This window comes from Pseudomonas kilonensis, from assembly GCF_001269885.1.
Taxonomy (GTDB): domain Bacteria; phylum Pseudomonadota; class Gammaproteobacteria; order Pseudomonadales; family Pseudomonadaceae; genus Aquipseudomonas; species Aquipseudomonas kilonensis.
Genome location: NZ_LHVH01000019.1, coordinates 1 through 55,505 on the forward strand (window position 1 = coordinate 1; position 55,505 = coordinate 55,505).

At 57.5% G+C, this 55,505-nt stretch carries 59 protein-coding genes, 4 tRNA genes and 2 rRNA genes (1 of these 65 running past the window's edge); 59 read left to right on the forward strand and 6 right to left on the reverse strand.

What is annotated here, in order from left to right; translation table 11 throughout:
* The 52 genes from AD662_RS12370 to bfr form a co-directional block, all read left to right on the forward strand.
* A 23S ribosomal RNA gene (locus AD662_RS12370) occupies nt 1-1,220 on the forward strand; the annotation flags it as partial.
* 155 nt (nt 1,221-1,375) lie between these two features.
* A 5S ribosomal RNA gene (gene rrf, locus AD662_RS12375) occupies nt 1,376-1,491 on the forward strand.
* 134 nt (nt 1,492-1,625) lie between these two features.
* The gene (birA, locus tag AD662_RS12380; protein ID WP_053182468.1) at nt 1,626-2,582 is read left to right on the forward strand and encodes a bifunctional biotin--[acetyl-CoA-carboxylase] ligase/biotin operon repressor BirA; all 957 of its coding nucleotides are present in this window, start codon (nt 1,626-1,628) and stop codon (nt 2,580-2,582) included.
* Nucleotides 2,572-3,321: a pantothenate kinase gene (locus AD662_RS12385; protein ID WP_053182466.1), complete on the forward strand. Its 750-nt coding sequence runs from the start codon at nt 2,572-2,574 to the stop codon at nt 3,319-3,321. The genes birA and AD662_RS12385 overlap by 11 nt, the downstream gene beginning before the upstream one ends.
* A 7-nt stretch (nt 3,322-3,328) precedes the next feature.
* Nucleotides 3,329-3,784, forward strand: a complete 456-nt coding sequence (locus tag AD662_RS12390; RefSeq protein WP_053182464.1) for a hypothetical protein — start codon at nt 3,329-3,331, stop codon at nt 3,782-3,784.
* 142 nt (nt 3,785-3,926) lie between these two features.
* Nucleotides 3,927-4,011, forward strand: a tRNA-Tyr gene (locus AD662_RS12395).
* Between the two features lie 24 nt (nt 4,012-4,035).
* Nucleotides 4,036-4,109: transfer RNA gene (locus tag AD662_RS12400), tRNA-Gly, on the forward strand.
* A gap of 26 nt (nt 4,110-4,135) precedes the next feature.
* Nucleotides 4,136-4,211 (forward strand) — tRNA-Thr (locus AD662_RS12405).
* Between the two features lie 84 nt (nt 4,212-4,295).
* Entirely contained in the window at nt 4,296-5,489 is a 1,194-nt protein-coding gene (tuf, locus tag AD662_RS12410; RefSeq protein WP_003186103.1) for an elongation factor Tu, read from the forward strand.
* A gap of 53 nt (nt 5,490-5,542) precedes the next feature.
* Nucleotides 5,543-5,618 (forward strand) — tRNA-Trp (locus tag AD662_RS12415).
* A 45-nt stretch (nt 5,619-5,663) separates the two neighbouring features.
* A complete protein-coding gene (secE, locus tag AD662_RS12420) occupies nt 5,664-6,032 on the forward strand; it encodes a preprotein translocase subunit SecE (protein ID WP_003206102.1) in 369 nt (122 codons plus the stop codon).
* A 9-nt stretch (nt 6,033-6,041) separates the two neighbouring features.
* On the forward strand, nt 6,042-6,575 hold the full coding sequence (gene nusG / locus AD662_RS12425) for a transcription termination/antitermination protein NusG (protein WP_003186097.1): 534 nt from the start codon (nt 6,042-6,044) through the stop codon (nt 6,573-6,575).
* Between the two features lie 117 nt (nt 6,576-6,692).
* Nucleotides 6,693-7,124: a 50S ribosomal protein L11 gene (rplK, locus tag AD662_RS12430; protein ID WP_003176435.1), complete on the forward strand. Its 432-nt coding sequence runs from the start codon at nt 6,693-6,695 to the stop codon at nt 7,122-7,124.
* Nucleotides 7,124-7,819 (forward strand): 50S ribosomal protein L1, encoded by a 696-nt coding sequence (rplA, locus tag AD662_RS12435; protein ID WP_003186095.1) that lies wholly within the window; start codon nt 7,124-7,126, stop codon nt 7,817-7,819. Before rplK ends, rplA begins: the two co-directional genes overlap by 1 nt.
* Nucleotides 7,820-8,017: 198 nt before the next feature.
* Complete coding sequence (rplJ, locus tag AD662_RS12440; protein ID WP_003206099.1) at nt 8,018-8,518, forward strand: 50S ribosomal protein L10; 501 nt, start codon at nt 8,018-8,020, stop codon at nt 8,516-8,518.
* A 78-nt stretch (nt 8,519-8,596) separates the two neighbouring features.
* Nucleotides 8,597-8,962: a 50S ribosomal protein L7/L12 gene (gene rplL / locus AD662_RS12445; protein WP_003206098.1), complete on the forward strand. Its 366-nt coding sequence runs from the start codon at nt 8,597-8,599 to the stop codon at nt 8,960-8,962.
* Between the two features lie 220 nt (nt 8,963-9,182).
* Nucleotides 9,183-13,256, forward strand: coding sequence for a DNA-directed RNA polymerase subunit beta (gene rpoB / locus AD662_RS12450; protein ID WP_024619109.1), 4,074 nt, complete (start codon nt 9,183-9,185; stop codon nt 13,254-13,256).
* A gap of 64 nt (nt 13,257-13,320) precedes the next feature.
* Nucleotides 13,321-17,520, forward strand: coding sequence for a DNA-directed RNA polymerase subunit beta' (gene rpoC / locus AD662_RS12455; RefSeq protein WP_018611969.1), 4,200 nt, complete (start codon nt 13,321-13,323; stop codon nt 17,518-17,520).
* A 216-nt stretch (nt 17,521-17,736) separates the two neighbouring features.
* Nucleotides 17,737-18,108, forward strand: a complete 372-nt coding sequence (gene rpsL, locus AD662_RS12460; protein ID WP_002555494.1) for a 30S ribosomal protein S12 — start codon at nt 17,737-17,739, stop codon at nt 18,106-18,108.
* A 120-nt stretch (nt 18,109-18,228) separates the two neighbouring features.
* Complete coding sequence (gene rpsG / locus AD662_RS12465; protein ID WP_003186074.1) at nt 18,229-18,699, forward strand: 30S ribosomal protein S7; 471 nt, start codon at nt 18,229-18,231, stop codon at nt 18,697-18,699.
* A gap of 30 nt (nt 18,700-18,729) precedes the next feature.
* Nucleotides 18,730-20,835 carry an elongation factor G gene (fusA, locus tag AD662_RS12470; RefSeq protein WP_018612014.1) on the forward strand — a complete coding sequence of 702 codons (2,106 nt, stop codon included), beginning with the start codon at nt 18,730-18,732 and terminating at the stop codon, nt 20,833-20,835.
* Nucleotides 20,836-20,865: 30 nt separating this feature from the next.
* Complete coding sequence (gene tuf, locus AD662_RS12475; RefSeq protein WP_003186071.1) at nt 20,866-22,059, forward strand: elongation factor Tu; 1,194 nt, start codon at nt 20,866-20,868, stop codon at nt 22,057-22,059.
* 156 nt (nt 22,060-22,215) lie between these two features.
* On the forward strand, nt 22,216-22,527 hold the full coding sequence (rpsJ, locus tag AD662_RS12480) for a 30S ribosomal protein S10 (protein ID WP_003186070.1): 312 nt from the start codon (nt 22,216-22,218) through the stop codon (nt 22,525-22,527).
* Nucleotides 22,528-22,607: 80 nt separating this feature from the next.
* A complete protein-coding gene (gene rplC, locus AD662_RS12485) occupies nt 22,608-23,243 on the forward strand; it encodes a 50S ribosomal protein L3 (RefSeq protein ID WP_003186059.1) in 636 nt (211 codons plus the stop codon).
* 12 nt (nt 23,244-23,255) lie between these two features.
* Entirely contained in the window at nt 23,256-23,858 is a 603-nt protein-coding gene (gene rplD, locus AD662_RS12490) for a 50S ribosomal protein L4 (protein WP_003186057.1), read from the forward strand.
* Nucleotides 23,855-24,154 (forward strand): 50S ribosomal protein L23, encoded by a 300-nt coding sequence (rplW, locus tag AD662_RS12495; RefSeq protein WP_002555488.1) that lies wholly within the window; start codon nt 23,855-23,857, stop codon nt 24,152-24,154. Before rplD ends, rplW begins: the two co-directional genes overlap by 4 nt.
* A 14-nt stretch (nt 24,155-24,168) precedes the next feature.
* Nucleotides 24,169-24,993 (forward strand): 50S ribosomal protein L2, encoded by an 825-nt coding sequence (rplB, locus tag AD662_RS12500; RefSeq protein ID WP_003186055.1) that lies wholly within the window; start codon nt 24,169-24,171, stop codon nt 24,991-24,993.
* Nucleotides 24,994-25,009: 16 nt separating this feature from the next.
* Entirely contained in the window at nt 25,010-25,285 is a 276-nt protein-coding gene (gene rpsS, locus AD662_RS12505) for a 30S ribosomal protein S19 (RefSeq protein ID WP_002555486.1), read from the forward strand.
* Between the two features lie 11 nt (nt 25,286-25,296).
* Nucleotides 25,297-25,629: a 50S ribosomal protein L22 gene (gene rplV / locus AD662_RS12510; protein ID WP_003103908.1), complete on the forward strand. Its 333-nt coding sequence runs from the start codon at nt 25,297-25,299 to the stop codon at nt 25,627-25,629.
* Nucleotides 25,630-25,642: 13 nt separating this feature from the next.
* Complete coding sequence (gene rpsC, locus AD662_RS12515) at nt 25,643-26,329, forward strand: 30S ribosomal protein S3 (RefSeq protein WP_003176422.1); 687 nt, start codon at nt 25,643-25,645, stop codon at nt 26,327-26,329.
* Nucleotides 26,330-26,341: 12 nt separating this feature from the next.
* Nucleotides 26,342-26,755 (forward strand): 50S ribosomal protein L16, encoded by a 414-nt coding sequence (gene rplP / locus AD662_RS12520; protein WP_003186052.1) that lies wholly within the window; start codon nt 26,342-26,344, stop codon nt 26,753-26,755.
* Nucleotides 26,755-26,946 carry a 50S ribosomal protein L29 gene (rpmC, locus tag AD662_RS12525; protein ID WP_002555481.1) on the forward strand — a complete coding sequence of 64 codons (192 nt, stop codon included), beginning with the start codon at nt 26,755-26,757 and terminating at the stop codon, nt 26,944-26,946. The genes rplP and rpmC overlap by 1 nt, the downstream gene beginning before the upstream one ends.
* A gap of 2 nt (nt 26,947-26,948) precedes the next feature.
* Nucleotides 26,949-27,215, forward strand: coding sequence for a 30S ribosomal protein S17 (gene rpsQ / locus AD662_RS12530; protein WP_003176419.1), 267 nt, complete (start codon nt 26,949-26,951; stop codon nt 27,213-27,215).
* Between the two features lie 23 nt (nt 27,216-27,238).
* Complete coding sequence (rplN, locus tag AD662_RS12535) at nt 27,239-27,607, forward strand: 50S ribosomal protein L14 (RefSeq protein ID WP_002555479.1); 369 nt, start codon at nt 27,239-27,241, stop codon at nt 27,605-27,607.
* 11 nt (nt 27,608-27,618) lie between these two features.
* The gene (gene rplX / locus AD662_RS12540) at nt 27,619-27,933 is read left to right on the forward strand and encodes a 50S ribosomal protein L24 (protein WP_007896770.1); all 315 of its coding nucleotides are present in this window, start codon (nt 27,619-27,621) and stop codon (nt 27,931-27,933) included.
* Between the two features lie 20 nt (nt 27,934-27,953).
* Nucleotides 27,954-28,493: a 50S ribosomal protein L5 gene (gene rplE, locus AD662_RS12545; RefSeq protein ID WP_003186044.1), complete on the forward strand. Its 540-nt coding sequence runs from the start codon at nt 27,954-27,956 to the stop codon at nt 28,491-28,493.
* 13 nt (nt 28,494-28,506) lie between these two features.
* Nucleotides 28,507-28,812, forward strand: coding sequence for a 30S ribosomal protein S14 (gene rpsN, locus AD662_RS12550; protein ID WP_003186042.1), 306 nt, complete (start codon nt 28,507-28,509; stop codon nt 28,810-28,812).
* A 210-nt stretch (nt 28,813-29,022) separates the two neighbouring features.
* Nucleotides 29,023-29,415, forward strand: coding sequence for a 30S ribosomal protein S8 (gene rpsH, locus AD662_RS12555; protein WP_003186040.1), 393 nt, complete (start codon nt 29,023-29,025; stop codon nt 29,413-29,415).
* A 12-nt stretch (nt 29,416-29,427) separates the two neighbouring features.
* A complete protein-coding gene (gene rplF, locus AD662_RS12560; RefSeq protein ID WP_003186039.1) occupies nt 29,428-29,961 on the forward strand; it encodes a 50S ribosomal protein L6 in 534 nt (177 codons plus the stop codon).
* Between the two features lie 10 nt (nt 29,962-29,971).
* Complete coding sequence (rplR, locus tag AD662_RS12565) at nt 29,972-30,322, forward strand: 50S ribosomal protein L18 (protein WP_003186037.1); 351 nt, start codon at nt 29,972-29,974, stop codon at nt 30,320-30,322.
* A 3-nt stretch (nt 30,323-30,325) separates the two neighbouring features.
* Nucleotides 30,326-30,826 (forward strand): 30S ribosomal protein S5, encoded by a 501-nt coding sequence (rpsE, locus tag AD662_RS12570; RefSeq protein ID WP_003186035.1) that lies wholly within the window; start codon nt 30,326-30,328, stop codon nt 30,824-30,826.
* A 2-nt stretch (nt 30,827-30,828) separates the two neighbouring features.
* Entirely contained in the window at nt 30,829-31,005 is a 177-nt protein-coding gene (gene rpmD / locus AD662_RS12575) for a 50S ribosomal protein L30 (protein ID WP_010438202.1), read from the forward strand.
* Nucleotides 31,006-31,008: 3 nt separating this feature from the next.
* A complete protein-coding gene (rplO, locus tag AD662_RS12580) occupies nt 31,009-31,446 on the forward strand; it encodes a 50S ribosomal protein L15 (protein WP_003186032.1) in 438 nt (145 codons plus the stop codon).
* On the forward strand, nt 31,447-32,775 hold the full coding sequence (gene secY / locus AD662_RS12585) for a preprotein translocase subunit SecY (protein WP_018612224.1): 1,329 nt from the start codon (nt 31,447-31,449) through the stop codon (nt 32,773-32,775).
* Between the two features lie 30 nt (nt 32,776-32,805).
* The gene (gene rpmJ, locus AD662_RS28510; protein ID WP_002555468.1) at nt 32,806-32,922 is read left to right on the forward strand and encodes a 50S ribosomal protein L36; all 117 of its coding nucleotides are present in this window, start codon (nt 32,806-32,808) and stop codon (nt 32,920-32,922) included.
* Between the two features lie 129 nt (nt 32,923-33,051).
* A complete protein-coding gene (gene rpsM / locus AD662_RS12590) occupies nt 33,052-33,408 on the forward strand; it encodes a 30S ribosomal protein S13 (protein ID WP_003186020.1) in 357 nt (118 codons plus the stop codon).
* A gap of 30 nt (nt 33,409-33,438) precedes the next feature.
* Nucleotides 33,439-33,828 (forward strand): 30S ribosomal protein S11, encoded by a 390-nt coding sequence (gene rpsK / locus AD662_RS12595; protein WP_002555466.1) that lies wholly within the window; start codon nt 33,439-33,441, stop codon nt 33,826-33,828.
* An 18-nt stretch (nt 33,829-33,846) separates the two neighbouring features.
* Nucleotides 33,847-34,467 (forward strand): 30S ribosomal protein S4, encoded by a 621-nt coding sequence (rpsD, locus tag AD662_RS12600; protein WP_003176404.1) that lies wholly within the window; start codon nt 33,847-33,849, stop codon nt 34,465-34,467.
* A 22-nt stretch (nt 34,468-34,489) separates the two neighbouring features.
* Complete coding sequence (locus AD662_RS12605; protein WP_003186012.1) at nt 34,490-35,491, forward strand: DNA-directed RNA polymerase subunit alpha; 1,002 nt, start codon at nt 34,490-34,492, stop codon at nt 35,489-35,491.
* A 42-nt stretch (nt 35,492-35,533) separates the two neighbouring features.
* Nucleotides 35,534-35,920: a 50S ribosomal protein L17 gene (rplQ, locus tag AD662_RS12610; RefSeq protein WP_003186009.1), complete on the forward strand. Its 387-nt coding sequence runs from the start codon at nt 35,534-35,536 to the stop codon at nt 35,918-35,920.
* 224 nt (nt 35,921-36,144) lie between these two features.
* A complete protein-coding gene (locus AD662_RS12615) occupies nt 36,145-37,593 on the forward strand; it encodes a catalase (RefSeq protein ID WP_053187618.1) in 1,449 nt (482 codons plus the stop codon).
* Between the two features lie 158 nt (nt 37,594-37,751).
* The gene (gene bfr / locus AD662_RS12620) at nt 37,752-38,216 is read left to right on the forward strand and encodes a bacterioferritin (RefSeq protein WP_014340470.1); all 465 of its coding nucleotides are present in this window, start codon (nt 37,752-37,754) and stop codon (nt 38,214-38,216) included.
* A 129-nt stretch (nt 38,217-38,345) separates the two neighbouring features.
* Here bfr and uvrA read toward each other — a convergent pair whose 3' ends face one another.
* Nucleotides 38,346-41,180: an excinuclease ABC subunit UvrA gene (gene uvrA, locus AD662_RS12625; protein WP_014340469.1), complete on the reverse strand. Its 2,835-nt coding sequence runs from the start codon at nt 41,178-41,180 to the stop codon at nt 38,346-38,348.
* A 179-nt stretch (nt 41,181-41,359) separates the two neighbouring features.
* Here uvrA and AD662_RS12630 point away from each other — a divergent pair, with 179 nt between their 5' ends.
* Together AD662_RS12630 and AD662_RS12635 are read left to right on the forward strand one after the other, a co-directional pair.
* Nucleotides 41,360-42,757: an MFS transporter gene (locus AD662_RS12630; protein ID WP_053187621.1), complete on the forward strand. Its 1,398-nt coding sequence runs from the start codon at nt 41,360-41,362 to the stop codon at nt 42,755-42,757.
* A 9-nt stretch (nt 42,758-42,766) separates the two neighbouring features.
* Nucleotides 42,767-43,288: a single-stranded DNA-binding protein gene (locus AD662_RS12635; RefSeq protein ID WP_003206078.1), complete on the forward strand. Its 522-nt coding sequence runs from the start codon at nt 42,767-42,769 to the stop codon at nt 43,286-43,288.
* Nucleotides 43,289-43,416: 128 nt separating this feature from the next.
* On the opposite strand, the gene AD662_RS12640 is transcribed toward AD662_RS12635, so the two are convergent.
* From AD662_RS12640 to AD662_RS12650, 3 genes are all read right to left on the reverse strand, one after another.
* Complete coding sequence (locus AD662_RS12640; RefSeq protein WP_169788911.1) at nt 43,417-44,031, reverse strand: hypothetical protein; 615 nt, start codon at nt 44,029-44,031, stop codon at nt 43,417-43,419.
* Nucleotides 44,032-44,168: 137 nt separating this feature from the next.
* Nucleotides 44,169-45,023, reverse strand: a complete 855-nt coding sequence (locus AD662_RS12645) for a hypothetical protein (RefSeq protein ID WP_053187624.1) — start codon at nt 45,021-45,023, stop codon at nt 44,169-44,171.
* Between the two features lie 170 nt (nt 45,024-45,193).
* The gene (locus tag AD662_RS12650) at nt 45,194-47,119 is read right to left on the reverse strand and encodes an MAC/perforin domain-containing protein (protein ID WP_053187627.1); all 1,926 of its coding nucleotides are present in this window, start codon (nt 47,117-47,119) and stop codon (nt 45,194-45,196) included.
* Nucleotides 47,120-47,330: 211 nt separating this feature from the next.
* Here AD662_RS12650 and AD662_RS12655 point away from each other — a divergent pair, with 211 nt between their 5' ends.
* Nucleotides 47,331-50,630 (forward strand): AAA family ATPase, encoded by a 3,300-nt coding sequence (locus AD662_RS12655; protein ID WP_053187630.1) that lies wholly within the window; start codon nt 47,331-47,333, stop codon nt 50,628-50,630.
* Between the two features lie 83 nt (nt 50,631-50,713).
* Here AD662_RS12655 and AD662_RS12660 read toward each other — a convergent pair whose 3' ends face one another.
* A complete protein-coding gene (locus AD662_RS12660) occupies nt 50,714-51,268 on the reverse strand; it encodes a cysteine hydrolase family protein (RefSeq protein WP_053187633.1) in 555 nt (184 codons plus the stop codon).
* 98 nt (nt 51,269-51,366) lie between these two features.
* Between AD662_RS12660 and AD662_RS12665 the strand changes: the two genes are divergently transcribed.
* The 4 genes from AD662_RS12665 to AD662_RS12675 all read left to right on the forward strand — a co-directional run bounded on the left by AD662_RS12665 (nt 51,367) and on the right by AD662_RS12675 (nt 54,540).
* Nucleotides 51,367-52,362 carry a GlxA family transcriptional regulator gene (locus AD662_RS12665; protein ID WP_018612254.1) on the forward strand — a complete coding sequence of 332 codons (996 nt, stop codon included), beginning with the start codon at nt 51,367-51,369 and terminating at the stop codon, nt 52,360-52,362.
* A 141-nt stretch (nt 52,363-52,503) separates the two neighbouring features.
* Nucleotides 52,504-52,635, forward strand: a complete 132-nt coding sequence (locus AD662_RS29940; RefSeq protein ID WP_258689517.1) for a hypothetical protein — start codon at nt 52,504-52,506, stop codon at nt 52,633-52,635.
* A 53-nt stretch (nt 52,636-52,688) separates the two neighbouring features.
* Nucleotides 52,689-53,792 carry a DUF3182 family protein gene (locus AD662_RS12670; protein ID WP_053187636.1) on the forward strand — a complete coding sequence of 368 codons (1,104 nt, stop codon included), beginning with the start codon at nt 52,689-52,691 and terminating at the stop codon, nt 53,790-53,792.
* A complete protein-coding gene (locus tag AD662_RS12675) occupies nt 53,782-54,540 on the forward strand; it encodes an alpha/beta hydrolase family protein (protein ID WP_018612260.1) in 759 nt (252 codons plus the stop codon). The genes AD662_RS12670 and AD662_RS12675 overlap by 11 nt, the downstream gene beginning before the upstream one ends.
* 159 nt (nt 54,541-54,699) lie before the next feature.
* Here AD662_RS12675 and AD662_RS12680 read toward each other — a convergent pair whose 3' ends face one another.
* Nucleotides 54,700-55,505 carry the 3' portion of a lysylphosphatidylglycerol synthase domain-containing protein gene (locus tag AD662_RS12680; RefSeq protein WP_053187639.1) on the reverse strand. The gene runs 196 nt beyond the window's last position, so 806 of the gene's 1,002 nt are visible here — the last part of the coding sequence; its start codon lies off the right edge, out of view; it ends in the stop codon at nt 54,700-54,702.

Consider the following 55,505-nt stretch of genomic DNA (forward strand, 5'->3'; position numbering starts at 1 on the left):
GCACCGTAACTTCGGGAGAAGGTGCGCCGGTGAGGGTGAAGCACTTGCTGCGTAAGCCCACGCCGGTCGAAGATACCAGGCCGCTGCGACTGTTTATTAAAAACACAGCACTCTGCAAACACGAAAGTGGACGTATAGGGTGTGACGCCTGCCCGGTGCCGGAAGGTTAATTGATGGGGTTAGCTAACGCGAAGCTCTTGATCGAAGCCCCGGTAAACGGCGGCCGTAACTATAACGGTCCTAAGGTAGCGAAATTCCTTGTCGGGTAAGTTCCGACCTGCACGAATGGCGTAACGATGGCGGCGCTGTCTCCACCCGAGACTCAGTGAAATTGAAATCGCTGTGAAGATGCAGTGTATCCGCGGCTAGACGGAAAGACCCCGTGAACCTTTACTATAGCTTTGCACTGGACTTTGAATTTGCTTGTGTAGGATAGGTGGGAGGCTTTGAAGCGTGGACGCCAGTTCGCGTGGAGCCATCCTTGAAATACCACCCTGGCAACTTTGAGGTTCTAACTCAGGTCCGTTATCCGGATCGAGGACAGTGTATGGTGGGTAGTTTGACTGGGGCGGTCTCCTCCTAAAGAGTAACGGAGGAGTACGAAGGTGCGCTCAGACCGGTCGGAAATCGGTCGTAGAGTATAAAGGCAAAAGCGCGCTTGACTGCGAGACAGACACGTCGAGCAGGTACGAAAGTAGGTCTTAGTGATCCGGTGGTTCTGTATGGAAGGGCCATCGCTCAACGGATAAAAGGTACTCCGGGGATAACAGGCTGATACCGCCCAAGAGTTCATATCGACGGCGGTGTTTGGCACCTCGATGTCGGCTCATCACATCCTGGGGCTGAAGCCGGTCCCAAGGGTATGGCTGTTCGCCATTTAAAGTGGTACGCGAGCTGGGTTTAGAACGTCGTGAGACAGTTCGGTCCCTATCTGCCGTGGACGTTTGAGATTTGAGAGGGGCTGCTCCTAGTACGAGAGGACCGGAGTGGACGAACCTCTGGTGTTCCGGTTGTCACGCCAGTGGCATTGCCGGGTAGCTATGTTCGGGAAAGATAACCGCTGAAAGCATCTAAGCGGGAAACTTGCCTCAAGATGAGATCTCACTGGGACCTTGAGTCCCCTGAAGGGCCGTCGAAGACTACGACGTTGATAGGCAGGGTGTGTAAGCGCTGTGAGGCGTTGAGCTAACCTGTACTAATTGCCCGTGAGGCTTGACCATATAACACCCAAGCAATTTGTGAACTCGAAAGAGGCCAGATTGCGGTGTGTGAAGACGAAACGAACCGAAAGTTCGAATCTCACAAAACACCGAAGCTATCACATACCCAATTTGCTGAAGCGAGGCCAACGGGCCGCGACTCAGTACCCGAATTTCTTGACGACCATAGAGCATTGGAACCACCTGATCCCATCCCGAACTCAGCAGTGAAACGATGCATCGCCGATGGTAGTGTGGGGTTTCCCCATGTGAGAGTAGGTCATCGTCAAGATTAAATTCCGAAGCCCCTATCTGCTGATGCAGGTAGGGGTTTTGTTTTTGCCCGCAGGAAAGTCATTTTGTGTTTCTATGCAACTGTCTTGTGCATGGCTATCATGCGGGCCTCATTATCAGGGCGCAGTCCGCATGCTCACGTTGCTAAAACTTCTGAAGGATGGTCGCTTTCATTCAGGGCAGGCGCTGGGTGCTGCGCTGGGTATCAGCCGTAGTGCTGTATGGAAGCAATTGCAGCACTTGGAAGCAGAAATAGGGCTGTCTGTTCATAAGGTTCGAGGTAGGGGGTATCAGTTGGCTAAGCCTCTGGTGCTTTTGGATGCTGCAGAGATTCACGCAAAAGGCCTTCATGAGTGGCCTGTCCATATCTTTGATGCTATCGACTCGACCAACGCCGAGGCGCTGCGTTTGATCGAGCGTGGGGCGGCGGCGCCGTTCATGGTTTTGGCCGAGCGGCAGACCGCTGGTCGCGGTCGTCGTGGCCGTAAGTGGGTCAGTCCGTTTGCCGAGAACCTCTATCACAGCCTGGTCCTGCGCATTGACGGTGGCATGCGGCAGATCGAAGGGCTGAGCCTGGTCGTCGGACTTGCTGTCATGCATGCCCTGCGCGATATGGGGATCGCTGAGGCGGGGCTGAAGTGGCCTAATGATGTCCTGGTGGGAGAGAAAAAGATCGCCGGCATCTTGCTTGAGTTGGTGGGGGATCCTGCAGACGTTTGCCATGTTGTCCTGGGCGTGGGGATTAATGTGAATATGCAATCGACTGATGAGGTCGACCAGCAGTGGACATCCATGTGCCTTGAAGCAGGAAGGGATTTTGATCGAAATGAGCTGGTGGCACGATTGGGTGCGAAGCTTCAGCACTATCTGAGGCTTCATCACGCATCGGGGTTTGCCGCAATACAGTCGGAGTGGGAGCAATATCATCTTTGGCAGGGGAGGGCTGTCTCCCTGATTGCTGGTGTTAATAGAATTGACGGTGTTGTGCTGGGCATTGATCACCAGGGTGCGCTGCGTTTGAAGGTAGACGGTGTGGAAAAAAACTTTAGCGGTGGTGAGCTCAGTCTGAGGTTGCGTAATGATTCTTGAGCTTGACTGCGGCAATAGCTTTATCAAATGGCGTGTTCTTCGTGCTGACGGAGTGACGCCTGTCGAAGGTGGCGTGGTCAGCTCCGATAGCGATTTGCTGGTGAGCCTGAGTAACGCCGAGAAGTTCCAGCTCGAGAAATGTCGTCTTGTTAGCGTGAGGACCCTGGAGGAGACGGATTCATTGGTCGCCTCTCTCGTTGATGTGTTTGGGGTGTCGGTGACCCGTGCTGTGCCTGCCCGAGAAATGGCGGGGGTGAAAAACGGCTACCAGGATTACGAACGGTTGGGGCTCGATCGATGGTTGGCCTTGCTTGGTGGGTACCATCTTGCTTCAGGCGCGTGTCTGGTCCTTGATTTTGGTACTGCCATTACGGCTGATTTTGTGGCGGCGGACGGTGAGCATCTCGGCGGATTCATTTGTCCGGGCATGCCTTTGATGCGCAACCAATTGCGTACTCATACGCGAAGAATTCGCTATGACGATATGGCCGCCGAGCGAGCCCATGAGAGTCTCGCTCCAGGTCGGACAACTGTCGAAGCGGTCGAGCGCGGTTGCATGTTGATGCTTAGAGGGTTTGTCCTGACGCAGCTTGAATTGGCGCAGCAATATTGGGGAAAGGATTTCGTGGTGTTTCTCACGGGTGGGGACGCCAATCTGGTTTCCGGGGTTGTTCCTGATGCCAAGGTGGTGCCCGACCTGGTTTTTGTCGGTTTGGCGATGGCCTGTCCCTTGTCTTGAGGTTTCTATGCGGTGGTTGTTTCTGTTGTTGCTGGTTTTGAATGTCTTCTACTACATCTGGCATCAGCAGGAGGCCCCACTTCGCGCCAAGGATGTGACTCCGCTCAGTTTGTACCGCGGTTCGCAGCAGGATATTCACCTGTTGAGCGAAACGGCGGATGCACTTGTCAGGCGCGACCTGGGTAAATCCGGTGAGGCGCAAAAGACTTGTGTTTACTTGGGTGGTTTTGTTCGTCCGGAGCTGGCCAGGCAGTTGGAGCAGCGATTGGCTGCCTCGGGCATCGTAAGTCGTTCTGCTGCGCCGAACTCGCCAAATGTCCCTGAGGGTGGGGGATTCTGGGTTCAGGTTTCCCAGGAAAGCGCGGGAAAGGTGAATGAAACGTTGCTTCAAAACCTTTCTAAAGAATTCAATGAGTTAAAACATAAAATAATGCCATGCGAGGGGGTTGCACCCGCTGGGTAGTTTGCATAGAATGGCGCCCGCTTCGCAGCGAAGACCTTTAAAGGTTAGCGATACGAAGCGACGTCAACGCAGCTAACCTCAGGTTTTTAATGAGAAAATGCTTGACAGAAGGCTGGCATCATATAGAATGCCGGCTCGCTTAGGAGGGGTTCCCGAGCGGCCAAAGGGATCAGACTGTAAATCTGACGTCTACGACTTCGAAGGTTCGAATCCTTCCCCCTCCACCATTTTTAGCGTGAGCTGCAAGCTCCGCGGGTATAGTTTAGTGGTAGAACCTCAGCCTTCCAAGCTGATGATGCGGGTTCGATTCCCGCTACCCGCTCCAAGTTTGCAGGTTGTGCAAAGTGTTTCGCTCTTGTAGCTCAGTTGGTAGAGCACACCCTTGGTAAGGGTGAGGTCAGCGGTTCAAATCCGCTCAAGAGCTCCATATAACAAGGCAGATATGAAAATATCTGCCTTTGTTTTAATGGCTTGTGTGACTCGCTAAATTCTTCTCCTAGGGGTGATTTCGATGGCTAAGGAAAAGTTCGAACGTAATAAGCCGCACGTCAACGTTGGTACCATTGGTCATGTTGACCACGGTAAAACCACGCTGACCGCTGCTCTGACCCGTGTCTGCTCCGAAGTTTTCGGTTCGGCCAAGGTTGACTTCGACAAGATCGACAGCGCCCCGGAAGAGAAAGCTCGCGGTATCACCATCAACACCGCTCACGTTGAATACGATTCGGCCGTGCGTCACTACGCACACGTTGACTGCCCAGGTCACGCCGACTACGTAAAAAACATGATTACTGGTGCTGCCCAGATGGATGGCGCGATCCTGGTTTGCTCGGCCGCTGATGGTCCGATGCCTCAAACCCGTGAGCACATCCTGCTGTCCCGCCAGGTAGGCGTTCCGTACATCGTTGTCTTCCTGAACAAGGCTGACATGGTTGACGACGCTGAGCTGCTGGAACTGGTTGAGATGGAAGTGCGCGACCTGCTGAGCACTTACGATTTCCCAGGTGATGACACTCCAATCATCATCGGTTCGGCTCTGATGGCTCTGAACGGCCAAGACGACAACGAAATGGGCACCACTGCTGTCAAGAAGCTGGTGGAAACTCTGGACAGCTACATCCCAGAGCCAGAGCGTGCTATCGACAAGCCGTTCCTGATGCCAATCGAAGACGTATTCTCGATCTCCGGTCGCGGTACTGTTGTGACTGGTCGTGTTGAGCGTGGCATCGTCCGTATCCAGGAAGAAGTTGAGATCGTCGGTCTGCGCGATACTCAGAAAACTACCTGCACTGGCGTTGAAATGTTCCGCAAGCTGCTCGATGAAGGTCGTGCTGGCGAGAACTGCGGCGTGCTGCTGCGCGGCACCAAGCGTGACGACGTTGAGCGTGGCCAGGTTCTGGTCAAGCCAGGCACCGTCAAGCCGCACACCAAGTTCACCGCAGAAGTTTACGTTCTGAGCAAGGAAGAGGGCGGTCGTCATACTCCGTTCTTCAAAGGCTACCGTCCACAGTTCTACTTCCGTACGACTGACGTGACTGGTAACTGCGAGCTGCCAGAAGGCGTTGAAATGGTAATGCCAGGTGACAACATTCAGATGACTGTTACCTTGATCAAGACCATTGCGATGGAAGATGGTCTGCGTTTCGCTATCCGTGAAGGCGGTCGTACCGTCGGCGCTGGCGTCGTAGCCAAAGTCATCGAGTAAACAGTTGTAATGTCTTTTTCGGGCCGGCATAATGGTCGGCCTGATTTTGTTTTAGGTCAGTAGCTCAATTGGCAGAGCGACGGTCTCCAAAACCGTAGGTTGGGGGTTCGATTCCCTCCTGACCTGCCAGATTCACTCAGTGTGTCTGGCTTTCTTTTCACAGGATCTTCATAGATGACTCCTAAAGCTGAAGCTCAAGGCTCTCGCTTCGATCTGCTCAAGTGGCTAGTGGTAGTCGCTTTGGTGGTTATTGGCGTTGTTGGCAATCAGTATTATTCTGCTTCGCCGATCCTGTACCGCGTACTTGCATTGCTCGCCATTGCTGCTGTTGCTGCCTTTGTAGGCCTGCAGACAGCCAAGGGCAAGTCTTTCTTTGTACTCGCTAAGGAAGCTCGCACCGAGATTCGTAAAGTCGTATGGCCGACTCGCCAAGAAACCACGCAGACCACGTTGATCGTTGTGGCTGTTGTTCTGGTAATGGCGTTGCTGTTGTGGGGGCTCGATTCCCTGCTCGGCTGGCTTGTTTCCTTGATTGTTGGCTAAGGGTGTCCCGTGGCTAAGCGTTGGTACGTTGTGCATGCTTACTCGGGTTACGAGAAGCATGTTATGCGCTCGCTGGTAGAGCGCGTAAAGCTGGCTGGCATGGAAGATGGCTTTGGCGAAATTCTGGTCCCCACTGAAGAAGTGGTTGAGATGCGTAATGGCCAGAAGCGCAAAAGTGAACGTAAGTTCTTTCCGGGCTACGTGCTGGTACAGATGGACATGAACGAAGGGACTTGGCACTTGGTCAAGGATACCCCTCGGGTGATGGGCTTCATTGGCGGTACCGCCGACAAGCCTGCGCCGATCACAGATAAAGAGGCAGAAGCGATTCTGCGTCGCGTCGCTGATGGTAGCGACAAGCCGAAGCCGAAGACACTGTTTGAACCAGGTGAGGTTGTACGCGTCACCGACGGTCCATTCGCTGATTTCAATGGCACGGTTGAAGAAGTTAACTACGAAAAGAGCCGGATCCAAGTGGCAGTGCTCATTTTCGGTCGCTCTACTCCGGTAGAGCTAGAGTTCAGTCAGGTCGAAAAGGTCTGATTGAGCAGGCATCCCAACCCCGCAGCCCAAGGCTGTGGGGTTTTGTCGTCACTGGGATAAACGCGCAAGTAACCGGGGAGCCTTTCGAGGCGTTCGAACCCGTAATTGGAGTGCCTCATGGCCAAGAAAATTACCGCTTACATCAAGCTGCAAGTGAAGGCCGCTCAGGCTAACCCAAGCCCACCTGTTGGTCCTGCCCTGGGTCAGCACGGCGTGAACATCATGGAATTCTGCAAGGCCTTCAACGCCCGTACTCAGGGTCTTGAGCCAGGTCTGCCGACTCCAGTGATCATCACTGTCTACAGCGACCGTAGCTTCACTTTCGAAACAAAAAGCACCCCAGCTTCGGTTCTGCTGAAGAAGGCTGCAGGTTTGACCAGCGGTTCCGCTCGTCCAAACACCGTTAAGGTTGGCACCGTTACCCGTGCTCAGCTGGAAGAAATCGCGAAAACCAAAAACGCGGATCTGACTGCAGCTGATATGGATGCAGCCGTGCGTACTATCGCCGGTTCTGCTCGTAGCATGGGCCTTAACGTGGAGGGTGTGTAATGGCTAAGCTGACCAAGCGTCAAAAGGCTATCGCCGGCAAAATCGAAGCAGGCAAGGCCTACAACTTTGTAGACGCCGCCGCTCTGCTGGCTGAGCTGTCGACTGTCAAGTTCAGCGAGTCGTTCGACGTTGCTGTAAACCTGGGCGTTGACCCACGTAAATCCGACCAGGTCGTTCGTAGCGCTACTGTGCTGCCACACGGCACTGGCAAGACCGTTCGTGTAGCTGTCTTCACCCAGGGCCCAGCAGCTGAAGCTGCTCTGGCTGCTGGTGCTGATCGCGTAGGCATGGACGATCTGGCTGCTGAAATGAAGGGCGGCGACCTGAACTATGACGTAGTGATCGCATCCCCGGATGCCATGCGCGTTGTAGGTCAGTTGGGTCAGATCCTCGGTCCACGTGGTCTGATGCCTAACCCTAAAGTCGGCACCGTAACGCCAGACGTAGCCACCGCGGTTAAAAACGCCAAGGCTGGTCAGGTTCGTTATCGCACCGACAAAAACGGCATCATCCACACTTCCGTTGGCAAGATCGGCTTCGACGCCGTCAAGCTGAAGGAAAACGTTGAAGCCCTGATCGCTGATCTGAAGCGTATCAAGCCAGCTTCTTCGAAAGGTATCTACGTCAAGCGCGTTACCCTGAGCACCACTATGGGCCCAGGTCTGGTTATCGATCAGAGCTCGCTCGACGCGTAAGACTCAGGTTGGCGCAAGTAATTGCGCCAATCAAAAAATTGGGGTCCCTGCCTGGCGGGGGCTGTCCAAGACCGTAGGCGACGCAAGTCTTAAACCACAAGCCTACGCAGATGGTGCTCCCGGTTCCTTACCGAATCAGACACCAAAACGACATTCGGTTTCGACCGGATGAAACGGTAACAAGCAGGAGTTAAACCCGTGGCAATTAAACTCGAAGACAAGAAGGCCATCGTCGCTGAAGTCAACGAGGCTGCCAAAGCTGCTCTGTCCGCTGTCGTGGCTGATGCCCGTGGCGTAACAGTAGGCGCTATGACCGGACTCCGTAAAGAGGCTCGTGAAGCTGGCGTTTACGTACGTGTTGTACGTAACACCCTGCTCAAGCGCGCTGTTGCTGACACTGAATACAGTGTCCTCAACGACGTGTTCACCGGCCCGACCTTGATCGCGTTCTCCACCCAACATCCTGGCGCTGCTGCCCGTTTGTTCAAGGAATTCGCCAAAGGTCAGGACAAGTTCGAGATTAAGGCAGCTGCGTTCGAGGGCAAGTTCCTCGCAGCTAACCAGATCGACGTACTGGCAACTCTGCCGACCCGTGACGAAGCAATTTCCCAGCTGATGAGCGTGATTCAAGGCGCAACCAGCAAATTGGCTCGTACTCTGGCGGCACTGCGCGACCAGAAAGAAGCTGCCGCAGCCTAAGGCTCGACACTCCTTTTCGCGTTTTTTGTTTATTTCGATGGTCGCGTAGGCCGTCCCCCAATCCAGGAATTTAGAGTCATGTCTATCTCTCAAAACGATATCCTCGAAGCCGTTGGCAACATGTCCGTAATGGAAGTTGTTGAGCTGATCAAAGCTTTCGAAGAAAAATTCGGTGTTACCGCTGCTGCTGCTTCCGCTGGTCCAGCTGTTGCTGCTGCCGTTGCTGAAGAGCAAACCGAATTCAACGTCATGCTGACCGAAGCTGGCGAGAAGAAAGTAAACGTGATCAAGGCAGTACGTGAACTGACCGGTCTGGGCCTGAAAGAAGCCAAGGCTGTAGTTGACGGCGCTCCTGCCATGGTTCTGGAAGCTGTTGCCAAAGACGCAGCTGACAAAGCCAAAGCAGTTCTGGAAGAAGCAGGCGCTAAAGTCGAGCTGAAGTAAGCATCGACTTTGCGTCTCCAGCCCGAGCGTTAAGCGACAGGCTGATGGCTGGTGGCTCTTGCCACCGGCCTTTTTCCGTTATTGGCAGCCGACTGGGTCGGTGCTGATCGCGAGCTGTAACCACCCGATGTGGTGGCGCAAACCATGGGGTTTGCACGATTTTCTGGCTGCTCCCGTCGGGAGGGGCCAAACAAGCAGGTGACCAAGCTGGGGAACGCTGATGGCTTACTCATATACTGAGAAAAAACGTATCCGCAAGGACTTTAGCAAGTTGCCGGACGTCATGGATGTGCCGTACCTCCTGGCCATCCAGCTGGATTCGTATCGTGAATTCTTGCAAGCGGGAGCGACTAAAGATCAGTTCCGCGACGTGGGCCTGCATGCGGCCTTCAAATCCGTTTTCCCGATCATCAGCTACTCCGGCAATGCTGCGCTGGAGTACGTCGGTTATCGCCTGGGCGAACCGGCATTTGATGTCAAAGAATGCGTATTGCGCGGTGTTACTTACGCCGTACCTTTGCGGGTAAAAGTGCGCCTGATCATTTTCGACAAAGAATCGTCGAACAAAGCGATCAAGGACATCAAAGAGCAAGAAGTCTACATGGGTGAAATTCCCCTGATGACTGAGAACGGTACCTTCGTAATCAACGGTACCGAGCGTGTAATCGTTTCCCAGCTGCACCGTTCTCCGGGCGTGTTCTTCGACCACGACCGTGGCAAGACGCACAGCTCCGGCAAACTGCTTTACTCCGCGCGCATCATTCCTTACCGCGGTTCGTGGTTGGACTTCGAGTTCGACCCGAAAGACTGCGTATTCGTGCGTATCGACCGTCGTCGCAAGCTGCCTGCATCGGTACTGCTGCGCGCGCTCGGCTATACCACCGAAGAAGTGCTGGACGCGTTCTACACCACCAACGTCTTCCATGTGCAAGGTGAAAACCTCAGCCTGGAACTGGTGCCTCAGCGCCTGCGCGGTGAAATCGCTGTCCTCGATATCCAGGATGACAAAGGCAAGGTTATTGTCGAGCAGGGTCGTCGTATCACCGCTCGCCACATCAACCAGCTGGAAAAAGCCGGGATCAAAGAGCTGCAGGTGCCTCTGGACTACGTCCTGGGTCGCACCACGGCCAAGGTCATCGTGCATCCGGCCACCGGCGAAATCCTGGCGGAGTGCAACACCGAGCTGAACACCGAGATCCTGGCAAAAATCGCCAAGGCCCAGGTCGTTCGCATCGAGACGCTGTACACCAACGACATCGACTGCGGTCCGTTCATCTCCGACACGCTGAAGATCGACTCCACCGGCAACCAACTGGAAGCCCTGGTCGAGATCTATCGCATGATGCGTCCTGGCGAGCCGCCAACCAAGGATGCAGCCGAGACCCTGTTCAACAACCTGTTCTTCAGCCCTGAGCGTTATGACCTGTCTGCGGTCGGCCGGATGAAGTTCAACCGTCGTATCGGTCGTACCGAGATCGAAGGTTCGGGTGTGCTGAACAAGGACGATATCGTTGCGGTCCTCAAGACCCTGGTCGACATCCGTAACGGCAAAGGCATCGTCGATGACATCGACCACCTGGGTAACCGTCGTGTTCGCTGTGTAGGCGAGATGGCCGAGAACCAGTTCCGTGTTGGCCTGGTGCGCGTAGAGCGTGCGGTCAAGGAACGTCTGTCGATGGCTGAAAGCGAAGGCCTGATGCCGCAAGACCTGATCAACGCCAAGCCTGTGGCTGCGGCGGTGAAGGAGTTCTTCGGTTCGAGCCAGCTGTCCCAGTTCATGGACCAGAACAACCCGCTGTCCGAGATCACCCACAAGCGTCGTGTCTCCGCACTCGGCCCGGGCGGTCTGACCCGTGAGCGTGCAGGCTTCGAAGTTCGTGACGTACACCCGACGCACTACGGTCGTGTCTGCCCGATCGAAACGCCGGAAGGTCCGAACATCGGTCTGATCAACTCCCTGGCTGCCTATGCGCGCACCAACCAGTACGGCTTCCTCGAGAGCCCGTACCGTGTGGTGAAAGACGCCCTGGTGACCGACGAGATCGTGTTCCTGTCCGCCATCGAAGAAGCAGATCACGTGATCGCTCAGGCTTCGGCCACGATGAACGACAAGAAAGTCCTGATCGACGAGCTGGTCGCTGTTCGTCACTTGAACGAGTTCACCGTCAAGGCGCCGGAAGACGTCACCTTGATGGACGTATCGCCGAAGCAGGTAGTTTCGGTTGCAGCGTCGCTGATCCCGTTCCTCGAGCACGACGACGCCAACCGTGCGTTGATGGGTTCGAACATGCAGCGTCAAGCTGTACCCACCCTGCGTGCCGACAAGCCGCTGGTAGGTACCGGCATGGAGCGTAACGTTGCCCGTGACTCCGGCGTTTGCGTCGTGGCTCGTCGTGGTGGCGTGATCGACTCCGTCGACGCCAGCCGTATCGTGGTTCGTGTTGCCGATGACGAAGTTGAAACTGGCGAAGCCGGTGTCGACATCTACAACCTGACCAAATACACCCGCTCCAACCAGAACACCTGCATCAACCAGCGTCCGCTGGTAAGCAAGGGTGATCGGGTTCAGCGCAGCGACATCATGGCCGACGGTCCGTCCACCGATATGGGTGAACTGGCGTTGGGTCAGAACATGCGCATCGCGTTCATGGCATGGAACGGCTTCAACTTCGAAGACTCCATCTGCCTGTCCGAGCGTGTGGTTCAGGAAGACCGCTTCACCACGATCCACATCCAGGAACTGACCTGTGTGGCCCGTGACACCAAGCTTGGCCCAGAGGAAATCACTGCGGACATCCCGAACGTGGGTGAAGCTGCGCTGAACAAGCTGGACGAAGCCGGTATCGTTTACGTAGGTGCTGAAGTAGGCGCAGGCGACATCCTGGTGGGCAAGGTCACTCCGAAAGGCGAGACCCAGCTGACTCCGGAAGAAAAACTGCTGCGTGCCATCTTCGGTGAAAAAGCCAGCGACGTTAAAGACACCTCCCTGCGCGTGCCTACCGGCACCAAGGGTACCGTCATCGACGTACAGGTCTTCACTCGCGACGGCGTTGAGCGTGATGCTCGTGCACTGTCCATCGAGAAGACTCAACTCGACGAGATCCGCAAGGACCTGAACGAAGAGTTCCGTATCGTCGAAGGCGCAACTTTCGAGCGTCTGCGCTCCGCTCTGGTCGGCCACAAAGCCGAAGGCGGCGCCGGCCTGAAGAAAGGTCAGGAAATCACCGACGAAGTTCTCGACGGTCTTGAGCATGGCCAGTGGTTCAAACTGCGCATGGCTGAAGATGCTCTGAACGAGCAGCTCGAGAAGGCCCAGGCCTATATCGTTGATCGCCGCCGTCTGCTGGACGACAAGTTCGAAGACAAGAAGCGCAAACTGCAGCAGGGCGATGACCTGGCTCCAGGCGTGCTGAAAATCGTCAAGGTTTACCTGGCAATCCGTCGCCGCATCCAGCCGGGCGACAAGATGGCCGGTCGTCACGGTAACAAGGGTGTGGTCTCCGTGATCATGCCGGTTGAAGACATGCCGCACGATGCCAATGGCACCCCGGTCGATGTCGTCCTCAACCCGTTGGGCGTACCTTCGCGTATGAACGTTGGTCAGATCCTTGAAACTCACCTGGGCCTCGCGGCCAAGGGCTTGGGCGAGAAGATCAACCGTATGATCGAAGAGCAGCGCAAGGTCGCTGACCTGCGTAAGTTCCTGCACGAGATCTACAACGAGATCGGCGGCCGCAACGAAGAGCTGGACACCTTCACCGACCAGGAAATCCTGGATCTGGCGAAGAACCTGCGCGGCGGCGTTCCAATGGCTACTCCGGTGTTCGACGGTGCCAAGGAAAGCGAAATCAAGGCCATGCTGAAACTGGCAGACCTGCCAGAAAGCGGCCAGATGCAGCTGTTCGACGGCCGTACCGGCAACAAGTTCGAGCGCCCGGTTACCGTTGGCTACATGTACATGCTGAAGCTGAACCACTTGGTAGACGACAAGATGCACGCTCGTTCTACCGGTTCTTACAGCCTGGTTACCCAGCAGCCGCTGGGTGGTAAGGCGCAGTTCGGTGGTCAGCGTTTCGGGGAGATGGAGGTCTGGGCACTGGAAGCGTACGGTGCTGCATACACTCTGCAAGAAATGCTCACAGTGAAGTCGGACGATGTGAACGGCCGGACCAAGATGTACAAAAACATCGTGGACGGCGATCACCGTATGGAGCCGGGCATGCCCGAGTCTTTCAACGTGTTGATCAAGGAAATTCGTTCCCTCGGCATCGATATCGATCTGGAAACCGAATAACACGTGACGCGAATCGAGAGCGGGGCTGTTTTGCCCGCTCTCTGCTCCGCCAGGAGGAAAGGCCTTGAAAGACCTACTGAATTTGCTGAAAAACCAGGGTCAAGTCGAAGAGTTCGACGCCATCCGTATTGGATTGGCCTCGCCTGAGATGATCCGTTCGTGGTCGTTCGGTGAAGTTAAAAAGCCGGAAACCATCAACTACCGTACGTTCAAACCTGAGCGTGACGGCCTGTTCTGCGCCAAGATCTTTGGCCCGGTCAAGGATTACGAGTGCCTGTGCGGTAAGTACAAGCGCTTGAAGCACCGCGGTGTGATCTGCGAGAAGTGCGGCGTTGAAGTCGCGCTGGCAAAAGTTCGTCGTGAGCGCATGGCGCACATCGAACTGGCCTCGCCGGTTGCCCACATCTGGTTCCTGAAATCGCTGCCGTCCCGTATCGGCTTGCTGATGGACATGACCCTGCGTGATATCGAACGCGTTCTCTACTTCGAGAGCTATGTCGTTATCGATCCAGGCATGACCACCCTTGAAAAAGGTCAGCTGCTCAACGACGAGCAGTACTTCGAAGCGCTGGAAGAGTTCGGCGACGATTTCGATGCCCGCATGGGTGCCGAAGCTGTCCGCGAACTGCTGCACGCGATCGACCTGGAGCACGAGATTGGCCGTCTGCGCGAAGAAATTCCGCAAACCAACTCCGAAACCAAGATCAAGAAGCTGTCCAAGCGTCTGAAGTTGATGGAAGCCTTCCAGGGTTCCGGCAACCTGCCAGAGTGGATGGTGCTGACCGTTCTGCCGGTTCTGCCGCCAGACCTGCGTCCACTGGTTCCGCTCGATGGCGGTCGTTTCGCGACTTCCGACCTCAACGATCTGTATCGTCGAGTGATCAACCGTAACAACCGCTTGAAGCGCCTGCTTGATCTGTCCGCTCCGGACATCATCGTGCGCAACGAAAAGCGTATGTTGCAGGAAGCGGTCGATGCACTGCTCGACAACGGTCGTCGTGGCCGCGCTATCACCGGTTCCAACAAGCGTCCTCTGAAATCCCTGGCTGACATGATCAAGGGTAAGCAGGGTCGTTTCCGTCAGAACTTGCTCGGTAAGCGTGTTGACTACTCCGGTCGTTCGGTAATTACCGTAGGCCCGACCCTGCGTCTGCACCAGTGCGGTCTGCCTAAGAAAATGGCTCTGGAGCTGTTCAAGCCGTTCATTTTCGGCAAGCTGGAAATGCGTGGTCTCGCGACTACCATCAAGGCCGCCAAGAAGATGGTCGAGCGCGAGCTGCCAGAGGTCTGGGACGTTCTCGCCGAAGTGATTCGCGAACACCCGGTTCTGCTCAACCGTGCACCGACCCTTCACCGTCTGGGTATCCAGGCGTTTGAACCGGTACTGATCGAAGGTAAGGCTATCCAGCTGCACCCGTTGGTCTGTGCTGCGTACAACGCCGACTTCGACGGCGACCAAATGGCCGTGCACGTACCGCTGACACTGGAAGCCCAGTTGGAAGCGCGTGCGTTGATGATGTCGACCAACAACATTCTGTCGCCAGCCAACGGTGAGCCAATCATCGTTCCGTCGCAGGACGTTGTATTGGGTCTGTACTACATGACGCGTGAAGCGATCAACGCCAAGGGCGAAGGTCGTGTGTTCGCGGATCTGCAAGAAGTTGACCGTGTGTTCCGTGCCGGCGAAGCCGCACTGCACGCCAAGGTCAAGGTGCGGATCAACGAAACTGTGAACGATCGTGATGGTGGCAGCGTGACCAACACTCGTATTGTCGACACTACCGTCGGCCGTGCGCTGTTGTTCCAGGTTGTGCCAAAAGGTCTGTCCTACGACGTCGTCAACCTGCCGATGAAGAAAAAGGCGATCTCCAAGCTGATCAACCAGTGCTACCGCGTGGTTGGTCTGAAAGAGACCGTGATCTTCGCTGACCAGTTGATGTACACCGGTTTTGCCTATTCGACCATTTCCGGCGTTTCCATCGGTGTTAACGACTTCGTTATCCCGGATGAAAAAGCCCGCATCATCGGTGCTGCTACCGAAGAAGTGAAAGAGATCGAAAGTCAGTACGCCTCCGGCCTGGTAACCCAGGGCGAGAAGTACAACAAAGTGATCGACCTCTGGTCCAAGGCGAACGACGAAGTTTCCAAGGCGATGATGGCCAACCTCTCGAAAGAGAAAGTCATCGACCGTCATGGCAACGAAGTCGATCAGGAATCCTTCAACTCGATGTACATGATGGCCGACTCGGGCGCACGGGGTTCTGCTGCGCAGATCCGTCAGCTCGCCGGTATGCGTGGCCTGATGGCCAAGCCGGACGGTTCCATCATCGAGACCCCGATTACCGCGAACTTCCGTGAAGGTTTGAGCGTACTCCAGTACTTCATCTCCACTCACGGTGCTCGTAAGGGTCTTGCGGATACCGCGTTGAAAACCGCGAACTCCGGTTACCTGACTCGTCGTCTGGTAGACGTTGCCCAGGATCTGGTCGTGACCGAGATCGATTGCGGCACCGAACATGGCCTGGTAATGACTCCGCACATTGAAGGCGGTGACGTTGTAGAGCCGTTGGGTGAGCGCGTATTGGGTCGTGTCATCGCCCGTGACGTATTCAAGCCGGGTACCGAGGACGTCATCGTTCCTGCGGGCACCCTGGTTGACGAGAAGTGGGTCGAGTTCATCGAACTCAACAGCATCGACGAAGTGATCGTACGTTCGCCGATCAGCTGTGAAACCCGCTATGGCATCTGCGCCAAGTGCTACGGTCGCGACCTGGCACGTGGTCACCAGGTGAACATCGGTGAAGCGGTCGGCGTTATCGCTGCCCAGTCCATCGGTGAGCCGGGTACCCAGCTGACGATGCGTACGTTCCACATCGGTGGTGCGGCAAGCCGGACCTCCGCGGCCGACAGCGTTCAGGTGAAGAATGGCGGTACCGTCCGTCTGCACAACCTGAAGCACGTTGAGCGAGTGGATGGTCACCTGGTTGCTGTGTCCCGTTCCGGTGAGCTGGCCATCGCTGACGACTTCGGTCGTGAGCGCGAGCGCTACAAGCTGCCGTACGGTGCTGTGATTTCGGTGAAGGAAGGCGACAAGGTCGACGCTGGTGCCATCGTGGCCAAGTGGGACCCGCACACTCACCCGATCGTTACCGAAATGAAAGGTACCGTGACCTACGTGGGCATGGAAGAAGGCATCACGATCAAGCGTCAGACCGACGAATTGACCGGTATGACCAACATTGAAGTACTCGATGCGAAAGATCGTCCAGCTGCCGGCAAGGACATCCGTCCTGCTGTGAAGATGGTCGACGACAACGGCAAGGATCTGTTGCTGCCAGGCACTGACGTTATCGCTCAGTACTTCCTGCCAGCCAACGCCCTGGTCGGTGTAGCGGATGGTGCGAAGATCGCGATCGGTGATGTTATCGCTCGTATCCCGCAAGAGACTTCGAAAACTCGCGACATCACCGGTGGTCTGCCGCGTGTTGCCGACTTGTTCGAAGCCCGTCGTCCGAAAGAAGCCTCGATTCTGGCTGAAGTCAGCGGCACCATCGCGTTCGGTAAAGAGACCAAGGGCAAACGCCGTCTGGTTATCACCCCGAACGACGGTACCGATCCGTACGAAGAGCTGATTCCGAAGTGGCGTCACCTGAACGTGTTCGAAGGCGAACAGGTAAACCGCGGCGAAGTTATCTCGGACGGTCCGAGCGATCCACACGACATCCTGCGTCTGCTGGGTGTGAGTGCGCTGGCCAAGTACATCGTGAACGAGATCCAGGACGTTTACCGTCTGCAAGGCGTGAAGATCAACGACAAGCACATCGAGACCATCCTGCGTCAGATGCTGCGTAAAGTTGAGATCGCTGAATCCGGCGATTCCAGTTTCATCAAGGGCGACCAGATGGAATTGACTCACGTACTGGTAGAGAACGAGCGTCTGAGCGGCGAAGACAAGTTTGTCTCCAAGTTCACTCGCGTTCTGCTGGGTATCACCAAGGCGTCGTTGTCCACCGAATCGTTCATCTCGGCGGCTTCCTTCCAGGAAACCACTCGCGTACTGACCGAAGCGGCGGTAACCGGCAAGCGCGATTACCTGCGCGGCCTGAAAGAAAACGTGGTCGTGGGTCGTCTGATCCCGGCCGGTACCGGTTTGGCCTATCACAGCGAACGCAAGCGTCGCCGTGAAGCTGACAAGCCGTTGCGCGTAAGCGCCAGTGAAGTGGAAGCTGCACTGACCGAAGCACTGAACTCGAGTGGTAACTGAGTTCTGCGGTAATTGAGTGCCTGGCCCTGGTCACCCCGTTCGGCGGATCGAGACAAATTGTCGAGATCCGGCGGGCGGGGAGGTCGGGGCCTTGCCTTGACTGGGGACAAGATCCTCTTTAGACTCTTGATCCCCTAAATTTGGCGGGAATTCGTTCCTGCCATTTTGCTTTTCTTGTAAGACAATAGCGTCGCAAGACAACAGTGGAGCTAGTAGATGGCAACTATCAACCAGCTGGTACGTCAGCCGCGTAAGCGTATCGTCGAGAAATCCGACGTGCCTGCGCTGCAGAACTGCCCGCAACGTCGTGGCGTATGCACCCGTGTGTATACCACCACGCCGAAAAAACCTAACTCGGCACTGCGTAAAGTATGCCGTGTGCGTCTGACCAACGGTTTCGAGGTTTCCTCGTACATCGGCGGTGAAGGCCACAACCTGCAAGAGCACAGCGTGGTACTGATCCGCGGCGGTCGTGTAAAAGACTTGCCAGGTGTTCGTTACCACACCGTTCGCGGCTCTCTGGATACCTCTGGCGTCAAAGGCCGGAACCAGGGTCGTTCGAAATACGGTACCAAGAAGCCTAAGTAGTGGTTTCTGGTAGCAAAAAACTGATTTTTATTTTTATGAGTCGATAAGAGTAAGGTCGGGCGCACATCCCTAGGATGTGGTGGTCCCGGGCTAACCTGAAGACCGTTTGAGGGCTTATCAATGCCAAGACGTCGCGTAGCAGCCAAACGTGAGATTCTGGACGATCCGAAATACGGAAGCCAGATTCTCGCCAAGTTCATGAACCACGTAATGGAAAGCGGCAAGAAAGCCGTTGCCGAGCGTATCGTTTATGGCGCACTGGACAAAGTTAAGGAACGCAAGAACAGCGATCCCCTGGAAATCTTCGAGAAAGCTCTCGACGCCATCGCTCCGCTGGTCGAAGTGAAGTCGCGCCGTGTAGGCGGTGCTACTTACCAGGTTCCGGTCGAAGTTCGTCCGTCCCGTCGTAACGCCCTGGCAATGCGCTGGTTGGTAGACTTCGCCCGCAAGCGCGGCGAGAAGTCCATGGCTCTGCGTTTGGCTGGCGAACTGTTGGACGCTGCTGAAGGTAAAGGTGCTGCAGTTAAGAAGCGTGAAGACGTGCACCGTATGGCTGAAGCCAACAAGGCTTTCTCGCACTACCGCTTCTAATTTTAGCGTCACTCAATTTGCGAGGGCTTTATGGCTCGTACTACACCGATTAACCGCTACCGTAACATTGGTATCGTTGCTCACGTGGATGCTGGTAAAACCACCACCACCGAGCGCGTCCTTTTTTACACCGGCAAAAGTCACAAGATGGGCGAGGTGCATGATGGCGCCGCGACCACCGACTGGATGGTGCAGGAGCAGGAGCGTGGTATTACCATTACTTCTGCTGCCATTACCGCTTTCTGGAAGGGTTCCGAGAAGCAGTACAAGGACGAGCACCGCTTCAACGTCATCGATACCCCGGGCCACGTTGACTTCACCATTGAAGTAGAACGTTCCCTGCGCGTACTCGACGGCGCTGTGGTTGTGTTCTGCGGTACCTCGGGCGTTGAGCCTCAGTCGGAAACCGTATGGCGTCAAGCCAACAAATACGGCGTTCCACGTCTTGTTTACGTAAACAAGATGGACCGTGCTGGTGCCAACTTCCTGCGCGTGATCGCTCAGATCAAGCAGCGCCTGGGTCACACTCCAGTGCCTATCCAGCTGGCTATCGGTTCCGAAGACAACTTCCAGGGTCAGATCGATCTGATCAACATGCAAGCGGTCTACTGGAACGATGCTGACAAGGGTATGGTCCCTGTTCGCAAGGATATTCCTGCTGAATTGCTGGAAGAAGCCGAGAAGTGGCGCGGCAACATGGTTGAGGCTGCGGCCGAAGCCAACGAAGAGCTGATGAACAAGTACCTCGAGGGTGAAGAGCTCACCAACGAGGAAATCAAGGCCGCTCTGCGTCAGCGTACTATCGCTGGTGAAATCGTCCTGGCTGTTTGCGGTTCTTCCTTCAAGAACAAGGGTGTTCCCCTGGTTCTCGACGCCGTTATCGACTTCCTGCCTGCGCCAACCGACATTCCTGCCATCAAGGGTACCGACCCGGATGACGAGACTATCGAGCTGGAGCGTCATGCAGACGACAACGAGCCGTTCTCGGCTCTGGCGTTCAAGATCGCTACCGACCCATTCGTGGGTACCTTGACCTTTGTCCGTGTTTACTCGGGCGTGTTGAACTCCGGCGACGGCGTGATCAACTCTGTAAAAGGCAAGAAAGAGCGCGTAGGCCGTATGGTGCAAATGCACGCAAACGCCCGCGAAGAGATCAAGGAAGTGCGCGCTGGTGACATCGCGGCCTTGATCGGCATGAAGGACGTCACCACTGGTGAAACCTTGTGCAATGGCGACAAGCCAATCATCCTGGTTCGCATGGACTTCCCGGAGCCGGTTATTTCGGTTGCCGTTGAGCCTAAGACCAAGGACGACCAGGAAAAAATGGGTATCGCTCTGGGCAAGCTTGCTCAGGAAGACCCGTCTTTCCGCGTCAAGACTGATGAAGAGACTGGTCAGACGATCATCTCCGGCATGGGCGAGTTGCACCTGGACATCCTGGTTGACCGGATGCGCCGTGAGTTCAACGTCGAAGCCAACATCGGTAAGCCTCAGGTTTCCTATCGTGAGCGCATCACGAAGAACTGTGAAATCGAAGGCAAGTTCGTTCGCCAATCCGGCGGTCGTGGCCAGTTCGGTCACTGCTGGATCCGTTTTGCACCGGCTGACGAAGGTCAGGAAGGTCTGCAATTCGTGAACGAAGTCGTAGGTGGTGTGGTTCCTAAGGAATACATCCCGGCGATCCAGAAGGGTATCGAAGAGCAGATGAAGAACGGCGTTGTTGCCGGCTATCCGCTGATCGGCCTGAAGGCGACTGTGTTTGATGGTTCTTACCACGACGTCGACTCCAACGAGATGGCGTTCAAGGTGGCTGCTTCCATGGCAACCAAGCAACTGGCCCAGAAGGGCGGTGGTGAGTTGCTCGAGCCGATCATGGCGGTAGAAGTCGTTACGCCTGAAGACTACATGGGTGATGTCATGGGCGACCTTAACCGTCGTCGTGGCATGATTCTGGGTATGGAAGATACGGTTTCCGGCAAGGTTATTCGTGCCGAGGTTCCGTTGGGCGAGATGTTCGGTTACGCGACCGACGTTCGTTCCATGTCTCAGGGTCGCGCAAGCTACTCTATGGAATTCAAAAAATACAATACAGCCCCGTCGCATATCGTCGAGACTGTTACCAAAAAACAAGGCTGATTCAGCCCTTTAGGCAAGGAGTTAATTGTCGTGGCTAAAGAAAAATTTGATCGTTCCCTACCGCACGTCAACGTTGGCACCATTGGTCACGTTGACCACGGTAAAACCACTCTGACTGCTGCTCTGACTCGCGTCTGCTCCGAAGTTTTCGGTTCGGCCGTTGTTGCTTTCGACAAGATCGACAGCGCTCCGGAAGAAAAGGCTCGTGGTATCACCATCAACACCGCGCACGTTGAGTACAACTCTTCGATTCGTCACTACGCTCACGTTGACTGCCCAGGTCACGCTGACTATGTGAAGAACATGATCACCGGTGCTGCCCAGATGGACGGCGCGATCCTGGTTTGCTCGGCCGCTGATGGTCCGATGCCACAAACCCGTGAGCACATCCTGCTGTCCCGTCAGGTAGGTGTTCCGTACATCGTTGTCTTCCTGAACAAGGCTGACATGGTTGACGACGCTGAGCTGCTGGAACTGGTTGAGATGGAAGTGCGCGATCTGCTGAGCACTTACGACTTCCCAGGTGATGACACTCCAATCATCATCGGTTCGGCTCTGATGGCTCTGAACGGCCAAGACGACAACGAAATGGGTACCACCGCTGTCAAGCGTCTGGTAGAAACTCTGGACAGCTACATCCCAGAGCCAGTTCGTGTTATCGACAAGCCGTTCCTGATGCCAATCGAAGACGTGTTCTCGATCTCTGGTCGCGGTACTGTTGTGACTGGTCGTATCGAGCGCGGTATCGTCAAGGTTCAGGATCCACTGGAAATCGTAGGTCTGCGTGACACCACCGTCACCACCTGCACCGGTGTTGAAATGTTCCGTAAACTGCTCGACGAAGGTCGTGCTGGCGAGAACTGCGGCGTTCTGCTGCGTGGTACCAAGCGTGACGACGTTGAGCGTGGCCAGGTTCTGGTTAAGCCGGGTTCGGTCAAGCCGCACACCAAGTTCGAAGCTGAAGTGTACGTTCTGAGCAAAGAAGAAGGCGGTCGTCACACTCCGTTCTTCAAAGGCTACCGTCCACAGTTCTACTTCCGGACCACTGACGTGACCGGTAACTGCGAACTGCCGGAAGGCGTTGAAATGGTAATGCCAGGCGACAACATCAAAATGGTTGTCACCCTGATCAAGACCATCGCAATGGAAGACGGTCTGCGTTTCGCTATTCGTGAAGGCGGTCGTACCGTCGGCGCTGGCGTCGTAGCCAAAATCATCGAGTAAGCTCTTTTTGAGTCAGCTTCGATGAGTTGAAAAAGCCCCCGCCCAGCGGGGGCTTTTTTATTGGGTTGACACCTATATGGGGCGTCTATAGAATTGCGCCTCCTTTTAACGGGCGTATTGCGCTCGGTGGGAATAGCAGCCGGAGTCTGAAATCCAATGCAAAATCAGCAAATCCGTATCAGGTTGAAGGCTTTCGACCATCGCCTGATCGACCAATCCACCCAGGAAATCGTGGAAACCGCGAAACGTACTGGTGCTCAAGTGCGTGGTCCAATTCCACTGCCTACCCGTAAAGAGCGGTTCACCGTTCTGGTCTCCCCGCACGTCAACAAAGACGCGCGTGACCAGTACGAGATCCGTACTCATAAGCGCGTTCTGGACATCGTCCAGCCAACGGATAAAACCGTTGATGCACTTATGAAGCTTGATCTTGCGGCCGGTGTGGAAGTGCAGATCAGCCTCGGCTAAGACTCGGTCTTAGTCGTGTAACGCTCTGAAATGGGCGGCCATAGCGGGTGAAAGCCCCGTACACTCATGAGGTTTACAACATGACTATTGGTGTAGTCGGTCGTAAATGCGGTATGACCCGTATTTTCACCGAAGAAGGTGTCTCCATTCCGGTCACGGTCATTGAGATCGAGCCGAATCGCGTCACCCAGTTCAAAACTGAAGAGACCGATGGCTATCGTGCAGTGCAAGTCACTGTCGGCGAGCGTCGTGCTTCGCGTGTAACAGCAGCTCAGGCTGGCCACTTCGCCAAGGCGAACGTTGCCGCTGGTCGTACCGTAATGGAATTCCGCCTTGAAGAAGGCGAGTACCAGGCCGGCGATCTGATCAACGCTGAAATCTTCGCCGCTGGTCAACTGGTTGATGTAACCGGTCAGTCCAAGGGTAAAGGCTTCCAGGGTACGATCAAGCGTTGGAACTTCCGCGGGCAAGATAACACCCACGGTAACTCCGTATCCCACCGCGTTCCAGGCTCTATCGGCCAGTGCCAGACTCCTGGTCGTGTATTCAAGGGCAAAAAAATGTCCGGTCATATGGGCGCTGAGCGCGTGACCGTGCAGTCCCTCGAAGTAGTGCGCGTGGACGCTGAACGCAATCTGTTGTTGGTCAAGGGCGCTGTTCCTGGCGCTACTGGCGGCAACTTGGTTGTACGTCCAGCAGCCAAGGCTCGCGGTTAAGGGGAAGCTGACATGCAATTAAATGTAAATGACGCTCAAGCGATCGAAGTTTCCGAACTGACATTTGGCGGCGAATTCAACGAGACGCTGGTTCACCAAGCAGTCGTGGCCTACATGGCCGGCGGCCGTCAAGGTAGCAAGCAGCAAAAGACCCGTTCCGACGTTTCCGGTGGCGGCAAGCGCCCATGGCGTCAGAAAGGTACTGGCCGTGCTCGTGCCGGTACTATCCGTAGCCCAATCTGGCGTGGCGGCGGTACCACTTTCGCAGCTCGTCCTCAGGATCACTCCCAGAAGCTGAACAAGAAGATGTATCGCGCAGCAATGCGTTCCATCCTTGCTGAGCTGGTGCGTACTGATCGTCTGGTCGTGGTTCAGGACTTCGCTGTTGAAGCACCGAAAACCAAAGATCTGCTGAACAAGCTGAACGGCATGGGCCTGACTGACGTCCTGATCGTGTCTGACGCTGTTGATCAGAACCTGTACCTGGCTGCTCGCAACCTGCCACACGTCGACGTTCGTGACGTGCAGGGTTCCGATCCGGTCAGTCTGATCGCATACGACAAGGTGTTGATCACCGTGTCGGCCGTGAAGAAATTCGAGGAGCTGCTGGGATGAACCAGGAACGCGTATTTAAAGTTCTGCTTGGCCCGCACGTTTCCGAGAAGGCTACGGTTCTGGCAGACAAGAAAGGCCAGTTCGTTTTCAAGGTTGCGACCGACGCAACCAAGCTGGAAATCAAGAAGGCCGTCGAAAGCCTGTTCAGCGTGAAAGTAGAGCGCGTGACTACCCTGAACGTTCTGGGTAAAAGCAAGCGCACTGCTCGCGGTCTGGGCAAGCGTAATGACTGGAAGAAGGCAGTTATCTCCCTTCAGCCAGGCCAAGATCTCGATTTCAGCAGCAGTGCTGAGTAAGGAAGGGGTGCATCATGGCAATCGTTAAATGCAAACCGACTTCCCCTGGCCGCCGTTTTGTGGTCAAGGTGGTCAACCAGGAGCTGCATAAAGGCGCTCCTCACGCACCGCTGCTCGAGAAAAAATCGAAGTCTGGTGGTCGTAACAACAATGGCCGTATTACCACTCGTCACATCGGTGGTGGTCATAAGCAGCATTATCGTCTGGTCGACTTCCGTCGCAACGACAAGGATGGCATCGCTGCCACCGTCGAGCGTATCGAATACGATCCAAACCGTACTGCTCACATCGCTCTGCTGCTGTACGCAGATGGCGAGCGCCGCTACATCATCGCCCCTAAAGGCGTGAGTGCTGGCGACCAGCTGATCGCAGGTGCCCTGGCACCGATCAAGCCGGGCAACGCTCTGCAACTGCGTAACATTCCAGTTGGTAGCACCGTACACGGCATCGAATTGAAGCCAGGTAAAGGCGCACAGATCGCTCGTTCCGCTGGTGCTTCGGCTCAGCTGATCGCTCGTGAAGGTGTCTACGTGACCCTGCGTCTGCGTTCTGGTGAGATGCGTAAAGTACTGGCTGAATGCCGTGCGACCCTGGGCGAAGTCTCGAACTCCGAGCACAGCCTGCGTTCGTTGGGTAAAGCTGGTGCCAAGCGCTGGCGTGGCGTTCGCCCAACCGTTCGTGGTGTTGCCATGAACCCGGTTGACCACCCACATGGTGGTGGTGAAGGTCGTACCTCTGGTGGTCGTCATCCGGTATCGCCATGGGGCTTCCCGACTAAGGGCGCGAAGACTCGTGGTAATAAGCGTACCGACAAAATGATCGTCCGTCGTCGCAAGTAAATAGAGGGATACGACAGTGCCACGTTCTCTGAAAAAAGGTCCTTTTATTGATCTTCACCTACTGAAGAAGATCGAAGTGGCGGCGGAAAAGAACGATCGCAAACCAGTTAAGACCTGGTCGCGTCGTTCGATGATCCTGCCACAAATGGTCGGTCTGACCATCGCAGTACACAACGGTCGTCAACACGTCCCAGTTCTCGTTAACGAAGACATGGTCGGCCACAAACTGGGCGAGTTCGCCGGTACCCGCACTTATCGTGGGCACGTGGCAGACAAGAAAGCCAAGCGTTAAGGGGTTAGGAAATGGAAGTAGCCGCTAAGTTGTCGGGCGCTCGAATCTCCGCCCAGAAAGCCCGCTTGGTCGCCGACCAGATCCGCGGGAAGAAGGTGGGCGAAGCGCTCAACCTGTTGGCTTTCAGCAGTAAGAAAGCCGCCGAGATCATGAAGAAAGTGCTGGAGTCGGCCGTAGCCAACGCCGAGCATAACGAAGGCGCAGACGTTGATGACCTGAAGGTCAGCACCGTTTTCGTCAACGAAGGGCGTTCGCTGAAGCGCATCATGCCACGTGCCAAAGGCCGTGCTGATCGCATCGTCAAGCGGTCTTGCCATATCACTGTCAAGGTTGCTGACAAGTAACGGAGTCGAAGAGATGGGTCAGAAAGTACATCCCATTGGCATTCGCCTGGGAATCGTCAAGGAGCACACCTCCGTCTGGTACGCAGACGGTCGGACTTATGCGGACTACTTGTTCGCTGATCTGAAGGTGCGTGAGTATCTCCAAGACAAACTAAAAAGCGCGTCCGTAAGCCGTATCGATATCCATCGTCCGGCGCAGACTGCACGTATCACCATCCACACCGCTCGTCCAGGTATCGTTATCGGGAAGAAAGGTGAAGATGTTGAGAAGCTGCGTCAGGACCTGACCAAGCAAATGGGTGTGCCTGTGCACATCAATATCGAAGAGATCCGCAAGCCGGAGCTCGACGGTATGCTGGTTGCGCAGAGCGTAGCTCAGCAGCTGGAGCGTCGCGTAATGTTCCGTCGCGCTATGAAGCGCGCTGTACAGAACGCAATGCGCATTGGTGCCAAAGGCATCAAAATCCAAGTGAGCGGTCGTCTCGGCGGTGCTGAAATCGCACGTACTGAATGGTATCGCGAAGGTCGTGTGCCACTGCACACCCTGCGTGCCGACATCGACTATGCCAACTACGAAGCTCACACCACTTACGGTGTGATCGGTGTAAAGGTTTGGATCTTCAAAGGCGAAGTAATTGGTGGTCGCCAAGAAGAACTGAAACCACAAGCACCAGCGCCTCGTAAAAAAGCTGCTAAGTAAGGGGTACGCCAAATGTTGCAACCAAAGCGTACGAAGTTCCGCAAGCAGATGACCGGTCACAACCGTGGCCTGGCATTGCGCGGTAGCAAAGTCAGCTTCGGCGAGTTCGCGCTGAAGTCTGTTGCTCGTGGTCGTCTCACCGCTCGTCAGATCGAGTCAGCGCGTCGTGCTCTGACCCGTCACGTAAAACGTGGCGGCAAGATCTGGATCCGTGTATTCCCGGACAAGCCTGTCACCAAGAAGCCACTCGAAGTTCGGATGGGTAAAGGTAAGGGTAACGTGGAGTACTGGGTTGCCCAGATTCAGCCAGGCAAAGTCCTGTATGAAATCGAGGGTGTTTCTGAAGAGCTGGCGCGTGAGGCTTTCGCCCTGGCTGCTGCAAAGCTGCCGCTCGCCACCTCCTTTGTTAAACGGACGGTGATGTGATGAAAGCGAATGAACTTCGTGAAAAATCAGCACAGCAGCTGAACGAGCAACTGCTCGGCCTGCTGCGCGACCAGTTCAATCTGCGTATGCAGAAAGCAACTGGCCAGTTGGGGCAGTCTCATCTGCTCTCGCAAGTTAAGCGTGACATCGCTCGCGTGAAAACTGTGCTCAACCAGCAGGCAGGTAAGTAATCATGGCTGAAGCCGAAAAAACTGTCCGTACGCTGACTGGCCGTGTTGTCAGCGACAAGATGGACAAAACCATCACCGTTCTGATCGAGCGTCGCGTTAAGCACCCGATCTACGGTAAATACGTTAAGCGTTCGACTAAGCTGCACGCGCACGACGAAACCAATCAGTGCCACATCGGCGACAAAGTCACTATTCGTGAAACTCGTCCTTTGGCCAAGACCAAGTCTTGGGCGCTGGTTGATGTTCTCGAACGCGCTGTGGAAGTCTAAGGACTAGGGGTCGGAGAAATTATATGATTCAGACTCAATCCATGCTCGATGTGGCCGATAACAGCGGCGCTCGCCGCGTTATGTGCATCAAGGTGCTGGGTGGCTCCCATCGTCGTTACGCTGGTATCGGTGACATCATCAAGGTTACCGTCAAGGAAGCAATTCCTCGCGGTAAAGTGAAAAAAGGCCAAGTGATGACTGCTGTTGTAGTCCGCACTCGTCACGGTGTTCGCCGTGCAGATGGCTCCATTATCCGCTTTGATGGCAACGCTGCTGTTCTGTTGAACAACAAGCAAGAGCCGATCGGCACCCGTATCTTTGGGCCAGTGACCCGTGAACTTCGTACTGAGAAGTTCATGAAGATCGTCTCGCTCGCCCCAGAAGTGCTGTAAGGAGATCCGACATGCAAAAGATTCGTCGTGACGACGAGATCATCGTGATCGCCGGCAAAGACAAAGGTAAGCGCGGTAAGGTGCTTAAGGTTCTCGCTGATGACCGTCTGGTTGTTGGTGGTCTGAACCTGGTCAAGCGCCATACCAAGCCAAACCCGATGTCGGGCGTACAAGGCGGTATCGTCGAGAAAGAAGCGCCACTGCACGCTTCCAACGTCGCCATCTTCAACGGCGAAACCAACAAGGCTGACCGCGTTGGTTTCAAAGTAGAAGACGGTAAGAAAATTCGTGTCTTCAAGTCGACCCAAAAAGCGGTTGATGCTTGAACACTGCTAGGTAGAAGACCATGGCACGACTAAAAGAGATTTACCGGAAGGAAATCGCACCGAAACTTAAGGAAGAACTTAAGCTTTCGAACGTGATGGAAGTTCCGCGCGTTACCAAAATCACCCTGAACATGGGTCTGGGCGAAGCGATCGGCGACAAAAAAGTCATCGAGCACGCTGTTGCCGACCTGGAAAAGATCACCGGTCAGAAAGTCGTTGTGACTTACGCTCGGAAATCCATCGCTGGCTTTAAAGTCCGTGAAGGTTGGCCGATCGGCGTCAAAGTGACCCTGCGCCGTGAGCGTATGTACGAGTTCCTGGATCGTCTGCTGTCGATCTCCCTGCCTCGGGTTCGCGACTTCCGCGGCCTGAATGCCAAGTCCTTCGATGGTCGTGGTAACTACAGCATGGGCGTTAAAGAGCAGATCATTTTCCCGGAAATCGATTACGACAAGATCGATGCTCTCCGCGGTCTGGACATTACCCTGACCACCACTGCTCGGACGGATGACGAAGGTCGCGCACTGCTGCGCGCTTTCAAATTCCCGTTCCGCAACTGATTGGAGTAGGAAAATGGCCAAGAAGAGCATGAAGAACCGTGAGCTGAAGCGTCAGCTCACCGTTGCCAAGTACGCCACCAAGCGTGCAGCGCTGAAAGCTATCATCGTTGATCTGAACGCAAGTCCAGAAGCACGTTGGGAAGCTACCGTAGCCCTGCAGAAGCAGCCACGTGACGCAAGCGCCTCGCGCATGCGTAACCGCTGCCGCCTGACTGGTCGTCCGCACGGCGTGTACCGCAAGTTCGGCCTCGGCCGTAACATGCTGCGTCAAGCTGCAATGCGTGGTGACGTTCCAGGTCTGGTTAAAGCCAGCTGGTAAGCACTGTCAAAGTCGCGGCGTTCGGGATCGCAAGATCCTGACCGCCGGTGGCCTTGAACTTGAATCAAGCCCCTTTTGGGGCTTGATTCATTTGTGGGGTGTGTCTAGAATACCCGGCTCGCCTGAGCCCGTGTTTTTATTGCACGGATGCGCTCGGCGACACGTACTAGCCGAAAGGCTAATTTTTTGTGTATTAGGAGCGTCTAGCCCATGAGTATGCAGGACCCGTTAGCGGACATGCTAACTCGTATCCGTAATGCCCAGATGGCTGAAAAGTCCGTCGTAAGCATGCCATCTTCTACTTTGAAGGTAGCTGTTGCCAAAGTCCTGAAGGACGAAGGTTACATTGCGGGTTATCAGATCAGCAGCGAAATCAAGCCTCTGCTGTCCATCGAGCTGAAGTACTTCGAAGGCCGTCCGGTCATCGAGGAAGTGAAGCGCGTTAGCCGTCCAGGCCTGCGTCAGTACAAGTCCGTCGATGATCTGCCAAAAGTTCGTGGCGGTCTCGGTGTGTCTATCGTCTCCACCAACAAAGGTGTGATGACGGATCGTGCTGCGCGCGCTGCCGGTGTCGGCGGCGAAGTTCTTTGCACTGTGTTCTAAGGGGGGATAAGCATGTCACGCGTCGCTAAGAACCCCGTTAAGCTGCCAGCCGGTGTCGAAGTCAAATTCGCAGGCCAACAGCTTTCGGTGAAGGGTGCCAAGGGCACTCTGCAACTGAACATCCATTCGTCCGTTGAGATTGTTGAAGAAGCTGGTGAGCTGCGTTTCGCTGCTCGCAATGGCGATCAACAGACTCGCGCAATGGCTGGTACCACTCGTGCGTTGGTAAACAACATGGTCCAAGGCGTAAGCCAAGGCTTCGAGCGCAAGCTCCAGCTGGTCGGTGTTGGTTACAAAGCGCAAGCAAAAGGCACAGTGCTGAACCTGGCTCTTGGCTTCTCGCACCCAGTGGATTATGAACTGCCGGAAGGCATCACCGCTGAGACTCCTAGCCAGACCGATATCCTGATCAAGGGCATCGACAAGCAGCTGGTAGGTCAAGTGGCCGCCGAGATCCGCGACTTCCGTCCACCAGAGCCGTACAAAGGCAAAGGTGTGCGCTACGCGGACGAAGTCGTCCGTCGTAAAGAAGCCAAGAAGAAGTAGGGCATAGCAAATGACCGACAAAAAAGTTACTCGACTGCGTCGCGCTCGCAAAGCACGCCTGAAAATGCACGAACTCGAAGTCGTGCGTCTCTGCGTGTTCCGCTCGTCGCAGCACATCTACGCCCAGGTCATTTCGGCCGACGGCAACAAAGTCCTGGCAAGTGCCTCGACTTTGGATAAAGAACTGCGTGATGGCGCCACTGGCAACATCGACGCGGCCACTAAGGTTGGCCAGCTGGTCGCTACGCGTGCTAAAGCCGCTGGCGTCTCGCAGGTGGCTTTCGACCGCTCTGGCTTCAAGTACCACGGCCGCGTCAAGGCGCTGGCTGATGCTGCTCGTGAAGCTGGGCTGGAGTTCTAAGTTATGTCAAATAACGACCAAAAGCGCGACGAAGGCTACATCGAGAAGCTGGTTCAAGTTAACCGCGTAGCCAAAACCGTTAAAGGCGGCCGTATCTTCACTTTCACTGCGTTGACCGTAGTGGGTGATGGTAAGGGCCGTGTTGGCTTCGGCCGTGGCAAGTCGCGTGAAGTGCCTGCTGCGATCCAGAAGGCAATGGAAGCTGCTCGCCGCAACATGATCCAGGTTGATCTGAACGGCACCACTCTGCAGTACGCAATGAAGTCCGCCCATGGCGCTTCGAAGGTGTACATGCAGCCTGCTTCTGAAGGTACCGGTATCATCGCTGGCGGCGCTATGCGTGCTGTCCTCGAAGTTGCTGGCGTTCAGAACGTTCTGGCCAAGTGCTACGGCTCGACTAACCCGGTAAACGTGGTTCACGCCACTTTCAAGGGTTTGAAAGCAATGCAGTCTCCTGAATCCATTGCCGCCAAGCGTGGCAAAAGCGTCAAGGAGATCTTCTGATCATGGCTACCGTAAAAGTTACGCTGATCAAAAGCATGACCGGCCGCATCCCTAACCACAGACTGTGTGTTAAGGGTTTGGGTCTGCGTCGCATCGGTCACACTGTAGAAGTCCTGGATACTCCCGAGAATCGCGGGATGATCAACAAGGCTTACTACATGCTGCGTGTCGAGGGTTAATCGATGAAACTCAATGATCTGAGTCCAGCGCCGGGTTCCCGTCGTGAAAAGCATCGTCCGGGCCGTGGTATCGGTAGTGGTTTGGGCAAGACCGGTGGCCGTGGCCACAAAGGTCAGACCTCCCGCTCCGGTGGCACCATTGCTCCAGGCTTTGAAGGCGGTCAACAGCCGCTGCATCGTCGCCTGCCGAAGTTCGGTTTCGTTTCCCTGAAAGCCATGGACCGCGCAGAAGTGCGTCTGTCCGAGCTGGCCAAAGTGGATGGCGACATCGTCACCGTGCAGTCCCTGAAGGATGCCAACGTGATCAACCAGAACGTTCAGCGTGTGAAAATCATGCTGTCGGGCGAAGTTGCTCGTGCTGTCACCATCGGAAAGGGAATCGGCGCCACCAAAGGTGCGCGCGCGGCTATCGAAGCAGCTGGCGGCAAGTTCGAGGAATAAATGGCTAAGCAAGGTGCTCTCTCTGCGCTCGGCAAAGGCGGTATGTCTGAACTCTGGGCTCGTCTGCGTTTTCTGTTCCTGGCGATTATCGTCTACCGAATAGGCGCACACATCCCGGTTCCAGGTATCAACCCGGACCGACTCGCGGACCTGTTTCGACAGAATGAGGGGACCATTCTTAGCTTGTTCAACATGTTTTCCGGCGGCGCGCTGGAGCGGATGAGCATCTTTGCACTGGGGATCATGCCGTACATTTCGGCGTCGATCATCATGCAATTGATGAGCGCCGTCAGCCCGCAGCTGGAGCAGTTGAAGAAGGAAGGTGAAGCTGGCCGTCGCAAGATCAGCCAGTACACCCGCTACCTCACTGTCGTCCTCGCTCTCGTCCAGGCTGTTGGCATGTCCATCGGTCTGGCGGGGCAGGGCGTAGCGTTCACTGGTGACTTTGGCTTCCATTTCGTTGCGGTAACCACTTTTGTGGCGGGCGCGATGTTCATGATGTGGCTGGGTGAGCAGATTACTGAGCGTGGTGTTGGCAACGGTATCTCGATGTTGATCTTCGCAGGTATCGTCGCCGGTCTTCCGAGAGCAATCGGGCAGTCTTTCGAGTCTGCGCGTCAGGGCGATATCAATATTTTCGCCCTGGTTGCCATCGGTCTGTTGGCAGTAGCGATTATCGGTTTCGTGGTGTTCATCGAGCGTGGTCAGCGGCGTATTGCTGTTCACTACGCCAAGCGTCAGCAGGGCCGCAAGGTGTTTGCTGCGCAGACCAGCCACTTGCCGTTGAAGGTGAACATGGCCGGCGTTATTCCGGCTATTTTCGCGAGCAGCATCCTGCTGTTCCCAGCTTCGTTGGGTGCCTGGTTCGGCCAGTCTGAAGGTATGGGCTGGTTGCAGGACATCTCGCAGTCGATCGCTCCTGGTCAGCCGTTGAATATTCTGCTGTTTAGTGCAGGGATTATTTTCTTCTGCTTCTTCTATACGGCGTTGATGTTCAATCCGAAAGACGTAGCGGAAAACCTGAAGAAGTCCGGTGCCTTTATTCCGGGTATCCGTCCAGGTGAGCAGTCGGCGCGCTACATTGATGGCGTTTTGACTCGTTTGACCTTGTTCGGTGCTCTTTACATGACGGCCGTGTGCCTGCTTCCCCAGTTCCTGGTGGTTGCGGCAAACGTACCGTTCTACCTTGGCGGGACCTCGTTGCTGATCGTGGTCGTGGTTGTGATGGACTTCATGTCCCAAGTACAATCGCACCTCGTTTCGCACCAGTACGAATCCCTGATGAAGAAAGCCAACCTGAAGGGCTACGGCAGCGGCATGTTGCGCTGAGTAGCGTCCATAAGGTTCGAGGAGTTGGTGATGAAAGTTCGTGCATCGGTGAAAAAGCTGTGCCGTAACTGCAAGATTATTCGCCGCGAAGGTGTTGTTCGGGTAATTTGCAGCGCGGAACCGCGTCACAAACAGCGCCAAGGCTGAGTGTGATTGTGCTTAAGCCCGGCAGCTAGTGCGCTGCCGGGTTGATTATTTGTTATTACAGCGATATTATCTCGCGCCCTATTTCTTGGCTTCCGGGGCGTAGGTAGCTGTCAATTGGAGTCCCACTGAATGGCCCGTATTGCAGGCGTCAACATTCCAGATAACAAGCATACTGTTATCTCGCTGACCTACATCTATGGTGTTGGTCGCACTACTGCACAGAAAATTTGTGCAGTGACTGGGGTCAACCCAGCGGCAAAGATCAAAGATCTGAGCGACGAGCAGATTGAACAGCTGCGTGGCGAAGTGGCGAAGTTCACCACTGAAGGTGACCTGCGTCGCGAAATCAACATGAAAATCAAGCGCTTGATGGACCTCGGTTGCTATCGCGGTCTGCGTCATCGTCGTGGTCTGCCAGTACGCGGTCAGCGTACCAAGACCAACGCGCGTACCCGTAAAGGTCCGCGTAAGCCGATCCGCAAGTAATCGCCCCAGCGAATCGACAGGAATTTAATCATGGCAAAACCTGCTGCTCGTCCTCGTAAAAAAGTTAAAAAGACAGTGGTTGATGGCATCGCCCACATCCATGCTTCTTTTAACAACACCATCGTGACCATTACCGACCGTCAAGGTAACGCTCTTTCCTGGGCTACCTCCGGTGGTTCGGGTTTCCGCGGTTCCCGCAAGTCCACCCCGTTCGCTGCTCAAGTAGCTGCTGAACGTGCTGGTCAAGCTGCGCTGGAATACGGCCTGAAAAACCTCGACGTCAACGTCAAAGGTCCAGGTCCAGGTCGTGAATCCGCAGTCCGCGCTTTGAACGGCTGTGGCTACAAGATCGCCAGCATCACCGACGTGACGCCAATCCCGCACAACGGGTGCCGTCCGCCGAAGAAGCGCCGCGTGTAATCCAGGAGATTGTAAAGAATGGCTCGTTACATTGGTCCAAAATGCAAACTCGCTCGTCGCGAAGGCACCGATCTTTTTCTGAAGAGCGGCGTGCGCGCGATCGAATCGAAGTGCAACATTGAAGCAGCACCTGGTATCCACGGCCAACGCCGCGGTCGCCAGTCCGACTACGGCACCCAACTGCGTGAAAAGCAGAAGGTCCGTCGTATCTACGGCGTTCTCGAGCGTCAATTCAGCGGCTACTACAAAGAAGCAGCTGGCAAGAAAGGCGCAACCGGCGAAAACCTGTTGCAACTGCTCGAATGCCGTCTGGACAACGTTGTATACCGTATGGGTTTCGGTTCTACTCGTGCCGAATCCCGTCAGCTGGTATCGCACAAGTCGATCAGCGTTAACGGTCAGACCGTAAACGTTCCGTCCTACCAGGTTCGTGCTGGTGACGTGGTTGCTGTTCGCGAGAAAGCAAAGAACCAACTTCGCATTGTCCAAGCTCTCGATCTGTGTGCCCAACGTGGCCGCGTAGAATGGGTAGAAGTAGACACTGAGAAGAAGTCGGGCGTTTTCAAGAACGTTCCTGCTCGCAGTGATCTGTCCGCCGACATCAACGAAAGCCTGATTGTCGAGCTCTACTCCAAGTAAGGGCTAGAAAATAGGTGCATCCATGCAGATTTCGGTAAATGAGTTCCTGACACCCCGCCATATTGATGTGCAGGTTGTCAGTCCAACCCGCGCCAAGATCACACTCGAGCCTCTCGAGCGTGGTTTCGGCCACACCCTGGGCAACGCGCTGCGCCGCATCCTGTTGTCCTCAATGCCCGGCTGTGCAGTAGTCGAGGCCGAGATTGACGGTGTGCTCCACGAGTACAGCGCCATCGAAGGTGTACAGGAAGATGTAATTGAAATCCTGTTGAACCTTAAAGGTCTGGCTATCAAGCTGCACGGTCGTGACGAAGTTACGCTGACCTTGTCGAAGAAGGGTTCGGGGGTGGTTACCGCTGCCGATATTCAGCTGGATCATGATGTCGAGATCGTTAACCCCGATCACGTAATCGCTAACCTGGCGTCTAACGGCGCCCTGAACATGAAGCTCACTGTAGCTCGTGGTCGTGGTTATGAACCGGCAGACTCGCGTCAGAGCGATGAAGACGAAAGCCGCAGCATCGGTCGCTTGCAGCTTGACTCTTCGTTCAGCCCAGTTCGCCGTATCGCATACGTGGTGGAAAACGCCCGTGTCGAACAGCGTACCAACCTGGACAAGCTGGTTATTGATCTGGAAACCAACGGTACCCTGGATCCTGAAGAGGCTATCCGCCGTGCTGCAACCATCCTGCAACAGCAGTTGGCTGCGTTCGTCGACCTCAAAGGTGACAGTGAGCCAGTGGTTGTCGAGCAGGAAGACGAGATCGATCCGATCCTGCTTCGCCCGGTTGACGATCTGGAACTGACTGTACGTTCGGCTAACTGCCTTAAGGCGGAAAACATCTACTACATCGGCGACCTGATTCAGCGTACCGAAGTAGAGCTGTTGAAGACTCCGAACCTTGGCAAGAAATCCTTGACTGAAATCAAGGACGTTCTGGCCTCCCGCGGTCTGTCCCTCGGCATGCGCCTCGACAACTGGCCGCCTGCAAGTCTTAAGAAGGACGACAAGGCGACTGCCTGATCGTCGTAATCACCGAACGTTGTGTTTGGTAAGGAATGAACCATGCGTCATCGTAAAAGTGGTCGTCACCTGAGCCGCACCAGCTCGCACCGCAAGGCCATGTTCCAAAACATGGCGGTGTCGCTGTTCGAGCACGAGCTGATCAAAACTACACTGCCGAAAGCCAAAGAACTGCGTCGCGTTGCTGAGCCGCTGATCACTCTGGCCAAGACAGATAGCCTGGCTAACCGCCGTCTGGCTTTCGACCGTACTCGTTCGAAAGCTATCGTTGGTAAGCTCTTCAACGACCTGGGCAAGCGTTACGCTACCCGTGAGGGTGGCTACCTGCGCATCCTCAAGTGCGGTTTCCGCGCTGGCGACAACGCGCCTATGGCGTACGTCGAGTTGGTTGATCGTGCTACCAGCGGTGAAGCTGTATCCGCTGAGTAAGTCGGCAACATACAAAAAACCGGGCCTTGTGCCCGGTTTTTTGTTGCCTGAAGGAAAAGCAGGCAAGCCGCTTCGACCGGCTTGGCTATTGGCAAGTATTCAGTGTTAGATAATGACTATCGATGTCCATGATTTAATGAATTTGGATACTGTCATTAATATGATCAATACTCCTTTCCAGCCGATTAGCCGGCAGTTCGAAGACCGACCTAGGAAGATTGAGCATGAGCCAGACCAAAACGCTTACGACCGCCAGCGGCGCTCCTGTCGCCGATAACCAGAACTCTCGTTCCGCCGGCCCGCGCGGCCCGCTGCTGCTCGACGATTTCCACCTGATCGAGAAGCTTGCTCACTTCAATCGCGAGAACATTCCTGAGCGCCGTGTACACGCCAAAGGCTCGGGCGCCTACGGCACATTCACCGTCACCCAGGACATTACCCCGTACACCAGCGCCAAGTTGTTCGAGTCGGTCGGCAAGCAGACGCCCACCTTCCTGCGGTTCTCCACCGTGGGTGGCGAGCGTGGTTCGGCCGACACTGAACGTGACCCGCGCGGTTTCGCCCTGAAGTTCTACACCGAGGAAGGTAACTGGGACATCGTCGGCAACAACACGCCGGTATTCTTCATTCGTGATCCGTTGAAGTTTCCAGACTTCATCCACACCCAGAAACGTCTGCCGCAAAGCAACCTGAAAAGCGCCCAGGCGATGTGGGATTTCTGGTCGCATTCGCCTGAGGCGTTGCACCAGGTCACCATTCTGTTCTCTGATCGCGGCATTCCGGATGGCTACCGCCACATGCACGGCTTCGGTAGTCACACCTACAGCCTGATCAACGCGCAGGGTGAGCGCCGCTGGGTGAAGTGGCACTACAAGACCCAGCAAGGGATCAAGAACCTCGCGCCGGCAGAGGCAGCGCGCCTGGCGGGTACCGACCCGGATTACGCCCAGCGTGACTTGTTCAGCGCCATCGAGCGCGGTGACTTCCCGAAATGGAGCGTTTGCATCCAGGTCATGACCGAGGCACAGGCCGCAGCGCATTACGAGAATCCGTTCGACGTCACCAAGACCTGGTCGCAGAAAGAATTCCCGTTGATCGAAGTCGGTGTGCTTGAGCTCAACCGTAACCCGCTGAACTACTTTGCCGAAGTCGAGCAAGCGGCGTTCGGCCCGAGCAACATGGTGCCAGGGGTTGGTCTCTCGCCGGACCGTATGCTGCAGGGTCGCGTCTTCGCCTACGCTGATGCGCACCGCTACCGTGTGGGCACCAATCACCAGCAATTGCCGGTGAATGCGCCGCGCAGTCCGGTCAATACCTACCAGCGCGACGGTGCCATGGCGTTTGGCAGCAATGGCGGGGCGGCACCGAACTACGAGCCTAACAGCTACGTGGAGGCACCGAAGCAGGCCCCGCGTTATGCGGAACCAGCACTGGCCCTCAGTGGCGCGGCGGACCGTTTTGATCATCGCGAAGACACCGACTACTACAGTCACGCCGGTGCGCTGTTCCGCTTGATGAGCGATGAGCAGAAGGCGCTGTTGATCAGCAACATCGCCGGTGCAATGGGGGGCGTGTCGGCAGATGTGGTTGACCGTCAGTTGCAGCATTTCTTCAAGGCCGATGTTGCCTATGGAGAGGGCATCGCAAAAGCCTTGGGTGTAGCGCTTAACTAAGTCTAAACGAGAAGCAGAACCGCCCTCATTAGGGCGGTTTTTGCGTTATTTAACCCGGTTTTCTCGGATTTTCTTCGCTTTTGTAGCGTTGAGACAGTGACCTTGCGGTCAGCTTGGTTCAAACTACAACCTTTAAAAGCTTGTGGAGATGTAGGGCGATGCAAGGTCACCCAGACGTAATCGATTACCTCAACACGTTGCTGACCGGCGAGCTGGCAGCCCGTGATCAATATTTCATCCATTCGCGGATGTACGAGGATTGGGGTTTTACCGAGCTCTACGAACGTATCAACCACGAGATGGAAGAAGAGACCCAGCACGCCGATGCACTGATGCGCCGGATCCTGATGCTCGAAGGTACGCCACGCATGCGTGCCGATGATCTCGACGTCGGTACCACGGTGCCCGACATGCTCGCCGCCGACCTGCGCCTGGAATACAAAGTCCGCGCTGCGCTGTGCAAAGGCATCGAGCTCTGCGAGCAGCACAACGACTATGTGACCCGCGAGATCCTGCGGATCCAGCTCAACGACACCGAAGAAGACCATACCTACTGGCTGGAGAAGCAGTTGGGTCTGATCAAGTTGATCGGGTTGGAGAATTACCTGCAATCGCAGTTCTGATTGCTGGGAAAGGGAACGCAGAGCGTCCCAAGCTGCATTCCCACGCAGAGCGTGGGAACGATCAAACAGGAAAACAAAAAGCCCCTGCCATCGATGAGATGACAGGGGCTTTTTCGTGCTCGGGTGAAATCAGTCCCGATCACGTTCCAACAGCGGCTTGAGGTAGTAGCCGGTGTAGGACTGCTTCATCTCGGCCACTTGTTCCGGCGTACCCACGGCGATGATCTGGCCGCCTTTGGAGCCGCCTTCCGGCCCCAGGTCCACCAGCCAGTCAGCGGTCTTGATCACGTCCAGGTTGTGTTCGATCACCACCACGGTGTTGCCGTGGTCGCGAAGGCGGTGCAGCACGTCGAGCAATTGCTGGATATCGGCGAAGTGCAGGCCTGTGGTCGGCTCGTCGAGGATATACAGGGTCTTGCCGGTGTCGCGCTTGGACAGCTCGCGGGACAACTTGACCCGCTGGGCCTCACCGCCGGACAACGTCGTTGCCGACTGCCCCAGCTTGATATACGACAGGCCGACATCCATCAGCGTCTGGAGCTTGCGCGCCAGGGCCGGCACCGCGTCGAAGAACACTCGGGCCTCCTCGATGGTCATCTCGAGGGTTTCGTGGATGTTCTTGCCCTTGTACTTGATCTCCAGGGTCTCGCGGTTGTAGCGCTTGCTCTTGCACACATCGCACGGCACGTAGATGTCTGGCAGGAAGTGCATTTCCACCTTGATCAGGCCATCGCCCTGGCAGGCTTCGCAGCGCCCGCCCTTGACGTTGAACGAGAAACGCCCCGGGCCGTAGCCCCGTGAACGGGACTCCGGCACGCCGGCGAACAGTTCGCGGATCGGCGTAAACAACCCGGTATAGGTCGCCGGATTGGAACGCGGGGTACGGCCAATCGGGCTCTGGTCGATGTCGACCACCTTGTCCAGGTGCTCCAGGCCCTTGATGCTGTCGTGGGCGGCCGCTTCCAGGGTGGTGGCGCCGTTCAGGGCCGTGGCACTGAGGGGAAACAGGGTGTTGTTGATCAGCGTCGATTTGCCGGAGCCGGACACGCCGGTAACGCAGGTCAGCAGGCCGATCGGGATTTCCAGGTCGACGTTGCGCAGGTTGTTGCCGCGAGCACCCTTGAGGGTCAGCGACAATTTCTTGTTGCGCGGCGTACGTTTGGCCGGGACCTTGATCTTGACCCGGCCCGACAGGTATTTGCCCGTCAGCGAATCAGGGTGCGCCATGACTTCGGCGGCGGTGCCCTGGGCGACGATATGCCCGCCATGTACGCCCGCGCCCGGGCCGATGTCGACGACGTAGTCGGCCAGGCGGATGGCGTCCTCGTCGTGCTCGACCACGATCACCGTGTTGCCGATGTCCCGCAGGTGCTTCAAGGTCCCGAGCAAGCGGTCGTTATCCCGTTGATGCAGGCCGATGGACGGCTCGTCGAGGATGTACATCACCCCCACCAGGCCGGCGCCGATCTGGCTGGCGAGGCGGATGCGCTGGGCTTCGCCGCCGGACAGGGTGTCGGCGCTGCGATCGAGGGTCAGGTAATCCAGGCCGACGTTTACCAGGAACTGCAGGCGCTCGCGGATTTCCTTGAGGATCTTGTCGGCGATTTCGCCACGACGACCGGTGAGCTTCAAACCGCCGAAATACTCGGTGGCGTCGCCAATCGGCAGGTTGGTCACCGCCGGCAGCGTCTTCTCGCCGACCCACACATGCCGCGCTTCGCGACGCAGACGGGTGCCACGGCAATCGGGGCAGGGCTGGGTGCTGAGGAACTTGGCCAGTTCTTCGCGCACGCTGGCTGACTCTGTCTCGCGGTAGCGTCGCTCCAGGTTCGGTACGATGCCTTCGAACGGGTGGGAGCGCTTGACGATATCGCCGCGGTCGTTGAGGTACTTGAAGTCGACATTCTGCGAGCCACTGCCCTGCAGGATGAATTTCTGCTGGTCAGCGGGCAACTCGTTGAACGGCATGTCCAGGCTGAACTTGTAATGGGCTGCCAGTGAACCGAGCATCTGGAAGTAATAGACGTTGCGCCTGTCCCAGCCGCGAATCGCGCCTTCGGCCAGGGTCAGCTCGCCATTGACCAGCCGCTTGGTGTCGAAGAACTGCTTGACCCCCAGGCCATCGCAGGTCGGGCAGGCGCCGGCCGGGTTGTTGAAGGAGAACAGCTTGGGTTCCAGCTCGCTGATGGCGTGGCCGCAGATCGGGCAGGCGAAGCGCGCGGAGAAAATGATCTCTTCGCCAGGCTCGTCGTCCATTGGTGCGACCAGGGCGATACCGTCGGCCAGTTTCAGCGCCGTCTCGAAGGACTCGGCCAGCCGCTGTTGCAGGTCGGCCCGGACCTTGAAGCGGTCGACCACCACATCGATCGAATGCTTCTTCTGTTTATCCAGCTTCGGCAATTCGTCCAGTTCGCACAGCTTGCCGTTGACCCGGGCCCGCACGAAGCCTTGGGCGCGCAGTTCTTCGAAAACCATCAGGTGTTCGCCCTTGCGCTCGCGAATCACTGGCGCCAGCAGCATCAGCTTGCTGCCTTCCGGCTGGGCCAGCACCAGGTCGACCATCTGGCTGACGGTCTGGGCTTCCAGGGGGATGTCGTGATCGGGGCAACGGGGAATACCGACCCGCGCATACAGCAAGCGCAGGTAGTCGTAGATCTCGGTGATGGTGCCGACCGTCGACCGGGGGTTATGGGAGGTCGACTTCTGTTCGATGGAAATCGCCGGCGACAGGCCTTCGATGGTGTCGACGTCGGGTTTTTCCATCATCGACAGGAACTGCCGGGCGTAGGCCGACAGCGATTCGACATAGCGCCGCTGGCCTTCAGCGTACAACGTGTCGAAGGCCAGGGATGATTTGCCGGATCCGGACAGGCCGGTGATGACGATCAGCTTGTCCCGTGGCAGGGTCAGGTCGATGTTCTTCAGGTTGTGGGTACGGGCCCCACGAATCAGGATCTTGTCCAAAGTGGCCTCGCTCGGCGGGCGTCGAAAACGTAGGAGTATACGGGCAAATACTGGATGGATGCACACTATTGAAGGTGCGATTGCAGCCATACATGAAGACTGCGCGGCAAACGGTCGCCATATACCCTCTCAATCGATGGGACTGGTAGAATCGCCGCCGGTTCACATGAGGTTTTTCCATGCAAGATCCCCACAGCGAACGCATGAGTCGTGGCGAGACACGCGCAGCAAGCGGTCTGGCCCTGGTGTTCGCCTTCCGTATGCTGGGCATGTTCATGGTGTTGCCGGTGCTGGCGACCTATGGCATGGACCTGGCGGGCGCGACCCCGGCCCTCATCGGGTTGGCGATTGGCGCCTATGGCCTGACCCAGGCGATCTTCCAGATCCCGTTCGGGGTCATTTCCGACCGCATCGGCCGGCGTCCGGTCATCTACCTGGGGTTGATCGTCTTCGCCCTTGGCAGTGTGCTGGCGGCCAATGCCGACTCGATCTGGGGCGTGATCGCCGGACGGATCCTACAGGGCGCCGGGGCTATTTCCGCGGCTGTCATGGCGCTGTTGTCAGACTTGACCCGCGAACAGCATCGGACCAAGGCCATGGCCATGATCGGCATGACCATTGGTCTGTCATTCGCAGTCGCCATGGTGGTAGGCCCCTTGCTGACCCGTGCCTTTGGCTTGTCCGGCCTGTTCCTGGCGACCGGCGCCATGGCACTGGTGGGGATCCTGATCGTGGCGTTCATGGTGCCGCACGCCACCGGGCCGCTGCAGCACCGGGAATCCGGGGTGGCGCGCCAGGCACTGATCCCGACGCTCAAGCACCCGGACCTGTTGCGCCTGGACCTGGGCATTTTCGTGCTCCACGCCATGCTGATGTCCAGCTTCGTAGCCTTGCCGCTGGCGCTGGTCGAGAAGGCCGGCCTGCCCAAGGAGCAGCACTGGTGGGTCTACCTGATTGCGCTGCTGATTTCGTTCTTCGCCATGATCCCGTTCATCATCTATGGCGAGAAACGACGCAAAATGAAACGAGTTTTGCTCGGCGCCGTCATGACGCTGATGCTCACTGAGCTATTCTTCTGGCAGTTCGGCGATAGCTTGCGGGCCCTGGTGATCGGCACGGTGGTGTTCTTCACCGCGTTCAATCTGCTGGAAGCATCGCTGCCGTCGTTGATCAGCAAGGTTTCACCGGCGGGCGGCAAGGGCACGGCGATGGGGGTCTATTCCACCAGCCAGTTCCTGGGTTCGGCGTTGGGCGGGATCCTCGGCGGCTGGCTGTTCCAGCATGGCGGTTTGTCGGTTGTGTTCCTGGGTTGTGCCGCGCTGGCTGCACTTTGGTTCGCCTTTGCTGTTACCATGCGCGAACCTCCCTATGTGACGAGCCTGCGCTTGCCCTTATCGCCCGAGGCGATTCGTGAGGCTGGCCTGACCGAGCGTCTGAAGGCCGTCGTTGGAGTAACCGATGCAGTGGTGGTCGCCGACGAAGCGGCCGTGTATATCAAACTCGACACCGAATTATTGGATCGCGCGACGCTCGAGCGCCTGGTGAACAACCCGGCCCCGACTACGTGCGAAGCCTAGGAGAACGTTATGGCCCGTGGGGTTAACAAAGTCATATTGGTCGGTACTTGCGGCCAGGATCCCGAAGTTCGCTACCTGCCGAACGGCAACGCCGTGACCAACCTGAGTCTGGCGACCAGCGAACAGTGGACCGACAAGCAGACCGGCCAGAAGGTCGAGAAGACCGAATGGCACCGCGTGTCGATGTTCGGCAAGGTGGCTGAGATCGCCGGCGAATACCTGCGCAAGGGTTCGCAGGTGTACATCGAGGGCAAGTTGCAGACTCGCGAGTGGGAAAAGGACGGTATCAAGCGTTACACCACCGAAATCGTGGTCGACATGCAAGGCACCATGCAACTGCTGGGCGGTCGTCCACAGGGCGACCAGCAGCAAGGTGGCAACAACTACCAGCAGTCGGCTCCGGCCCCGCGTCAGCAGGCACCTCGTCCGCAGTCGGCGCCACAGCCACAACGCGAACGCCCGGCCCCACAACAGGCCGCGCCGCAACCAGCTCCGGATTTCGACAGCTTTGATGACGATATTCCGTTCTGATGACGGGTTGAGACTACTCAGCCAATAGTTTGAAAAAAGGCCCCAAGCGCACTCTGCCCTTGGGGCTTTTTATTGATTGGCGCAGGCCAGGTTCGTGGCTCGAGGACACCGCGCGATCCAGGTCTTGCTCACAAATCCAGATCCAATACTTCCAGCATCCTCTCGCCAATCGACTGCCTCAACCACTCGGCATGGAACGCCATGTCCCGCACCGTTACATCCGAAAACCGAAGTTCGATCGGCTTGCCATTGGCCCCGGCGAAGCACACCACAAAGTGACAAAAGTGGGCGGAAGCGGTCGTTATGTAGGGCCTGATGGAATGGATATCGCTGTACGGCACGCATTCTTCGGTGGTTTGCCGGGCAGGGCGGCGCAGGGTGAAGGTGAGGCGTTGCTGGCGTTCGTCGAAGCAGAAGCCAAGCACCGTGGGCCCGGAGACGAGCCAGTTGATCACGCAGACGGCCGCGAATGCGCTGATGAACATGAGCGCTAGAATCAGCGGATCTTCGATCATTCTCATGTGAATGGACGACAGACCTTCGACCTTGAACAGCATCATGGTAAACACTGCCAGCCCGTAGACGGGCAGGGCCAGTAACATCCCCGCAGCGTAAATCATGGTGCCCAGGAATCCCTGCCTGGAGTCGTCGCTTGAGCAATCCCACGTGGGCGGGTGCCGTGGCGCTGATGTAGCGGTCGGGAACGGGGATTCGACCAGGCGCGGCGGGCGTTTGCGTTTCATGCGGCTGGCTCTTGGGAAAAATACCCGGCCATTCTTATCGTTATTGCTCAAGTACGCCTAGTAAAAAACAGTTCGCCCGAGGTTGGGTTCTTCCTGGCCCCCGCCGCCCAGATTTCTTGCCTGCCGTGCTATCACCCTCAAAGTCGGTAATTTGCCGGTAACTCATGCCGTGTCGGCGTCTTCTCTTCGTGATAGTGCGGTTTGCCCTGGGGGGAGTTCATCAAGGTCGAATTGGCCAGGATCGTCTCCGTCAGCAAACAGTCCTCGCCTTCCCCGAACCAGCACGCCAGCGCCGAGTTTCGGTTGCCGTGCATGTCCACGACGGCCGGCCAGTTTTCGATGCCGTGGGCGTCACTGGGGGCAATGTCGGGGTAATGCTTGGGCGGCAGGACCAGTGCATCACCGGGCCGCAGCCACAGGTCAGCCAGATGAATTTCCCTGGCCGCAGGACGCCAGCGGGCGACGCTGATCACCAGCGGCAAGCGTCCGTAGCGGGAAAAGAACGCGTGGGGGAAGTTGTGGTATTCGAGGTCGGTCGGGTTGTAGGTCAGCAGCTCGCGCTGGCGCGCCGGGCCCAGGTAGGGCGATTGGTGGCCGGCCCATTTGCCGTAGGTGTATTGGCCCAGGATCAGTTGGTCGTACTCGAAACGCAGGCATTCGCCGTTGCCGAGCAGGGTCATGCCGAAGGCTTGCGCCGTTTCCCTGGTTGCCCAGATGGGGGCGTAGTGCACTTCGCTGGCGTGGAAGTCGAACGTCTTGATCCAGTAGGAGCCGCTGTTCGTTGGAACCTCACGGTCCCTCCAACTGATGCCGGAGTAGCGAGTGCCCAAGGACAGGGATGGATTGTCGGGGCTGAGCGGGATCAGGTTGCCGCGCACCTGGACACTCGGCTGCGCCAACCCATGGTCGTTGAACAGATAGGGAAAGCGGCGGGGATCGAGGGCTGTTTCCACGCCGTCGCCGATAAAGGGAACACTGTTGAAGACTTGCATCGTATGGGGACCACGCACGCAAGAGGGCTAGAGGGAATGGCAGTCAATCAAGCCACAAAACCTGTGTGCGAGCTTGCTCGCGATAGCGGTGGGTCAGCTTGCATCAATGTTGAATGTGCCGCCGCCATCGCGAGCAAGCTCGCTCCCACAGGGGGGGTAACTATCGGGTATCAACTATACGGACGATGCTGCTCGCGCAACCAATCCATGCCGTGAGGTTTGCGCCAAGGCCGGACGGCGGCGCGCTTTTCAATCTGGATCAGGCACAAAGCGGCCGCCCAGCAGTGGACCATCAACAGGTGAAACACCTCATCGCCGCGCCGGTCCCAAATGACGTCGTCCTGCTGGCGACCCGGTTCGATGGGCTTGAGCCGGCAGTCGCCCTGGTCATGCATGCCCTGCAGGCAGGTTCCCGTCTCATAGTTGATCAGCAGCACCGGGTGATTGATTTCCGGATAAGGTTTTTCCAGCTCGGGCATGTACCAGAATTGTCCAGGGTTGTGCCGGTCCGGCGTCTGCATGGCGATACGGGTCCGGTTTTGCGGATCGACCGCCAGGGCCGGTTTGGCGTCGGTATTGTTGCGCACGATGTACAGCGCGGTGCGAGGGTCTTCTTCGGTCGTTGCGGTTTTTACCAACTTGACCTTGCCGAACGAGTCGTGGGAAAGCCGAGCCTTGATCTTCACCGTTGGGTTGAGGTCTTTGCCTGCCTGGCCGAAACCGGCAATGAGTCCATCGACACCGGGCACCTCGAAGTCATTCCCTGCCAGCACATAGGTCAGGCCGGACAACGGGTTGGGTTGCATGTGCTTGGTCAGCGTCTCCCAACGTGCGAGCGACACTTCGCTGGCGCCGTTGGCCAGCAGGGCCTCGCGCATGGCGTACCCCGGGTAGTAGCGTGAGTCGCGCGGCCAGCGTTCAGTGGCCATCAGCAGTTTCTGCCCGCTTTTTTGTCTCAGCAGCAGGGCCAGTGCATCCCAGAACTGTTCAAATTCCGTGGTCGATGCATTCGCGGCGGGTGGGTAGTGGAAACTTTCGCTGGTTTCCTTGCTTTTGTTGTCGACGAACACCATTCGCAAGGCCGGGCGGGTTGCCGTGGTTTTGGAGGTGGTTAGCCGCCCGGAGCGGCCGAGGACAACCACCGACTCTTGCCAATTGGCTTCGATTTCCGCCTTGTAGCTGGTGTACCACTGGTAGGCCTGCTCCAGGGCCGTACGGGTTTCGCCTTCCTTGACGAAGCGATAGACCGGTGCGATTGCCAACTCCACGACCGTCGGGTCGTCGGGCAGCGATTCGCGCCATTTGCCGAACTCCGCATTGCAATTGCTCGGGTCTACTGCGTTGAAAGCGATGGGGTGCGTGCCGCCCCGGGTGGTCAGGTTGGCGTTGCGATGGGCGATATTTTTCTTGACCGTTTCCGAGATCGACGTCGTCGCACTGCCACTGACAAAGGCGCCGTATTCGGCCTTGACCATCGCATCGAGGGTGTTGGTCTGGCTGAGGAAGCTCTTGAGTGCGGTCATCGCATAGTTCAGCGAGCCGCCGACGGTCACTTCGCTGACGATATCGGCGCCAAAATCGACGAGGAAGTTGAAAAACGCTGTCGGATTGCCCGGGTCGAAGGCCTTGGGCAGGTCATCGACACGCTTCTTGAACGCTTCAGTCGCATTGGCCGGATTGACTTCGAAGGTCAGTTTCCATAACCGCACCGTGTGGCTGTAGAGCGCGGCTTCGCGCTCTTCGAGCGTCTTGAGGTCGCTGCCGAAGGTGGCTTTGAAACCGGCGGAAAAGGCACCGTATTTACCGGCGGCTTCGACACTCGTCTGGGTATGTCTTTCGTACTCGTCGCGGGAGGAAAACGTCTCGGTCGAGAAATTGTCGGTGGCCACGACGGTGGACATGGTGACGTTTTTCCCTACGTTGTAGGCTGTTTTCCGGTATGGCACGGCACGTTTGCCCGACTCGGTATCACCGACCTTTTGACACTCCTTGCTGTCGCCGGCCCAATCGAGCCGGTTCAGTCCACGCCCCAGCAGTTGCGAACCGCCGATATCGCGCAAGTCGTCGCCTGCGGTGCCCTTCAGTCCATCGTTCATCGCCTTTCTCCCATCGCTCAGGTTGTATCAACTGGGTGCCAATTGATGGGAGTGAGTATCGGGAGGGCCGTGATAACCGGACAGTCCAGAGCAGTGTCAGTCCGGTATCAGTTTGGTATCAGGCCAAATGCCATCTTTTCATTAACCCGCAGAGAGGCGCTGGAGTACACTCGATCGGCTGCCGTTGTCCCAGGGTAGAAGGGTTATCGACATGGACTCCCGACACAATACCTTTGCTGCCCTGCCCAAGCGTGATGCCTCGATATCCGACGGTCGTGTGCTGTTGGACGCGGTGTCGTTGAAAGGACTGCGCAAACAGCATGGCCTGAGTCAGGAAACCCTGGCCGAGGCCTGCCTGAATCGGCATTTGTGCGTCTCGATCGCCTCCATCAAGCGCGCCGAAACCGGCAAGCCGGTGCTTTACCGCACCGCTCGGCACCTGGCGACGGCCTTCGGGGTCGATGTGAGTGCGCTGCTGTGCGATCCCGCCTCGGCGGCTTTGGTGCACATCCAACAGACGCTGACCGAACTGCACCAGGTGGCCTTTGCGCAACAGGCGCAGAAACAGATCGATGACAGCGTCATTCGCTATGTACTTGAACTGTCCTTTCGTATCGATGGGGTGCCAGGGGCGACGTTCATGGATGAAGTCGAGCGTCTGGTGCGTCAGTTCGGTGGCGTTCCACTGGGGATGACGCAGGATGTGGTGATCGCCCAATTCGGCTCTCCGCAGGCGTATCGCAGCGATAGCGAACGGGGCCTGCTCTGCGCGTTGGCGCTGAGCCGCGAGCAATTCGTTACGCCAGGGCATGCCTTGGTGCTGCGGCTTGTGCGCCTGAGTGCTGAAGCGACATACCTCCATGTTGAGCCTGCTTTGCTCGCACAAAAGCCGTTGCTGGATCGTCATGGGAATGCGCCGGTGTATGTTGCGCAGAACCTGCTGGAACAACTCGCTGCCCGGTTTGAGTTTTCCGCCTCCGACGATGAGTTTCAGGCCTATCGCAAATGCCTGCGCCCGCGCAGCCTCGACGAAAACGCACCGCGTCCGTTGGTGGGGCGAGCCATTGAACTGTTGCAGTTCAAGGCAGTGATCGAAGCCACCCAGGAGTGCCAGGACGGGCACGTCGTCTATGTGCGCGGCATGGCGGGCATTGGCAAGACCCGCCTGGTCAGCGAGTTTTTCGAGATGGCCCGACAGCGTGGCTTTGCCTGCCATCGCGGCGATGTGCTGGATTTCGGCATGGACAACAGTCTGTGGCCCCTGGGGCAATTGGTGGCCAGCCTGCTCAACCTCGGTGGGGCGCCGCCCATCAGCGCGTCGTTGTTGGACGCGGCCTTGTCCCGCCTGAAAGTGGCCGCCGAACATCGCATGTTCCTGCAAGTGCTGACGGGTGTGTCGTCTGCGGAGCCGCCCATCCTGTATGGCGCGATGAGCAACCAGGCCCGTACCCAGGGGCTGTTCCAGGCTTTGCTCGACGTGTTGCTGCGCGTCGCGGTGCAACAGCCCTTGTTGATCTGCCTCGAAGACCTGCACTGGGGCGACACCACGCTGTTTACGCTGCTGGGCAAGCTGCTCGATGCCACTGACGAAGCGCCGGTGGTCTGGCTGCTGACGTCTCGTCCCGAAGATGACCCGCTGGGCGGCGAAATCCGTTCGTATTCCTCCAGCCCCATGAGTCTGCTCGACATCGCGCCGATCCGGGCGCGGGAGGCCACGGTCCTGGCAGAGCAATTCATCGATGTCGATCCGCGCTACCGGGCTGAATGTGTTGCCCGCGCCCAGGGCAATCCGCTGTACCTGACGCAACTGCTGTCGAGCCAGCAAGGTATTTTCCCCGACAGTCTGCGGCATCTGGTCCAGACCCGCTTTGACAAGCTGGCCCCCGAGCAACGTCGCGCCCTGCATTACGCCGCGGTGCTGGGTAATCGTTTCGAGCTGACGCTGTGGCGCCAAGCGCTGGGGCTGCCCGGTTATCTGCCGACGGCGGACATGCGCCAGGGGCTGCTGCGGGAAGTCGAGCCAGGCAGCTATCTGTTTGTCCACGACTTGGTCATGCATTGTCTCTACGACGCGATACCTACGTTGCTTCGCGAGCAGTTGCACGGTGAGGTGGCGGGTCTCTACCGCGAGCGCGATCGGGTGCTCTATGCCCAGCATTTGCTGCGGGCCAACGATCCGGCGGCGTTCGACGCGTTGTTGCTTGCCATGGGCGAAAAACGCCTGGCCTGCCAGTACGACGGTGTCCTTGCGCTGGCGCGGCAGTGCGCGGTGTTTGCCGAGCGTACGCAGGGCGATTTTTCCTTCGCATTGTTGTGTGGCCAGGCGTGCTCGGGCCTGGGCCAGACCTTGGAGGCTCGGGCGCATTTCCAGCGGGCCTTGGCATTGGCCGAGCGGCCACAGGATCAGATCGAGGCCGCGCTGGGGCTGGCAGCGGTCCTCAATACCCTCGATTGCCTGGACGAGGAGGAGCGCCTGATCGAGGATATGCTGCCCATCGCCTGGGCCATGCAGGCCCATACGGCGCTGGCCCGGTTGAATCACTTGCACGGGAACATCTATTTTCCACGGGGCGACTACGCCGAGTGTCGCCGGCTCCATGAAGAGGCCTTGTCCTGTGCCCGCATCGGCCGGGATCTGGAAACCGAGGCCAAGGCCTTGAGTGGCATTGGCGACTCCTATTACGCACAAGGGCGCATGCAGACCGCCTACGAGGTGTTCGATCAATGCGTACGCCTGTGCGAGCGCAATGGGCTGGCGCACGTGGAGGCGGGCAATCGCAGCGCCCGTGGATCGGCGCAGCTGTACCTGGGCCAGCCGAAGCAGGCTTTGCGTGACGCCATGGAGGCCATCGAATGCAGCACCCGGCTGGGCAATCATCGGGCACAGGTTTTCTCGCGGCTCACGGCGGCCTGGGTGCTGGTGGCGGGCGGCGAGGATGCCTTGGCGGAGCAAGAGCTGACCTGCGCCCTGGCCTTGGCGCGCAACCTCGGCGCCAGCCGTTTCGAAGCGATCCTGCTGGAAGGGTTGGCGCGGGTGGCGTTGCGCCAGGGCGAGCGCGGGCTGGCGCAGACCTTGATCATGGAGGCGGCGAGCCTGGTGGAGCGCTTCGAGCTGCAGCGCTACATCGGGCCGTGGGTCTACGGCAGCCTGGCGATGATCAGCGACGATGGGCCGCTCAGCCAGCAGGCCTTGGCGACGGGCGAAGCCCAGCTCACCCTGGCCTGCCTGGCCCACAACGCTTTGCGCTTTCGCGTGGCCGCCGCTGAAACCTGCCTGTTGGCGGGCAATACCGAACAGGCGATCTGGCATGGACAACAGATGGCAGCATTGCCCGAGTCGGCGTCATGCGCCTGGATCACCCACCATGTGCGGTTGATCGACGTGGCGGGGCAGTGGCTGCGCAGCGCCGATCAAGCCAGCGGCGAGAAGCTCAAAGGGATGGCGCGCGAAGCGCAACAGATGGGATTCGTGGCGACGATGCCGAGGTTGCTGCAAGTGCTGGATGTGTGATCGCTTCCAGGCACAGCGTTGATGCCTGAGAAAAAACCGCACTTCGGCGATGAAGTGCGGTTTTTTTTAGAGGTGTCGTGTAGTTAGCGATTGGCCGCCAGGAATTGCTCGGTGCTCACCACACTCGCGTAGGCAAAACCCAGCGCGGCCATGAACGCCGCATGCACCTGGGCAGCCGGCACGACGACGCCGTTGAATTCCAGGTCGAGGGTGGCGCAGGCATCATGGATCACCGTGACGCCGTAGCCCAGGTCCGCCGCCGCCCGCACCACGCCGTCGACGCACATGTGGCTCATGCTGCCGACCACCACCAGTTGCTCGACGCCATGCTGTTCAAGGATGGCCTGCAGCTCGGTTTCGCGAAACGAATTGACGAAGTGCTTGAGCACTACCGGTTCGTCGGCGCGGTTGAGCACCTTGGGGTGCAATTGGGCGCCTTCGGAGCCTGGGGTGAAGAAGGGGGCGTCGTCGGAGGTGAATTCGTGGCGGATGTGCACCACGTTGTCGCCGGCCTGGCGAAAGGTTTCGATCAAGCGTGCGGCGTTATCGGCGGCGGCGTGGGCGCCGACCAACGGCCATTTGCCCTGGGGGAAGTAGTCGTTCTGGATATCGACTACGATGAGCGCTTGCTTGGACATGGGGGCTTCCTTGATCAGATTGGGTGTGAAGCCAGTATTGGCTTTTGCCGTCGCTTCGAGGATTGGCCGCAACGACAATAAGCGAGGGAAAACTGACAATGACGCAGCAAAGGGCAGTCGCCGAGCTTGGGGTGCTCATTTACCCTGGCGCGCAACTGGCGGCGGTGCATGGCTTGACCGATCTGTTTGCCGTGGCGCAGCGGATCGCGGCCGAGCATGCCAGCGTGCAGTTGCCAACGCTGCGGGTGAGTCACTGGCGGGCGGAGGAGGGCGAGGCTCCGCTGCGGGTGTTCGACAGCGAAACCGGCCCGGCGGGCAAGCTGGTGGCGTTGTTGATTCCACCGTCCCTTGCCGGTTTCAGTGCAGGCTTGGTCTCTCAGGCGCTGATGGATTGGCTGCGGGCGCAGCATGCCGACGGCACAGTGCTGGGCGGGGTTTGCGTGGGCTCGATCCTGCTGGCCGAAAGCGGCCTGCTTGACGGGCGCAGCGCCACCACCCACTGGACTTCGGCCAAGACCTTTGCCGCACGTTACCCGAAGATCAAGCTCAACGCCGACAAACCCATCGTCGACGACGGCGACCTGATCACCACCGCCGGGCTGATGGCCTGGTCGGAACTGGGGCTGCGCCTGGTGGACCGCTTGCTCGGGCCCAGCATCGCCACGCGCACGGCGCAATTTCTGGTGATCGAGCACAGCGACAGCGCGAGCCAGTGTGGCAGTAACTTTGCGCCCATCCTCGGCCATGGCGACCCGGCGATTCTCAAGGTCCAGCATTGGTTGCAAAGCAGCGGCGCGGTGGAGGTTTCCCTCGGTGCGATGGCCGAACGCGCCGGTCTGGAAGAACGTACTTTCCTGCGCAGGTTTCGCGCCGCCACCGGGCTCAAGCCCACCGAATACTGCCAGCACCTGCGCGTCGGCAAGGCCCGGGAAATGCTGGAATTCACCAATGGCACCATCGACCACATTGCCTGGACCGTCGGTTACCAGGACCCGAGCGCCTTTCGCGCGACGTTCAAGAAAATCACCGGGTTGGTGCCGAGCGATTACCGGGCGCGGTTTGGAGCAAGCCCGTCGAGCGTTCCCAAAGGCTGACGCTGATCCTTTGTGGCGAGGGGATTTGTGGGAGCAAGGCTTGCCCGCGATGGAGGCGCCTCGATTTCTGAAAGACCGCAGCGCCTTCATCGCGGGCAAGCCTTGCTCCCACATAGACTCCCTCGCCACAGGAGGGGGCGTATGCTGCTGGAGATCGTGCAATTTGCCGGATGCCTGCCGTCTCTCGTGCAGAATGAAACAGGCCCGGTGCTATCAATTGCTCCCGACGCGCCCGCTTGGCTGACCCTCATCGCCATCACCTCGTTGGCCTGATCTCTGCACCTTCCCTTATCTAAAGCCATCGAGCGCAGGAAAAAGGGCAACGCATGACACCAGTCAATCGCAACAAGCGGGTAGTGGCCTATTCGGTCAATCCACAAGCGCCGCGCCATGAGGTCGAGACCAACCGTGCACTGGCCCAGTGGCTGGCACAGATCCTGGGATGGGAGTACGACGACAGTCATGACCCTCAGGCCGGTCATGATCTTTATCTGTTGCCCACGCAAACCCTGATCGGCGCCGAAGCCGCGATGCGCCTGGGTGTCAAAGGACCGGAGGACGTGTGGGGCGGGTATGTCGAGCATGATTTTATCTGCACCAAGGCGATTACCCACGGTCTGTTGAATAAGGACGCCGTGGCGCCCAAAGGCTGGTCGCCGCTGTTTGCCAAGCTCACGCGAGGCGCGGTACTCGATGGCGTGACGGTCTTTTCGCTCAAGGATGCGCGCCCGGCCGCCGAGCACTTGCTGTACACCGGGCCGATTCGCCTCAAGCCGATCCATGCCTGTGCCGGACGTGGCCAACGGCTGATCAAGAGCCTGGCGCAGTTCGATGAAATCGTCGCCGGGCCTGACGCCCAGGCGCTGTTTCGCGAAGGGGTGGTGCTGGAACAGCACCTCAACGAGGTCAAGACCCAGAGCGTCGGCCAGAGCTTCATCAATGGCAAGGTCCTGAGCTATTGCGGTGTGCAACACCTGACCCACGACAGCGAAGGGTTGGAGGTGTACGGCGGGTCGGACCTGCTGGTGGTGCAGGGCGGCTATATCGAGTTGCTCAGGCTCGAACTGCCCGATGATGTGCGCGAGGCGGTGCGGCTGGCGCAAGTGTTCGATGACGCCGCCAACCAGGCCTACCCGAGCTTTTTTGCATCGCGGCGCAATTACGACATTGCCCAGGGCCTGGATACCGCCGGCCAGCCCCGTGGCGGCGTGTTGGAACAGTCGTGGCGCATGGGTGGCGCCAGCAGTGCCGAGCTGGCGGCGTTGCAGGTGTTCGTCGAAGCGCCGCAAACCTGCGCGGTGCGGGTGTCCTCGGTGGAGACCTACACCGAGCAACCGCTGCCGCCCGGCGCGAGGGAGGTCTATCGCGGCGCGGCGCACAACGGCGACTTCCTTCTCAAATACGTAACGGTTCAATCCTATGACGGCTAGAAGTGAAACCATTCAGATCGAGATTGACGATGAACGCATGAACGGGACGTTCCTGAGTCCCAAGTCGAAGGTCCCTGGCGTGCTGTTCGTGCACGGTTGGGGTGGCAGCCAGGAGCGGGACCTGGAACGGGCCAAAGGCATCGCCGGCCTGGGTTGCGTGTGCCTGACCTTCGACTTGCGTGGGCACACCGGCGGGGCGGGGATCCCCTTGGCGCGAGTCACCCGCGAGGACAACCTGCGAGACCTGTTGGCGGCCTACGACCGCCTGCTCGCGCACCCGGCCTTGGATACCTCGGCGATTGCCGTGGTGGGCACCAGTTATGGCGGCTACCTGGCTTCGATCCTGACTTCGCTGCGCCCGGTGCGCTGGCTGGCCCTGCGGGTGCCGGCGCTGTACCGCGACGAGCAATGGCACACGCCCAAGCGCGACCTGGACAAGACCGACCTGCTGGATTACCGCAGCACGCTGGTGCACGCCGGAACCAATCGCGCCTTGCATGCGTGTTCGCAGTTCACCGGCGATGTATTGCTGGTGGAGTCCGAGACCGATGCCTACGTGCCCCATGCCACCATCATGAGCTACCGGGCGGCGTGCCAGCAGACCCATTCGCTGACGCACCGGATCATCGACGGCGCCGACCATGCCTTGAGCGACCCCGTGTCACAGCAGGCCTACACCTCGATCCTGGTGGGCTGGATCACGGAAATGGTGGTGGGAGAGCGGTTGAGCATTATCCAGGAGCGGTGATCTGGATTTTGTATCGTCTGTGCGGGCCTCTTCGCGAGCAAGCCCGCTCCCACAATGGATCTATGGCGAACACAGAATTCGTATCCAGCACAGATCCCTGTGGGAGCGGGCTTGCTCGCGAAGGGGTCAGCACAAGCAACTCATCATTCAGGCAACCCATCACTTGGGCCCAGGCTTGACCCGCAACGCCTTGGCCTTCGCCTCGATCACCAGGTACATCACCACGGTAATCAGCAACGGCAAGATGAAGTAGATCGCCCGGTAGGCGATCAACCCCGCCAGCAGGCTGCCCCGCGACACTTCATGTTGCAGCAGCGCAACGAACACCGCCTCCAACACCCCGAGCCCCGCTGGAATGTGGGTAATGACCCCGGCGATGCTGCTGATCAGCAATACCCCGAGCACTACCGGATAGTCCAGTTTGCTGGGCAGCAACGTGAAGATCACCGCCGCCATCAACGACCAGTTCAGCGCGCCCAACGCCAGTTGCAGCACCGCCATGCGCAATGACGGCAGGTTGATTTCCATGCCGCGAATCGTCCACGCCCGGCGCTTGGAAAATCGACAGGCCACCAGGTAACCCGCGCTCACCAACAGCAACAGCGCACCGACGCCTTGCAGCGCATCGCTGCTGAGTTTCCAGCCCGGTGGCATGGTCACCAAGCCGCTGCTGAACACCACTCCGGCCAGGGTCATGTAGCCGAACCAGTTGGTGGCCAGGCTCAGGCCGAGGATCTTGGCAATGTTCCCGCTGCTGACCCCCAGCCGCGAATACAGCCGATAACGCATGGCGATGCCACCGACCCAGGCGCTGAGGTTGAGGTTGAACGCGTAACTGATCACCCCCACCGGCAAGATCTGCCGCCAACCCAGTTTCTGGCGGATGTAGGTGCGACCGATCAGGTCGAAACAGGCATAGGTAATGAAGCTGGTGACGGTCAGTGCGGCGGCAATGATCAAGGTGC

Excerpts from the sequence above, each read along its gene's own strand:
- AD662_RS12635 (WP_003206078.1), top strand. The coding sequence starts at position 42,767 with ATGGCCCGTGGGGTTAACAAAGTCATATTGGTCGGTACTTGCGGCCAG.
- rplF (WP_003186039.1), top strand. The coding sequence starts at position 29,428 with ATGTCACGCGTCGCTAAGAACCCCGTTAAGCTGCCAGCCGGTGTCGAA.
- AD662_RS12645 (WP_053187624.1), bottom strand. The coding sequence starts at position 45,023 with ATGCAAGTCTTCAACAGTGTTCCCTTTATCGGCGACGGCGTGGAAACA.
- rpsC (WP_003176422.1), top strand. The coding sequence starts at position 25,643 with ATGGGTCAGAAAGTACATCCCATTGGCATTCGCCTGGGAATCGTCAAG.
- rplD (WP_003186057.1), top strand. The coding sequence starts at position 23,256 with ATGCAATTAAATGTAAATGACGCTCAAGCGATCGAAGTTTCCGAACTG.
- AD662_RS12655 (WP_053187630.1), top strand. The coding sequence starts at position 47,331 with ATGGACTCCCGACACAATACCTTTGCTGCCCTGCCCAAGCGTGATGCC.
- rpsD (WP_003176404.1), top strand. The coding sequence starts at position 33,847 with ATGGCTCGTTACATTGGTCCAAAATGCAAACTCGCTCGTCGCGAAGGC.
- rplO (WP_003186032.1), top strand. The coding sequence starts at position 31,009 with ATGAAACTCAATGATCTGAGTCCAGCGCCGGGTTCCCGTCGTGAAAAG.
- AD662_RS12630 (WP_053187621.1), top strand. The coding sequence starts at position 41,360 with ATGCAAGATCCCCACAGCGAACGCATGAGTCGTGGCGAGACACGCGCA.
- rplR (WP_003186037.1), top strand. The coding sequence starts at position 29,972 with ATGACCGACAAAAAAGTTACTCGACTGCGTCGCGCTCGCAAAGCACGC.
- rpsN (WP_003186042.1), top strand. The coding sequence starts at position 28,507 with ATGGCCAAGAAGAGCATGAAGAACCGTGAGCTGAAGCGTCAGCTCACC.
- rplX (WP_007896770.1), top strand. The coding sequence starts at position 27,619 with ATGCAAAAGATTCGTCGTGACGACGAGATCATCGTGATCGCCGGCAAA.
- rpsJ (WP_003186070.1), top strand. The coding sequence starts at position 22,216 with ATGCAAAATCAGCAAATCCGTATCAGGTTGAAGGCTTTCGACCATCGC.
- AD662_RS12640 (WP_169788911.1), bottom strand. The coding sequence starts at position 44,031 with ATGAAACGCAAACGCCCGCCGCGCCTGGTCGAATCCCCGTTCCCGACC.
- rpsL (WP_002555494.1), top strand. The coding sequence starts at position 17,737 with ATGGCAACTATCAACCAGCTGGTACGTCAGCCGCGTAAGCGTATCGTC.
- rplA (WP_003186095.1), top strand. The coding sequence starts at position 7,124 with ATGGCTAAGCTGACCAAGCGTCAAAAGGCTATCGCCGGCAAAATCGAA.
- AD662_RS12660 (WP_053187633.1), bottom strand. The coding sequence starts at position 51,268 with ATGTCCAAGCAAGCGCTCATCGTAGTCGATATCCAGAACGACTACTTC.
- rpoB (WP_024619109.1), top strand. The coding sequence starts at position 9,183 with ATGGCTTACTCATATACTGAGAAAAAACGTATCCGCAAGGACTTTAGC.
- rplV (WP_003103908.1), top strand. The coding sequence starts at position 25,297 with ATGGAAGTAGCCGCTAAGTTGTCGGGCGCTCGAATCTCCGCCCAGAAA.
- rplL (WP_003206098.1), top strand. The coding sequence starts at position 8,597 with ATGTCTATCTCTCAAAACGATATCCTCGAAGCCGTTGGCAACATGTCC.
- rpsH (WP_003186040.1), top strand. The coding sequence starts at position 29,023 with ATGAGTATGCAGGACCCGTTAGCGGACATGCTAACTCGTATCCGTAAT.
- rpmC (WP_002555481.1), top strand. The coding sequence starts at position 26,755 with ATGAAAGCGAATGAACTTCGTGAAAAATCAGCACAGCAGCTGAACGAG.
- rplK (WP_003176435.1), top strand. The coding sequence starts at position 6,693 with ATGGCCAAGAAAATTACCGCTTACATCAAGCTGCAAGTGAAGGCCGCT.
- secE (WP_003206102.1), top strand. The coding sequence starts at position 5,664 with ATGACTCCTAAAGCTGAAGCTCAAGGCTCTCGCTTCGATCTGCTCAAG.
- rplW (WP_002555488.1), top strand. The coding sequence starts at position 23,855 with ATGAACCAGGAACGCGTATTTAAAGTTCTGCTTGGCCCGCACGTTTCC.
- AD662_RS12665 (WP_018612254.1), top strand. The coding sequence starts at position 51,367 with ATGACGCAGCAAAGGGCAGTCGCCGAGCTTGGGGTGCTCATTTACCCT.
- AD662_RS12670 (WP_053187636.1), top strand. The coding sequence starts at position 52,689 with ATGACACCAGTCAATCGCAACAAGCGGGTAGTGGCCTATTCGGTCAAT.
- AD662_RS12390 (WP_053182464.1), top strand. The coding sequence starts at position 3,329 with ATGCGGTGGTTGTTTCTGTTGTTGCTGGTTTTGAATGTCTTCTACTAC.
- rpsG (WP_003186074.1), top strand. The coding sequence starts at position 18,229 with ATGCCAAGACGTCGCGTAGCAGCCAAACGTGAGATTCTGGACGATCCG.
- AD662_RS12605 (WP_003186012.1), top strand. The coding sequence starts at position 34,490 with ATGCAGATTTCGGTAAATGAGTTCCTGACACCCCGCCATATTGATGTG.
- tuf (WP_003186103.1), top strand. The coding sequence starts at position 4,296 with ATGGCTAAGGAAAAGTTCGAACGTAATAAGCCGCACGTCAACGTTGGT.
- rplB (WP_003186055.1), top strand. The coding sequence starts at position 24,169 with ATGGCAATCGTTAAATGCAAACCGACTTCCCCTGGCCGCCGTTTTGTG.
- rpmD (WP_010438202.1), top strand. The coding sequence starts at position 30,829 with ATGGCTACCGTAAAAGTTACGCTGATCAAAAGCATGACCGGCCGCATC.
- bfr (WP_014340470.1), top strand. The coding sequence starts at position 37,752 with ATGCAAGGTCACCCAGACGTAATCGATTACCTCAACACGTTGCTGACC.
- fusA (WP_018612014.1), top strand. The coding sequence starts at position 18,730 with ATGGCTCGTACTACACCGATTAACCGCTACCGTAACATTGGTATCGTT.
- rpsQ (WP_003176419.1), top strand. The coding sequence starts at position 26,949 with ATGGCTGAAGCCGAAAAAACTGTCCGTACGCTGACTGGCCGTGTTGTC.
- AD662_RS12675 (WP_018612260.1), top strand. The coding sequence starts at position 53,782 with ATGACGGCTAGAAGTGAAACCATTCAGATCGAGATTGACGATGAACGC.
- rpmJ (WP_002555468.1), top strand. The coding sequence starts at position 32,806 with ATGAAAGTTCGTGCATCGGTGAAAAAGCTGTGCCGTAACTGCAAGATT.
- secY (WP_018612224.1), top strand. The coding sequence starts at position 31,447 with ATGGCTAAGCAAGGTGCTCTCTCTGCGCTCGGCAAAGGCGGTATGTCT.
- birA (WP_053182468.1), top strand. The coding sequence starts at position 1,626 with ATGCTCACGTTGCTAAAACTTCTGAAGGATGGTCGCTTTCATTCAGGG.
- AD662_RS29940 (WP_258689517.1), top strand. The coding sequence starts at position 52,504 with ATGCTGCTGGAGATCGTGCAATTTGCCGGATGCCTGCCGTCTCTCGTG.
- rplN (WP_002555479.1), top strand. The coding sequence starts at position 27,239 with ATGATTCAGACTCAATCCATGCTCGATGTGGCCGATAACAGCGGCGCT.
- rplP (WP_003186052.1), top strand. The coding sequence starts at position 26,342 with ATGTTGCAACCAAAGCGTACGAAGTTCCGCAAGCAGATGACCGGTCAC.
- AD662_RS12650 (WP_053187627.1), bottom strand. The coding sequence starts at position 47,119 with ATGAACGATGGACTGAAGGGCACCGCAGGCGACGACTTGCGCGATATC.
- rplE (WP_003186044.1), top strand. The coding sequence starts at position 27,954 with ATGGCACGACTAAAAGAGATTTACCGGAAGGAAATCGCACCGAAACTT.
- rplC (WP_003186059.1), top strand. The coding sequence starts at position 22,608 with ATGACTATTGGTGTAGTCGGTCGTAAATGCGGTATGACCCGTATTTTC.
- rpsE (WP_003186035.1), top strand. The coding sequence starts at position 30,326 with ATGTCAAATAACGACCAAAAGCGCGACGAAGGCTACATCGAGAAGCTG.
- AD662_RS12615 (WP_053187618.1), top strand. The coding sequence starts at position 36,145 with ATGAGCCAGACCAAAACGCTTACGACCGCCAGCGGCGCTCCTGTCGCC.
- rplQ (WP_003186009.1), top strand. The coding sequence starts at position 35,534 with ATGCGTCATCGTAAAAGTGGTCGTCACCTGAGCCGCACCAGCTCGCAC.
- AD662_RS12385 (WP_053182466.1), top strand. The coding sequence starts at position 2,572 with ATGATTCTTGAGCTTGACTGCGGCAATAGCTTTATCAAATGGCGTGTT.
- rpsM (WP_003186020.1), top strand. The coding sequence starts at position 33,052 with ATGGCCCGTATTGCAGGCGTCAACATTCCAGATAACAAGCATACTGTT.
- rpsK (WP_002555466.1), top strand. The coding sequence starts at position 33,439 with ATGGCAAAACCTGCTGCTCGTCCTCGTAAAAAAGTTAAAAAGACAGTG.